45 protein-coding genes, 2 tRNA genes, 1 other RNA gene and 2 pseudogenes (2 of these 50 only partly in view) are annotated in these 57,671 nt (G+C 24.9%); 27 read left to right on the top strand and 23 right to left on the bottom strand.

From position 1 onward, the window contains the following. Positions 1-732, top strand: a pseudogene (epmA, locus tag WIGMOR_RS01675) (elongation factor P--(R)-beta-lysine ligase) (its annotated part extends 150 nt beyond the left edge of the window); the annotation flags it as partial. Positions 733-760: 28 nt separating this feature from the next. Here the strand turns inward: epmA and mscM are convergent. Then, complete coding sequence (gene mscM / locus WIGMOR_RS01670; RefSeq protein ID WP_014354108.1) at positions 761-4,078, bottom strand: miniconductance mechanosensitive channel MscM; 3,318 nt, start codon at positions 4,076-4,078, stop codon at positions 761-763. Further along, complete coding sequence (asd, locus tag WIGMOR_RS01665; RefSeq protein ID WP_236607855.1) at positions 4,041-4,907, bottom strand: archaetidylserine decarboxylase; 867 nt, start codon at positions 4,905-4,907, stop codon at positions 4,041-4,043. Before asd (WIGMOR_RS01665) ends, mscM begins: the two co-directional genes overlap by 38 nt. 329 nt (positions 4,908-5,236) lie before the next feature. On the opposite strand from asd (WIGMOR_RS01665), the gene orn reads away from it, so the two are divergent. Then, positions 5,237-5,806: an oligoribonuclease gene (gene orn, locus WIGMOR_RS01660; protein ID WP_014354106.1), complete on the top strand. Its 570-nt coding sequence runs from the start codon at positions 5,237-5,239 to the stop codon at positions 5,804-5,806. An 18-nt stretch (positions 5,807-5,824) separates the two neighbouring features. On the opposite strand, the gene WIGMOR_RS01655 is transcribed toward orn, so the two are convergent. From WIGMOR_RS01655 to pepP, 3 genes are all read right to left on the bottom strand, one after another. After that, a complete protein-coding gene (locus tag WIGMOR_RS01655) occupies positions 5,825-6,472 on the bottom strand; it encodes a DedA family protein (RefSeq protein ID WP_014354105.1) in 648 nt (215 codons plus the stop codon). Positions 6,473-6,999: 527 nt separating this feature from the next. Beyond that, the gene (locus WIGMOR_RS01650) at positions 7,000-8,187 is read right to left on the bottom strand and encodes an FAD-dependent monooxygenase (RefSeq protein WP_014354104.1); all 1,188 of its coding nucleotides are present in this window, start codon (positions 8,185-8,187) and stop codon (positions 7,000-7,002) included. Continuing rightward, on the bottom strand, positions 8,184-9,494 hold the full coding sequence (gene pepP / locus WIGMOR_RS01645) for a Xaa-Pro aminopeptidase (RefSeq protein ID WP_014354103.1): 1,311 nt from the start codon (positions 9,492-9,494) through the stop codon (positions 8,184-8,186). Before pepP ends, WIGMOR_RS01650 begins: the two co-directional genes overlap by 4 nt. Before the next feature lie 161 nt (positions 9,495-9,655). Between pepP and zapA the strand changes: the two genes are divergently transcribed. Beyond that, positions 9,656-9,988, top strand: a complete 333-nt coding sequence (gene zapA / locus WIGMOR_RS01640; protein WP_184486957.1) for a cell division protein ZapA — start codon at positions 9,656-9,658, stop codon at positions 9,986-9,988. 107 nt (positions 9,989-10,095) lie between these two features. Here zapA and putA read toward each other — a convergent pair whose 3' ends face one another. Together putA and ligA are read right to left on the bottom strand one after the other, a co-directional pair. Continuing rightward, the gene (gene putA, locus WIGMOR_RS01635; RefSeq protein WP_014354101.1) at positions 10,096-14,040 is read right to left on the bottom strand and encodes a trifunctional transcriptional regulator/proline dehydrogenase/L-glutamate gamma-semialdehyde dehydrogenase; all 3,945 of its coding nucleotides are present in this window, start codon (positions 14,038-14,040) and stop codon (positions 10,096-10,098) included. 285 nt (positions 14,041-14,325) lie between these two features. After that, positions 14,326-16,095, bottom strand: a complete 1,770-nt coding sequence (gene ligA, locus WIGMOR_RS01630) for an NAD-dependent DNA ligase LigA (protein WP_014354100.1) — start codon at positions 16,093-16,095, stop codon at positions 14,326-14,328. 238 nt (positions 16,096-16,333) lie between these two features. On the opposite strand from ligA, the gene WIGMOR_RS01625 reads away from it, so the two are divergent. Both WIGMOR_RS01625 and WIGMOR_RS01620 read left to right on the top strand, forming a co-directional pair. Beyond that, positions 16,334-16,421 (top strand) — tRNA-Ser (locus tag WIGMOR_RS01625). Positions 16,422-16,598: 177 nt separating this feature from the next. After that, positions 16,599-17,342 (top strand): 5'-methylthioadenosine/adenosylhomocysteine nucleosidase, encoded by a 744-nt coding sequence (locus tag WIGMOR_RS01620; RefSeq protein ID WP_014354099.1) that lies wholly within the window; start codon positions 16,599-16,601, stop codon positions 17,340-17,342. Here WIGMOR_RS01620 and ygfZ read toward each other — a convergent pair. Next, entirely contained in the window at positions 17,322-18,266 is a 945-nt protein-coding gene (ygfZ, locus tag WIGMOR_RS01615) for a tRNA-modifying protein YgfZ (protein WP_014354098.1), read from the bottom strand. The genes WIGMOR_RS01620 and ygfZ overlap by 21 nt on opposite strands. 134 nt (positions 18,267-18,400) lie before the next feature. Here ygfZ and WIGMOR_RS01610 point away from each other — a divergent pair, with 134 nt between their 5' ends. From WIGMOR_RS01610 to lysS, 5 genes are all read left to right on the top strand, one after another. Further along, positions 18,401-18,676: an FAD assembly factor SdhE gene (locus WIGMOR_RS01610; protein ID WP_014354097.1), complete on the top strand. Its 276-nt coding sequence runs from the start codon at positions 18,401-18,403 to the stop codon at positions 18,674-18,676. 182 nt (positions 18,677-18,858) lie between these two features. Beyond that, positions 18,859-19,251, top strand: coding sequence for a single-stranded-DNA-specific exonuclease RecJ (locus tag WIGMOR_RS03535; RefSeq protein ID WP_050812769.1), 393 nt, complete (start codon positions 18,859-18,861; stop codon positions 19,249-19,251). A 4-nt stretch (positions 19,252-19,255) separates the two neighbouring features. Beyond that, positions 19,256-20,593: a DHHA1 domain-containing protein gene (locus tag WIGMOR_RS01605; RefSeq protein ID WP_330216569.1), complete on the top strand. Its 1,338-nt coding sequence runs from the start codon at positions 19,256-19,258 to the stop codon at positions 20,591-20,593. A 75-nt stretch (positions 20,594-20,668) separates the two neighbouring features. Further along, positions 20,669-21,713, top strand: a protein-coding gene (gene prfB / locus WIGMOR_RS01600) for a peptide chain release factor 2 (protein WP_408068265.1) whose coding sequence is annotated in 2 segments (ribosomal slippage) — positions 20,669-20,743 and positions 20,745-21,713 — 1,044 coding nt in all. Because the reading frame shifts where the segments join, the coding sequence is not laid out codon by codon here. Between the two features lie 109 nt (positions 21,714-21,822). Further along, positions 21,823-23,268, top strand: coding sequence for a lysine--tRNA ligase (gene lysS / locus WIGMOR_RS01595; protein WP_014354095.1), 1,446 nt, complete (start codon positions 21,823-21,825; stop codon positions 23,266-23,268). Between the two features lie 14 nt (positions 23,269-23,282). On the opposite strand, the gene WIGMOR_RS01590 is transcribed toward lysS, so the two are convergent. After that, entirely contained in the window at positions 23,283-23,879 is a 597-nt protein-coding gene (locus tag WIGMOR_RS01590) for a MarC family protein (protein ID WP_014354094.1), read from the bottom strand. Positions 23,880-23,966: 87 nt separating this feature from the next. On the opposite strand from WIGMOR_RS01590, the gene asd (WIGMOR_RS01585) reads away from it, so the two are divergent. After that, positions 23,967-25,064, top strand: a complete 1,098-nt coding sequence (gene asd, locus WIGMOR_RS01585; RefSeq protein WP_014354093.1) for an aspartate-semialdehyde dehydrogenase — start codon at positions 23,967-23,969, stop codon at positions 25,062-25,064. 2 nt (positions 25,065-25,066) lie between these two features. On the opposite strand, the gene ubiG is transcribed toward asd (WIGMOR_RS01585), so the two are convergent. Further along, positions 25,067-25,768 (bottom strand): bifunctional 2-polyprenyl-6-hydroxyphenol methylase/3-demethylubiquinol 3-O-methyltransferase UbiG, encoded by a 702-nt coding sequence (ubiG, locus tag WIGMOR_RS01580; protein WP_014354092.1) that lies wholly within the window; start codon positions 25,766-25,768, stop codon positions 25,067-25,069. Between the two features lie 158 nt (positions 25,769-25,926). Here ubiG and gyrA point away from each other — a divergent pair, with 158 nt between their 5' ends. Continuing rightward, positions 25,927-28,488: a DNA topoisomerase (ATP-hydrolyzing) subunit A gene (gene gyrA, locus WIGMOR_RS01575; RefSeq protein WP_014354091.1), complete on the top strand. Its 2,562-nt coding sequence runs from the start codon at positions 25,927-25,929 to the stop codon at positions 28,486-28,488. 8 nt (positions 28,489-28,496) lie between these two features. On the opposite strand, the gene lnt is transcribed toward gyrA, so the two are convergent. From lnt to rsmI, 6 genes are all read right to left on the bottom strand, one after another. Beyond that, entirely contained in the window at positions 28,497-30,017 is a 1,521-nt protein-coding gene (gene lnt / locus WIGMOR_RS01570; protein WP_014354090.1) for an apolipoprotein N-acyltransferase, read from the bottom strand. A 46-nt stretch (positions 30,018-30,063) separates the two neighbouring features. Further along, positions 30,064-30,399, bottom strand: coding sequence for an rRNA maturation RNase YbeY (ybeY, locus tag WIGMOR_RS01565; protein ID WP_014354089.1), 336 nt, complete (start codon positions 30,397-30,399; stop codon positions 30,064-30,066). A gap of 297 nt (positions 30,400-30,696) precedes the next feature. Then, on the bottom strand, positions 30,697-31,569 hold the full coding sequence (gene panC, locus WIGMOR_RS01560) for a pantoate--beta-alanine ligase (protein WP_014354088.1): 873 nt from the start codon (positions 31,567-31,569) through the stop codon (positions 30,697-30,699). A gap of 14 nt (positions 31,570-31,583) precedes the next feature. Further along, on the bottom strand, positions 31,584-32,378 hold the full coding sequence (panB, locus tag WIGMOR_RS01555; protein WP_014354087.1) for a 3-methyl-2-oxobutanoate hydroxymethyltransferase: 795 nt from the start codon (positions 32,376-32,378) through the stop codon (positions 31,584-31,586). 155 nt (positions 32,379-32,533) lie between these two features. Next, positions 32,534-32,871: RNase P RNA component class A (gene rnpB, locus WIGMOR_RS03500), an RNA gene on the bottom strand. Positions 32,872-32,907: 36 nt separating this feature from the next. Further along, positions 32,908-33,762: a 16S rRNA (cytidine(1402)-2'-O)-methyltransferase gene (gene rsmI / locus WIGMOR_RS01550; RefSeq protein ID WP_014354086.1), complete on the bottom strand. Its 855-nt coding sequence runs from the start codon at positions 33,760-33,762 to the stop codon at positions 32,908-32,910. Between the two features lie 198 nt (positions 33,763-33,960). Here rsmI and WIGMOR_RS01545 point away from each other — a divergent pair, with 198 nt between their 5' ends. Continuing rightward, entirely contained in the window at positions 33,961-34,536 is a 576-nt protein-coding gene (locus WIGMOR_RS01545) for a BON domain-containing protein (protein ID WP_014354085.1), read from the top strand. A gap of 148 nt (positions 34,537-34,684) precedes the next feature. Here the strand turns inward: WIGMOR_RS01545 and bioA are convergent, their stop codons facing one another. Next, positions 34,685-35,983: an adenosylmethionine--8-amino-7-oxononanoate transaminase gene (bioA, locus tag WIGMOR_RS01540; RefSeq protein ID WP_014354084.1), complete on the bottom strand. Its 1,299-nt coding sequence runs from the start codon at positions 35,981-35,983 to the stop codon at positions 34,685-34,687. Positions 35,984-36,081: 98 nt separating this feature from the next. On the opposite strand from bioA, the gene bioB reads away from it, so the two are divergent. Genes bioB through bioD form a run of 4 tightly spaced genes read left to right on the top strand, consistent with a single transcriptional unit; the run spans position 36,082 to position 39,675 of the window. Next, entirely contained in the window at positions 36,082-37,083 is a 1,002-nt protein-coding gene (gene bioB, locus WIGMOR_RS01535) for a biotin synthase BioB (RefSeq protein ID WP_014354083.1), read from the top strand. Between the two features lies 1 nt (position 37,084). Next, on the top strand, positions 37,085-38,248 hold the full coding sequence (locus tag WIGMOR_RS01530; RefSeq protein ID WP_041944112.1) for an aminotransferase class I/II-fold pyridoxal phosphate-dependent enzyme: 1,164 nt from the start codon (positions 37,085-37,087) through the stop codon (positions 38,246-38,248). After that, positions 38,229-39,002, top strand: a complete 774-nt coding sequence (gene bioC, locus WIGMOR_RS01525; protein ID WP_041944111.1) for a malonyl-ACP O-methyltransferase BioC — start codon at positions 38,229-38,231, stop codon at positions 39,000-39,002. Before WIGMOR_RS01530 ends, bioC begins: the two co-directional genes overlap by 20 nt. Further along, on the top strand, positions 38,995-39,675 hold the full coding sequence (gene bioD, locus WIGMOR_RS01520; protein ID WP_014354080.1) for a dethiobiotin synthase: 681 nt from the start codon (positions 38,995-38,997) through the stop codon (positions 39,673-39,675). The genes bioC and bioD overlap by 8 nt, the downstream gene beginning before the upstream one ends. Before the next feature lie 5 nt (positions 39,676-39,680). Here bioD and lptG read toward each other — a convergent pair whose 3' ends face one another. Together lptG and lptF are read right to left on the bottom strand one after the other, a co-directional pair. Beyond that, a complete protein-coding gene (gene lptG, locus WIGMOR_RS01515) occupies positions 39,681-40,751 on the bottom strand; it encodes an LPS export ABC transporter permease LptG (protein WP_014354079.1) in 1,071 nt (356 codons plus the stop codon). Positions 40,752-40,762: 11 nt separating this feature from the next. Continuing rightward, positions 40,763-41,836: an LPS export ABC transporter permease LptF gene (gene lptF, locus WIGMOR_RS01510; RefSeq protein ID WP_014354078.1), complete on the bottom strand. Its 1,074-nt coding sequence runs from the start codon at positions 41,834-41,836 to the stop codon at positions 40,763-40,765. A 178-nt stretch (positions 41,837-42,014) separates the two neighbouring features. On the opposite strand from lptF, the gene WIGMOR_RS01505 reads away from it, so the two are divergent. The 9 genes and pseudogenes from WIGMOR_RS01505 to WIGMOR_RS01460 all read left to right on the top strand — a co-directional run bounded on the left by WIGMOR_RS01505 (position 42,015) and on the right by WIGMOR_RS01460 (position 53,245). Continuing rightward, complete coding sequence (locus WIGMOR_RS01505; RefSeq protein ID WP_014354077.1) at positions 42,015-43,538, top strand: leucyl aminopeptidase; 1,524 nt, start codon at positions 42,015-42,017, stop codon at positions 43,536-43,538. 164 nt (positions 43,539-43,702) lie between these two features. After that, positions 43,703-46,348, top strand: coding sequence for a valine--tRNA ligase (locus WIGMOR_RS01500; RefSeq protein WP_014354076.1), 2,646 nt, complete (start codon positions 43,703-43,705; stop codon positions 46,346-46,348). A gap of 63 nt (positions 46,349-46,411) precedes the next feature. Continuing rightward, positions 46,412-47,341: an aspartate carbamoyltransferase gene (pyrB, locus tag WIGMOR_RS01495; protein ID WP_014354075.1), complete on the top strand. Its 930-nt coding sequence runs from the start codon at positions 46,412-46,414 to the stop codon at positions 47,339-47,341. Positions 47,342-47,702: 361 nt separating this feature from the next. Beyond that, the gene (gene ribD / locus WIGMOR_RS01490) at positions 47,703-48,845 is read left to right on the top strand and encodes a bifunctional diaminohydroxyphosphoribosylaminopyrimidine deaminase/5-amino-6-(5-phosphoribosylamino)uracil reductase RibD (protein ID WP_014354074.1); all 1,143 of its coding nucleotides are present in this window, start codon (positions 47,703-47,705) and stop codon (positions 48,843-48,845) included. 45 nt (positions 48,846-48,890) lie between these two features. After that, a complete protein-coding gene (ribH, locus tag WIGMOR_RS01485) occupies positions 48,891-49,355 on the top strand; it encodes a 6,7-dimethyl-8-ribityllumazine synthase (RefSeq protein WP_014354073.1) in 465 nt (154 codons plus the stop codon). An 18-nt stretch (positions 49,356-49,373) separates the two neighbouring features. Continuing rightward, positions 49,374-49,791 (top strand): annotated as a pseudogene (gene nusB, locus WIGMOR_RS03450) (transcription antitermination factor NusB). Positions 49,792-49,797: 6 nt separating this feature from the next. Continuing rightward, entirely contained in the window at positions 49,798-50,664 is an 867-nt protein-coding gene (gene thiL, locus WIGMOR_RS01470) for a thiamine-phosphate kinase (protein ID WP_014354070.1), read from the top strand. Positions 50,665-50,806: 142 nt separating this feature from the next. Further along, positions 50,807-51,280, top strand: coding sequence for a phosphatidylglycerophosphatase A family protein (locus WIGMOR_RS01465; RefSeq protein ID WP_014354069.1), 474 nt, complete (start codon positions 50,807-50,809; stop codon positions 51,278-51,280). Positions 51,281-52,432: 1,152 nt separating this feature from the next. Further along, positions 52,433-53,245, top strand: a complete 813-nt coding sequence (locus WIGMOR_RS01460) for a winged helix-turn-helix domain-containing protein (RefSeq protein WP_014354068.1) — start codon at positions 52,433-52,435, stop codon at positions 53,243-53,245. A 62-nt stretch (positions 53,246-53,307) separates the two neighbouring features. On the opposite strand, the gene WIGMOR_RS01455 is transcribed toward WIGMOR_RS01460, so the two are convergent. From WIGMOR_RS01455 to rpsU, 4 genes are all read right to left on the bottom strand, one after another. Next, positions 53,308-53,380: transfer RNA gene (locus WIGMOR_RS01455), tRNA-Ile, on the bottom strand. A 71-nt stretch (positions 53,381-53,451) separates the two neighbouring features. Continuing rightward, the gene (gene rpoD / locus WIGMOR_RS01450) at positions 53,452-55,272 is read right to left on the bottom strand and encodes an RNA polymerase sigma factor RpoD (protein ID WP_014354067.1); all 1,821 of its coding nucleotides are present in this window, start codon (positions 55,270-55,272) and stop codon (positions 53,452-53,454) included. A gap of 99 nt (positions 55,273-55,371) precedes the next feature. Further along, positions 55,372-57,120 (bottom strand): DNA primase, encoded by a 1,749-nt coding sequence (gene dnaG, locus WIGMOR_RS01445; protein ID WP_014354066.1) that lies wholly within the window; start codon positions 57,118-57,120, stop codon positions 55,372-55,374. 50 nt (positions 57,121-57,170) lie between these two features. After that, entirely contained in the window at positions 57,171-57,386 is a 216-nt protein-coding gene (gene rpsU / locus WIGMOR_RS01440) for a 30S ribosomal protein S21 (RefSeq protein ID WP_014354065.1), read from the bottom strand. A gap of 193 nt (positions 57,387-57,579) precedes the next feature. On the opposite strand from rpsU, the gene tsaD reads away from it, so the two are divergent. Continuing rightward, positions 57,580-57,671 carry the start of a tRNA (adenosine(37)-N6)-threonylcarbamoyltransferase complex transferase subunit TsaD gene (gene tsaD, locus WIGMOR_RS01435; RefSeq protein WP_014354064.1) on the top strand. Its footprint extends 919 nt past the window's final position, so 92 of the gene's 1,011 nt are visible here — the first part of the coding sequence; its start codon is at positions 57,580-57,582; the stop codon falls past the right edge of the window.

Genomic DNA, 57,671 nt, shown 5'->3' with positions numbered 1-57,671 from the left:
CGACTCTTAGCATCTGGATTTGGAGGAATTTTTCAAATTTGCAAAAGTTTTAGAAATTCTGAAATTGGTCGGTATCATAATCCAGAATTTACTATGCTCGAATGGTATCGACCTCATTATAATATGTTTAAGTTAATTCGAGAAGTAGATAATTTTTTACATTATGTTATACCTGGATTAAAAAAATCTTGTTTTATATCGTATGATCAATTATTTTTAAAATATTTTGGGATTGATCCTTTTAAATCAAAAATCAAGCAAATACGAAAAATTGTCGAAAAAATCACAATTTTCAATAATAACAATCATCATGACAGAGATGAAATGTTGCAAATTTTATTCGAATATAAAATATCTCCAAATCTTGGAAAAGAACATCCAATTTTTATACATCATTTTCCTGTACTACAAAGTAGTATGTCAGCAGTATGCTTAAAAAATAATAAATTTGCTGAAAGATTCGAGTTATACTATCACGGTATTGAGCTAGCAAATGGATGTTGTGAGTTAATAAATGCAAAAGAACAGCATAAACGTTTTATTTTAAATAATATTCAACGCAAAAAAAAAGGATTGTCTGAAAAAGAAATCGATATAAAATTATTACACGCTATAAATTCCGGGATACCTTTTTGTTCCGGTGTTGCTGTTGGAATAGACAGATTAATTATGATTGCATTAAATGCCAAGAAAATTCAAGATGTTATATTATTTTCAATCGATTGTGCATAAATATATTCAAAGATTTTTTATTGTTAAACTACTTGTACTCATGTATTAATTGAAATGGAGGATAAGGCAACTGAATACCGTGCTCGCGATAGCAATCTAAAATCAATTTGTTCACTTGATGCCTTAATGGCATACGATGACTCATCTCAGCCGCATATATACGTAATTCAAACAAAGGCAAACCTTTTTGTATGTCTACTAAAAATGCTTCCGGTATAGGAAAATCTAAAACTAGCGGACAACGAATTGCTGCTTGAACTAAAATATTAGAAATTTTTTCAATATTTGATTCTGCAGGAGCTGGTACATGTAATACTACACGTGTTACAGTATCCGAAAGTGACCAATTAACAAATTGCTCAGTAATAAATGCTTTGTTTGGAACAATAATTTCTTTTCTATCCCAATCAGTAATTGTAGTAGCGCGAGTGTTAATTTTTGTAATACTTCCTGTTAAACTTCGAATAGTAACAGTGTCGCCTATTCGGATAGGTTTTTCAAATAAAATAATTAATCCAGATACAAAGTTAGCAAATATTTCTTGTAATCCAAAGCCTAATCCTACGCCTAATGCCGCTGCTAACCATTGAAATTTAGACCATTCCATACCAACTATAGAAAACCCAATTAATCCTCCTAATAACATTAATCCATATTTAGTAAGCGTAGTAATTGCATATCCTGTACCTGGAGTTAAATTTAAATGCTGTAATAAAGCAAGTTCTAATAAAGCTGGAAGATTACGTACCATTTGCGTGGTAATAATTAATATTAAAATAACAATAAAAATTGAATTTAACGTAATTGGTTTCAAATTGTCTATTCCTTTTAGAGTCGATGCAGAATCCCACAGAGTGATATTTTCTAAAAAGGAAAAAGCTGAATGCAATTCAGACCATAATAAAATAACAGATAGTAATGCCATAAGCGTTAATATAGAACGTACTAATTGCAAAGATTTTGCGCTAATAGTATCTAAATCTAAAATTTTATTATCTACTTCAGCAGCAACTTCATTTAATTGAGATGGTGACAACATTTGTTCGTCAGTATTACGTGCACGCTGTGCTAACATTTCTGCACGACGTTGTTTGGCTCTTTCAAATGCAATCCTACGTCTTTGAATAAACATCCATCTACGAATAATATGATATATAATTAATAAAAATAACCAAATCGTTAATGATGTTTCTAAACGTGTTAGTAGTACTTGAGCAGTAGAAAAGTATCCTAAAGATGCAGAAATAATTGCAAGTATTGGAGCACAAATCATAAAATTCCAAAAAGAACGATTAATAATATTATTATTTGAACCAATTTTATCGAGATATAATAATAATCCTGCACGTTTGAAACTATTAGTCACTAAAGATAAACCGATACAAATCAAAATAAAACACAATCTTCCAATACTACTGGTAAATTCACGATCACTATAATTATTAATAGTAATTAATATTGTTATTAATGGTATTATTGTAGTAATCGACAAAGTATAATAACGCAGTGCACAACGTATTTGTTCTACTTTCCAGCCAAAATGTATTACAAACAATCCTTTTGGTAAAGCAAAAGATGCACATAACAACAATACCCATAGTATAAAAGATGTTGAAATCATAGCTTCTCCTAAAGCTACTGATATCGGATATGCCCATGCATGACTAAATCCATATCCTAAAGATATCCACAAAATAGGGAAAGGAGCAGCAACTAACATAGACCAAAAAACATTTTTCAATGTAATAGAAAATCGATCTTGATTTACTTTTCCTACCTGAATGCTAGATCGATTTAAAAAAGATAAATAATGTTTACGGGAACTAAACATAAAACCCCAAAATAAAAAAGCGCTAAATAATAATAATAGTGTATTGCGGCTAGTTAATATTGTTTTCATTGCATTAAAAATTTGAGATAACATATATCTATTGAACATTTTTTTTAAATCTTGAATAACAGATAAAATAAACGAAGGTGTTAAAGAATTAGTATCTGCAACCCAAAATAAATATTTGTGTGAAGCTTCTTTAACTTCTTTAATTGCTTCTTCCAATTGTCCATAAAGCGCTTTTAATTTTGTTAACTCTAGTATTTGAGTATCACATCCTATTAATAATGAATCTAATAAATCACGTTGTATTAACAATTGTTCTTCAAAAATTTTGAATTGATCTTTTGTAAGAATAAATTTAATTTTTTTTTTATTAGATTCTTCAGACAATAATTTGTTTATTAAATCTTCAAAATATAAACGTTGAACACGAATTTGCACCATATTTGTATTAAGTTGTTGAGATTTAGGAACTTCTGGTAATTTAGACATTTGAGATCGTAATGTTTCACCTAAAATTGGAGATTCATCTAACCATTGCGATTGCTCAATTAAGGTACTAAGTGCATGGCGTACTTGTAAGATATCTTTAGTTGATTGTCGTTGTTTAAACGCTATAGAATCCATTTCTTGTGATTGTTGATTTAATGCAAGAGACAGATCATGATTTTTTTTGAATTGTATAATAACAATTTGTGGAAAAGCATCAATTTCTTTAGAAGATTTTTCTGCATCATGCAATGCTTTTTCCGATTCTTGTTTACGTAAATTATATAAATTGTTTTTTAAAATTTGTAATTCTTGATCAATTTTATTATATTTTGACTTTAATAGATCTATACGTATTTTTGATAATTCTTGACGATAATTTACGCTAAGTTGTGCTAAATCTAATTCTTCTATTTTTAATCTTTTTGCTATACGTTGCATACGTAAATTAGTAAATTGTGCTTTTTCTATTAAAGAATTTGGTTTAGAAATAACATGTATATAATTATCAATATTATTTAGTTCTTTTCTTGCTTCTGCTTGTTGATGTGGCAATATCATTACAGAATCTGCAATTACACGAGCCTGTTCTTGTTCTTGTTTTAATTGATTAACTAAAATAATTAATCGATTATTAGCTTTTAATAGTTCTTGATTTACTTCTTTAGCTGAAAATTTAATAACGACATCATTATAATATGTATTTTTTAATTTTTTTTCTTCTTGAATTTGTTTAATAAGTATTGGAAAATTTTCAATAATTTTTTGATATTCTTTTATTTTTTGGATTGATGCTTTACTTTCTGTAATAAAATCTAAAGCTGATTGTAAAGATACAATAATATCTAATTGATGTGAGATACGATTATTGCTTTGAATTTGTTGTAGTTCTTTTTTAATTTGGCTTTCTTCAAAATCAATATCACCATATGCACTTAAAACATAAAAAATAAAAAAAATAATTAAATATAAACTTTTATATTTTTTAATTAATAAATCTTTCTTTGTTGTTCTGAATTCCATAAGCTAATATATTGCCTATACGCATAGTATCATATGTATTTAAATTTTCTCCTAATAGAATATTTTCTTTAGTAAAAACAGTAATTACAGTAGATCCAAGCGTAAACAATCCCATCTCTTCTCCTTTATTTAAATATATTTTTTGTTGCATATTATTTGAATACTTCCATAATTTAATAATTCCTTCTCGAGGTGGCGTAACTTTTCCAAACCAAGTAGTAGAGATAGTACCACAAATTATTGATCCAATTAATATTTGAAGCATAGGTCCAAATCTCGTATTAAATAAACAAATTACACGTTCATTTTTAGCGAAAACATTTGGAATTTTACTAAAAAATTTCGTATTTACAGAAAATAATTGTCCTGGTACATATAACATTTTTTGTAATATTCCATCACATGGCATATGAACTCTATGATAATTTTTAGGAGATAAATATGTAGTAAAAAAAATTCCATATTGAAACAGTTTTATCATTTTTTCATTTTCAGCTAATAGTGCATTTAAAGTATATCCGTGATTTTTTATTTGCAGTTCTTTAGTCTCTTCAAAATATCCAAATTGTGTTAACATCCCATCTGCTGGACAAACAATAATTAAAGGATCAGGATGCACAGGTCTGAAATTCATATCAATCTTTCTAGAAAAGAACTCATTAAACGAAGAATATAATTTAAGATTTGATTGTTTTATTTCTTTGACATTAATTTTATATATTTTTATAAATATTAAAATGCTGAAATATGCTAGTGTTTTGCATTTGCATTCTGCAATCCATCCAAAAAATTTAGTAATCCAAAGTTTAGGTAAAAAATTTTGCAACATAATATACATGTTATTATTAATCTCCTTAAGTAGAAGCGTTTATAAAAAATATAAATTTTATTCTTTAATTTTTTATTAAAAAAATTACTCTTTAATAAAATAAAATATCTGTATTAAACTTTAAAAGTGAAAATTGCTAATAATTAGCAGTCATATAAAATAAATTTTTAATTTTATTTAACCTGAAATTAGATTTATTTTAATAAATAATTTATAATTTAAAATTAATCAATGAATTATTTTAAATATATTTATGTTATACAAATTTATTAAGTACATTTTATACACATAAAAAATATATTTACAACATAAAAAATTTCACACTATTTATGAACACCAACAACAAAAGAAATAAAGATAATCTTATTTGGATTGATTTAGAAATGACAGGATTAAACTTAAAAAATGATCGCATTATAGAAATATCTACCATTGTAACTGATAAAAACATAAATATATTGTCAGAAGGACCTTCTATAGCAATTTTTCAATCAGAATTACAATTAAAAAAAATGAATTCTTGGAATACTTTAACACATACAAAAAATGGATTAATAGAACGTGTAAAAAATAGCATACATTCTGAAAAATCAGCAATGTTTGAAACTTTAAAATTTATTTCAAAATGGACGTATCCTCAAAAATCTCCAATATGTGGTAATAGCATATATTATGATCGTCAATTTTTATTGCATTATATGACAGATTTAGAAAAATATTTTCATTATCGTTGCATAGATGTAAGTAGTATCAAAGAGCTCGTTAAAAGATGGAATCCAAAAATTTTACTGAAATTAAAGAAAAAAAATTTGCATACGGCTTTGAATGACATTCGAGAATCTATTGCAGAATTAATACATTATCGAAAATATTTTATAAATTTAAAAGTAAATAAATAGAACTTAAATTTTACTATACTAATTTTTTTTTATCCAAAATTTCAACAAATATATAATACTGAAAATTATTATAATAGTTGGAATTGTACATAAAACTGTTATAAATATATTTTCGTATCTATTAAATATCCAAGTTTTACCTAATAAAAATCCTATTAAAGTTAAAATTGATACCCAAAAAAAAGCGCTAATAACGTTGAAAAAATAAAATTTGCTACTTTTGAAACCGGATAAACCAAAAAAAATTGGTAAAATTGTTCTTACAAAAACAATAAATCTTCCAATAAATAATGCAAAAAATCCATGCAAACAAAATAAATGATATGCACGGTCAAAATATTTTTTAGGTAATTTAGATATCCATAAATTTATAATAGGTGTATTTTTTAACCATTTTCCTTGTAAATATCCTATCCAACTTCCTATGCTAGCAGATATCGTCAATAAAAAAACAATAAAATAAAAATTTAATATATTTTTAGATATTAATATTCCTAATAAAATTAACAAACTATCTCCAGGCAAAAAAGATACCGGAAGAAAACCATTTTCCAAAATTAGAATGATACAAATTACTAAATAAAATAACCATATTATATTTAATTGAGATAAAATATTAATATCTTGTTCTAAAAAAGCTTTATACAGTGCTTTCAATGAATTCATTTACTTTCTCATGTTTATTAGTTAGAAATGCACTTTAAATGCAACTGCAAATTAAAATAATAAATTGAAGTTTTTAATTTAGTATGTATCACATAATTAAAGATTTTATTAAAAATTTCATTTTTTATATTTTAAATATAATTTTAAAGTATATTATATTTTATATACAATATGTACTAATTATATTAGTAATATTTATTCAAAAAAATTTTATTAAATTTTTTGAAAAAATTTTTCTAAAATATTGAAAATAAATTAAATAAAAATTCTATTTTTTTATAAACTACATTTAATTTAATTAAAAGTATTATTTAATAAATAAATTTTAATTTTTTAAAAAAAATAATAAAGCAAAATTTTATTAAATCGATTAAATAAAAAAATGTGATAAAAATAAATAATAACTTTTTTAATAGTAAAAAAGTAAAATCGTACAATTTCTATTGTATGCAATATAAAATTATAAAAAAATAAATTTTTCAAATCATTAAAATAGCTTAAGTTTTATAGTTAATACATATTCAAATTTAATTGAAATAAAAATTTTTATTCAAAAACATATTTTTAATAAATTGTTTTACTAAACAAGGAAAAATATTTGAAATATACAATCCTAAATTTCTCATTAATACAAAATAAGGGGTACGATTAGCAAAAAGATCTATTAAAAAATTTGTTATATATATCGTTTTTGATTGATCTATTTTTCTTGAATTTTGATATTTTAATAAAATATTATAGTTTCCAAGATCTATATGTTTTTTTGAAGCATTCCTTAATATTCTAGCCAATGATATTGCATCTCGAATACCTAAATTTAATCCTTGTCCTGCAATAGGATGTATAACTTGCGCGGAGTTGCCGATTAACACCAATCTGTGTGAAATATGTTGATTAGCAATTTTAAGACTTAAATTAACATATTGTTGATTTTCAAAAACATATAAAGCACCAAGACTTGATCCGAAGATCTTTTGTATTTTTTGTGATAATTTTTTTTTATTCCAAGATTTAATCATGTTAAGTTGATTTTCTGGAAAACACCAAACTATAGCGCCAATATTAAATTTTAATGGCAAAAAAGCTAAAGATCCTGATGATAAAAATTTTTCAAAAGCACAAAAATTATGAGAAAAAGTAGTATATATTTTACTAGACATAGCAATTGATTTATAAGAATATTGTGTATAAGTAATGTTAAATTGATTTGCTATATTTGTACGCATTCCATCTGCAACTACTATAAGTTGACTAATTAATTTCTTTCCATTATCTAAGAGAACAATATTGTTATATTTTTCTCGGATAATTTTTATAGGTTTTGCGGGGCAATGAACGTAAATATTATTTTTTGTTTTTAATAATTGAAATAATTTTGATCTCATAAGTTGTGAAGAAATTGTATAACCAAAAAAAGGTAATAAAAAATCATGAGAAAAAATTTGAATTTTACTTAAATTATTTTGATCGCTTACTTCTATAGTGGATATTTTAGTAACGTATTTGATAAAATGATTCCAGATTTTCATATCTTTTAATACATAATATGTATAATAAGATATCGCTATAGTACGATCATAACAGAACTTTCTATTATAATTTTCGGGTTTGTTAACTTCTACTAAATCAATAATAATTTGATTATTACTAAGGTGTGATAACGCTAAAGCAAATACAAGTCCAACAATACCTCCTCCGATGATAGTAAGTTTCATATAGGTTTACGCATTAGTTTTTCAATTTCATTAGGTGTTTTAATTAAATTTTGAGTAAAAATTTTGTTTCCTTTAGAAGTAATAACAATATTTTCCTCAATACGAATCCCTATTCCACGATATAAAAATGGAATATTATTATTTTTTGGAATATAAATTCCAGGTTCTACAGCTAGAGTCATTCCAGGTTTTAAAATTGTATTATCATTACACGGCATATATTCGCAATCATGTACACTCAGTCCAATCCAATGACATAGTCGATGCATAAAAAATTTTTTATATATTTTTGTATGCATTAATTGATTTATGGTGCCATTAATTAACCCAATTGATTTAAGTTTTGATAATAGTAACTGAATTACTTGAATATTAATTATTTTAATTTTTATGTTTGGCTTAAACAATTTTAAAGCAAGATTTAACATATCTAGTACAATATGATATATAATACGTTGTTCTTTTAAAAAGATTCCATTCACTGGAATGGTTCTAGTAATATCACTGGTATAATTACAATATTCACAGCCTGCATCAATCAACACTAATTCACCATTTTTCATTTTTTTATTATTTTTTGTATAGTGTAAAATGCAAGAATTCTCGCCGCTACCTACAATAGTATTGTAAGAATTAGTTAGACAACCATTACGTAGAAATTCATGATGAATTTCTGCAACTAATTCGTATTCATATCTTTTTGGTTGACAAAATTTAATAGCCCTAATATGCGCGAGAATACTGATATCACAAGCTTTTTGAATAAAATAAATTTCTTGTTTTGATTTAATTAAACGCATTTTATATACGAACAGTCTCCAATCTAAAATACGTTTTGGAGCACAAAATTTTTTATTTTTTTTTGATTTTAATCTTAGTTTTTCTAGAGTTAAAAAAAATATTTTATCGTACTTTTCATTCAATCCTATTGCATAATAAACAACATGTAAATAATTTAAAATTAAATACAATCTATTTTCAATATCATTCCATGTATACGAATAATTAACATATAATTTTTTTAAAGCAGATTTTTGTCCTAAGTTGCTCCCAAACCATTGTTTGTTATTAGTGTTTTTTTTTTGGTTAAATATTATACATTGATTATTGTTATGACGTTTTATCAAAATAAATAATGCTTGAGGTTCATTAAATCCAGTAAAATAAAAAAAATTTTTATCTTGTCTATACTGAAAATTATAATCAAAATTTTTGTTATTCTCTGCAGCTGCAAAAATTAAAGTAGCACTTTCTGGAGCCATTTGTGCAAATAATTTTTTTCTTCTATTGAGATATTCTTGATACATATAAAATTTAAGTTGTTATATTTAAAAATTAATTTTTTTATAAAAAAAATCTATTATTATAAAATAATTTATTAAATACTTTAATTGTTAGTTGCATGTTAAAATTTAGTATATAATTTTTTTTTAATAAATAATAATTTTTTAATAAAAATGGATTTATCATCATGGAACAACCGGTAGATATTCAAATATTTGGACGTACATTACGTATTAATTGCCCTGAGGAAAAACGCGCAGAACTTAACCGGGCCGCAAAGTATTTAGAAAAACAATTACAAGAACTTAAAGAGCGTACTAAAATTTCTAATGTAGAACAATTACTTTTTATTTCTGCTTTAAACATATGTTACGATCTTAATCAAGAAAAAGCTAAATTTCAAAACTATACTGTAAGTATAGATCGTGGTATCCAGTCTTTGAAAGATACAGTTTCTCGTGCTATATCAGAGCATAATACACAAACTTTGCAAACAAATAACATCAAAAAAATCTAGAAAAATTTCATAATTATCATTTTAATTTTATATTATCGTTTGATTCAATTCCGAATATTTTAAATTTAAAAAGTATGGTATTTCAAATCTTATTAAACTTTTTAGAATCATGCTATGTTTAATAATGTTGTATTCCCTCCTGCAGCAGTAGTATTAGTGCTGATTGTTCTTTCAATTAAAAAGCGTTCTAAAAATATTTTTCTTGTCCCTTTAGCATGGCTATGTACTGTAATAACAGGCCCGGGTCTTTCTGATAAAAATTTTAAAATATCTTTGAGATCTTCAGGAGATCCATGAAAGAAAATTGAATCAAAATTTACATGTTCTCTTTTCCAATTTGGCACTAAAATGATATTTTGCATTAAAGATTTTGGCAAAATAGAAAAAATTTTTTGACTTATTGGTGTATGTGATAAAATAGATTTTCCTCCTAAACTAGTGATCGCTGATAATTGAATTATTAAGTCGTGTTCATTATCCGATAAACACAGTACTCTTTCCCTTGGTAAGAGCAGATAATTATTTTCTTCTCCAGTTGGACCGATTAAATTGCATGTTGTTCCTGATTTTGACATTTTTATAAATTTACTACAGTATTTTTCTAGCTCGGGATAATTCATGGATATCCATTCAAGAAAATGAATAGATAAATTTTCTATCTTTTTACGGTATATTTTATTAATATCTTTTTTATTTAAATTTTTTAATGATAATAAGTTTTCGTTTTTTCTATCAGAGAATAACCTATATAAATACAATGGTCCGCCTGCTTTTGGTCCAGTACCAGATAGATTTTCTCCCCCGAAAGGTTGTACTCCTACTACAGCTCCAACAATATTTCTATTAACATAGATATTACCGACTTTTACAGAATTTACAATTTTATCTATTTTTTCTTCTATTCGGGAATGTATTCCAAGCGTTAATCCATATCCAGTAGAATTAATTTCTTGAATAATTTTATCCATTTCTTCATACTTATATTTAATTACATGTAAAACTGGACCAAAAATTTCTTCTTTAATTTCACTGATATTATTAAGTTCTATTAAAGTTGGTAAAACAAAATTTCCTAAATCACATGAATAATTTCTATTTGCTTCACTTTGCCATACTACATAGTTATTTTTTTGCATATTTGATACGTGTTGATCAATTTTAAATTTTGCATTTTTATCAATAACTGGGCCTATATCGATATCGAGATGCTCCGGGTTACCTATATTGTAGGTATTAATTGCTCCTTTTAACATATGTAAAGTACGGTCAGCTACGTCTTCTTGAATGCATAATAAACGTAAAGCTGAACAACGCTGACCTGCACTGTCAAATGCTGAGATAATAACATCGTTTATTACTTGTTCTGTTAGTGCAGATGAATCAACAATCATAGCATTTAATCCACCAGTTTCTGCAATAAGTGGGATAGGAGATCCGTTACTGCTTAATCTATCAGATAAGTTTTTTTGTAATAATCGTGCAACTTGTGTAGATCCCGTGAACATAACGCCATGAGTTCTTTGATCTTTTGACAAAGCTTCTCCGATAATTTTGCCGCTGCCAGGTAAAAATTGCAAAACATCTTCAGGAATTCCAGAATCTAACATTAACTGAATTGCTTTATATGCAACAATCGGAGTTTGTTCTGCCGGTTTTGCAATTACAACATTTCCGGCTGCTAATGCAGCTGATAGTTGACCGATAAAAATAGCAAGTGGAAAATTCCATGGACTAATACATACAACACACCCTAATGGACAATAATCTTTATTTTGCAAGTTTTTTATTTGATAAGCATAATATCGTAAAAAATCAATAGATTCCCTAATTTCCGAAATTGCATTAGAAAAAGTTTTTCCTGCTTCGCGTACTAATAATCCAATAAATATTTCTATATTATTTTCGATTTTATTAGCAGCTTCTTGTAAAATTTCACTTCTTTTTATGGGTTCTATAGATGCCCATTTTTTTATTCCTTTTACGGAACTAACCAAAGCAGATTCTACATCTTGAATAGTTGCTTGTTGACATTCTCCTATAATGTCATTTTTATTTGCAGGATTTTTAATAATTTTTATAGGACCTGTATCTATTTTCCCTGAAATTTTTGGATAAATTTTCCATTTATTTGTTTTATTCTTAAATAAGTCAGAGGATAATTTTGCTAAAACATTTTCATTTGCAAGATTTAATCCAATAGAATTTTTTCTCTCTAATCCATATAAATGAATCGGTGCAGGAATATTTGGATTCGAAGCTCCAATTAAAATATTTTCTTTTTGTGCTATTTGTTTGACTTCTGAAATTGGACTAAGAATAAGTTTTTCAATTGGAATAGTATGATCTGAAATACGATTTATAAAAGAATTATTTGCTCCATTTTCTAATATTCTACGTACTAAATATGCTAATAATGTTTTGTGCGTTCCGACTGGTGCGTAAATACGACATGGTCGATTTAGTTTTTTATCATTATTTTTTCCCACAACTTGTTTATATAATTGTTCTCCCATGCCATGTAAACATTGAAATTCGTACTGCCCCGGGTAATAGTTATTACCTGCAAAGTAATAAATAGACGCTACTGTTTGCGCATTATGTGTGGCAAATTGAGGATATATGTAATTCGCTTGTGACAATAATTTTTTTGCGCATGCTAAATATGACACATCTGTATATACTTTTCGTGTAAATACTGGATAATCTTCTATTCCTTCTATTTGTGCATTTTTTATTTCACTATCCCAATATGCACCTTTTACGAGTCGTATCATAAGGCGTCTTTTTGTACGTTTCGCGATATCTACTAATTCGTCAATTACATACATACAGCGTTTTTGGTAAGCTTGTATTACAAAACCAATTCCATTCCATCCGCTTAATGATGGTTCACAGCATAATCGTTCTAAAAGATCTAAAGATATTTCGAGTCGATTAGCTTCTTCTGCATCAATGTTTATTCCTATATCATAATTTTTTGCTAATACGGTTAAGGTGTGTAATCTAGGATATAATTCGGACATAATTTGATTATAATGGTTTCTAGAATAACGAGGATGTAGCGCAGATAATTTTACTGAAATTCCTGATCCATGATAAATGCCTTTTTTTAAAGATGCTTTTCCGATGCAATGAATCGCATTTTCATATGATGACATATATGATTGCGCATCTTCTTCTGTAACTGCAGATTCTCCGAGCATATCATAAGAATACGTAAACCCTGTTTTTTCTAAATTTTGAGTATTTTTTAACGCTTGTTGTATATCTTCGCCTACTACAAATTGTTTACCCATTAATTGCATGGCTACGTTTACGCCTTTTCTAATAATAGGTTCTCCAATTCTTTTAATTACTTTATTTAAAGCATGAGATAAATTTTCTTCTGTATATTTTTGAATTATAGTATTTGTTAAACATAACCCCCAGATGGCAGAATTTACAAATAAGCTTTTTTTTGTTCCAAAATGACTCTTCCAGTTTCTATTTTTTATTTTGTCTTTAATTAAAGCGTCACGAGTATTAATATCTGGAACTCTTAATAACGCTTCTGCAAGACACATAAGAGCAACGCCTTCTTGAGAAGATAATGGAAATTCTTGCAATAAATCTTGTATGATTTGTTCTCTGTTATATCTTTTTTTCTTTTTTCTTAGTCCTGTTACTAAAATTTTTGACAATTTATAAATTTTTTGTTCTGTATTTTCGTCGCAATTTGCTAAGTCTAACAATTTAGGCAAAATTTTAGTTTCAGCAATGCTCCATGACCTGGTAACTCGTGAACGTAAATGTGATTGAGGTAATATTTGTTGGGCAAAGTCAAAAAAAGGTTGCGAAAAACTTTCTGTATTTATTAAATATTTTTCGTTTTCAGAATTATTTAAATTTTCAATTTTTTTATTAGATTTTAATGTTTTTTCCAACGTATCAAGATGAAGAAAAATTGCTTGTTTTACTAACCAATTCGGCGTACGATTTAACCGATTTGATAGTTTTTCGATACGATGGAGTAATTTGTCGTCTAATTTAACACCTAATATGTTATTGTCCATCCTTTTATCTCGTATTTATTGATTTTAAGTTAGTTAAACATTTTGACATTAATTTATTTTAATTTTAAAAATAAAAAATATTGCAAGAATTAATCTTATATTTTTTTTGAAGTTCAATAAATTCTGTACATATCATAAATTAATATGCATATTGTTCATTTTTATCTTAAAAAGATAATTGTTTAATGTAAAATAGATTTTATATAAAATTTTTTATTTTCTATTATTCAGATTTTATATCATATAATTGTTGTTGTTGATTAATTCTTTGAAAAAGAAAGTAAATTATTTTATTTTTAAGTTTAGTTGCAATAAATCTTGTATAAAACTTATGTTATTTTTATTTTCTAAAAATTTTCTAATACATACAGCTGTAGATTGACCTATATCTTTTATTTTTAATAATGAATGAAAATCAGAATTTATAAAATTGTAATATGTTTTATAGTAATTCTCAAGATTTATAGACGTTGTTAATCCGACTTGGGGAATACCTAAGCCGTATATAAGACGATGTAATTTTACTTCTTTAGAATTTTTAATAGAATTGATTAAATTTTTTCCGGATTTCAATTGAATTTTATTAATACGTGTAATTTTTTTGAGATCTAATCGAAAAAAATCTGCCGGAGTAATTAAAATTTTTTTATCTACTAGCTTAGAAATTATTTTTTTTCCCATGCCTCGAATATTTAAAGCATTACGAGAAGCAAAATGTATTAAAGCTGCTTTTTTTTGTGCATGACATGTGATACCTCCACTGCAGTACCATTTTTTTTTGCCTACAATACTTATAATATCTGAATCGCAGATTTTACATTTTTTAGGAAAAATAATTTTTTTTGCATTTTTTGTACGCTTCGAAAATATTACTTTAGAAATTTTGGGAATGACTTCTCCTACATGTTTTACAATTACGGTATCATTAATCATAACATTTAATCTATTTATTTCATTAAAATTATATAAAGAAACAAATTTTACAATTGTACCTAAAAAACATACAGGTTTAATTTGAGCTATAGGTGTTACAATTCCTGTACGACCGATAGTAAAATCTACACTTATGATTTTTGTAATTTTTTCTAATGCTGGAAACTTATAAGCGATAGCCCATTTTGGTGCTTTAGCAACACATCCTATTTTATTTTGATGTAATATAGAGTCTACTTTTATTACAATGCCATCTATTTCAAAATCTAAAGTTTTTCGAATTTTTTTAATTGTATTGTAATAATTAACAATTTGATGTAGTCCTACGCAAATCTTTGTATAATGATTAGTTGGTATGTTCCATAATTTCAAAATTTTTAATCTTTTATACTGACTATCCGGTAATTTATATCCATCTGAGTAGCCAATTCCATAAGCATAAAACATTAAATATCTGTTTTCTGTAATCTTTGGATTAATTTGTCTTAAAGAACCCGAAGCAGCGTTACGCGGATTAGAAAATAATTTTTTATTATTTAACTTAGCTACTTCATTAAGTTTGAAAAATTTGGATTTATTAATAAAAACTTCTCCTCTTATTTCTATATATTTACAAGCAGTATCATTTGTTTTTAAATTATACGGTATTGTTTGCATCATTAAGGCATTTTTTGTTACATCTTCGCCAAAAACTCCATTTCCTCGAGTAGAGGCTCGAACGAGTATTCCGTATTCATATGTTAAATTTATAGCTAATCCGTCAATTTTTAATTCGCAACAATATGTGATTTCTTCTCCGGTATTGAGAATTTTTTGTATTTTTTTATTGAATTTGAATAATTCTGTGTTGTTAGAAATGCTATCTAAAGATAGCATTAAAGATTTATGTTGTATCTGTAAAAGTTTTACATTACAATCTTGTCCTATTGCTTGTGTAGGTGAATCTTGAGAACGTAAAAACGGGTATTTATGTTCTAATTTACTTAGTTTTAATAAATTAAAGTCGTATACTGAATCTTCAACTAAAGATTGATTTTTATTATAATAATAATCTGACCACAAGTTAAGTTTTTTACGAAGATAAAATATTCTATTTTTTATATTTTTATATTTGTTTGACATATTTTGTATTTAAAATTGTATATATTTTTTGATAATTTATGTTAAAAAATACAATATACAAATATTAGCAATTTTTTAAATTAAAACAATAATGCTATAAATTTAATTTTTATTAAAAATTTAAAATGATAAGTAAAAATAATTTTTATATCATTTAAATAAAATATAGATTATTTTTTTTAAAAAGTTAAATTTATAATTATATGTTCGTGAAATTATTATAAAGTCTTCTCATTTAGGTGAGATGTCCGAGTGGTTTAAGGAGCAGGCCTGGAAAGCATGTATACGCATTGTGCGTATCGAGGGTTCGAATCCCTCTCTCACCGTAGAAATATATCAATTAATAAAATTTGTACATATATCAATTGTATTAAAATAATTTAAAAAATAAATAGTAAATTGATTAATAAATTAAATTGTGTACATCAATATTATTAATTCTAAATAAAACTTTTTACAATATAAACATACAAAAAAAATTATACACGGTATAAAATTATCTTATGATAAGAATAGGAATTATTGGTGCTATGCAAAAAGAACTATATACTATTCGTAAAATGTGTTCAATAAATAAAAAAAATAAGCAAAGTATATTTACTTCATATTTTGGTACTGCATATAATGCAAATATTCTCATAGTAGAATCAGGTATCGGCAAAGTTTTATCTGCAATTAGCACTATGCATATTATTCAGTCTTTTAATCCACATTTAATAATTAATGTAGGTATCTCTGGATCATTAAAAAAAGATATTAATATTGGTAGTTTGATACTATCGAAAAAATTTTGTTATCACGATGTAGATGTAAGTGCATTTGGATATAATACCGGTCAGATTCCTAGAGCGCCTCAATATTATTATGCTTCGAAATTATTTATAAAATTAATAAAAAAAATTCTTATTTTTAATAAGTTACAATTTAAATCAGGATTAATTGTCAGTGGAGACACATTTATTTATAATAAAAATATACTGCATGCAGTAAAAATAAAAAAATTTTTTCCTGAAGCTTGCGCTGTAGATATGGAAACAGCTGCAATAGCTCAAGTATGTCAAAAATTTTTAATTCCTTATATATCAATAAGATCAATTTCAGATTACGTATTTAATCATGCGGAAAAAAATTTTAAAAAATTTTGTTCTTTTTCAGTTTATCAGTATTCTTTTGTTATTTTAAAAATAATAAAAGAAATAGATGCTTACTATCTTCAGTACAAAAATTTATCTAAAAGATTTAGATAAATTTTTTTCAGCAAAAGATTTAAAAAACAAATAATTATTATGATTTTTTTGTAAACGAAATCTTTTTCTATCAGATTTATGTACTTTTTCTACAAGTACCGCTTGTATTAAAAAATAAAATATATTTATACGATAAGCAGATAAAATTATTCCAGCTCGCAACCAAGATTTATTTACATTATATTCTATAATATCCCCTATACTCGGATTTTTTGAAAAATTGCCATACATGATAGCCAAAAATTTGTTTTTTATTTTTAAATAGTGAATACGTGATATTATTTCTTGACCTAAGTAACATCCTTTAGTGAAATCAACTCCTTTTAAAGAAATCATATTAATTTCTTGTGGAAAGAAAAGTTCACTCGTTTTTCGTTCGATAATTGGAAATTTTGATTTTATATTCCATGCTAACCATTTTTGATAATCTGTAGCAAAAAAACTTTTTTTTAAACTGTAAATAAGATCACTTTTTTTATTTATATCAATAATTAATAAATATCGTGGTTTATCATAATTTAAATAAATTAACGTACAATATTCGTGATGTACAACAGTATTAAATATATCTGGAATCACTTGAAATATAGATTTCAAAACAGATTGAGCTTTCAAATTAGATAATTCTATTAAAATTACTGAAGTTTGTTCTATTATTTTTACATCATAAAAAATAGAATATTGCTCTAATTTTTGAATTTGAAACTGATTTACACTGCGATTTTGAATATATGCTATTTTATTTTGATAATAAAAAACATACATTACACTAATTACCTTTCCTTTTACGTTACAATGTGATGTGATTTTAAACATATTATATTTTAAATTTAAAATATTACATGTAAATTGATTATTTAAAAATTTTAATGCATCTTTCCCGGTAACTTGAACAAGTGCTAAATTATTAAGAATGTGCAACATAAAAATAACCTAAAATTTATAATTTTGTGTAGTTTATAAAGTTTTTTTCATATATATTTAAGCATCTTAACTTTTTAAATTAAAAAATAAAGAAAAATAATATAAAATTAAACATTTAAATAAATTAAAATTTTATGCAATCTAAAAAATCAATGATACAATGGGCATGTAGACGTGGTATGTTAGAATTAGATATTATAATTAATAATTTTTTTAAAAAAAAATTTGACGGATTAGAGCTATCACAAAAAAAATTTTTTTTTAAAATGCTAATGTATGACGATAATTATTTATACCAATGGTTAATTTGCAATCAAATACCAAAAAATAAAAATATTCATAAAATTGTCATTTTAATAAAAAAATTTTCAGTAATACATGAAACTAAAATTAATAAACGTTTTATGTGAAGCTTTCAATCTAATTGTCACTTTATTTTCATATGCACTTTATTTTTTTTAATCCAAAATTTAAATAAAATAAAGTACTTTTATAAGTTCATCTTTTAAAAAGATACCATTTTAATTCATGATATAAATCCAAATTAAATATTACAAAATTATCTATCTTTTTAAAAAAATTGGAGTAGTTTATGCATTCTCAAATCACGATACTTCGTCGATCTTTAAAAGAATCCGTAGAAATAAAAAATAAAAATATTCCTCCAATTTTAAAGCAAATATATTTAAAAAGAGGCATAAAAACCACTAAAGAAATTGAATGGAAAACTAAGAATTTACTACCTTATCAACAATTATCAGGTATTAATAAAGCGACTTATATATTAAAAAACGCAATATATCAAAGAAAAAAAATTATTGTCGTAGGAGATTTTGACGTAGATGGAGCATGTGGTACAGCACTATCAGTATTGTGCTTATTAAGATTGGGTGCTAAATACGTAGAATTTATTATACCTAATCGTTTTAAAGACGGTTATGGATTGACTCATAGAATCTTAAATATTATAAAAAAAAAAAAGTGATGTTATTATTACCGTAGATCATGGAATTTCATCATTAAAAAGCGTCGAATTAGCACGAAAAAAAGGTATGATAATCATAATTACAGATCATCATTTACCATGCGCAACATTACCAAACGCTCACGCAATTGTAAATCCTCATTTAAAAAATTGTAAATTTCGTTCAAAATGTTTATCAGGATCAGGAGTTGCTTTTTACTTAATGCTTGCATTACGCAAAGTATTAATACAAAATAATTGGTTTAAAATAAAAAAAATTAAAATCCCTAAATTAGCCGAATTTTTAGATTTAGTAGCTTTAGGCACAATATCAGACTGCGTTCCTTTAGATTTAAATAATCGGATCTTGGTTTATCAAGGATTAAAACGTATCCGATCGAAAAAGTGTCGAACTGGAATTCAAATTTTAATAGACGTTTTAAAACTAGATATATCTGTTTTATCTACAGAAGATATCAGTTTTTACTTAAGTCCAATAATTAATGTAGCTGGAAGACTAAAAAACATGTCTATCGGAGTCTCATTATTACTTACTGATAGTATAGAACATGCTTTTACAATAGTAAAAAAATTATTTTTTTTAAATAAAAAAAGAAAATTGATCAGTCATTTTACGGAAGAACAAGCAATTAAGACATGTAAACATGAAGCAAAACTTAATAAACAAAATATTTCAGGATTTGTACTATATGATAAAAATTGGCATGAAGGTATATCAGGGATCGTAGCAGCTCGCATTAGAGAACACTTTTATTGTACTACTGTAGTATTTGCAAAAACTAAAAATAATTTATTAAAAGGATCAGTAAGATCTATTGCAGAAATTAATATAAGAAATTTACTATATGAATTAAATAAGTTACATCCGAAACTTATTATATCATTCGGAGGCCATAAAACAGCCGCTGGTTTAGTGATTAAATATTGTAATTTAGATGCATTTAAAAAAATTTTTCTAAAATTAGTGAAATCAAAATTAATTGGTATGTCTTTAAAAAAGATTCTTTGGTCTGACGGAGAACTATATCCACATGAATGTTCTTTGAAAACTGCAAAATTAATTTTGCTTTCTGCTCCCTGGGGTAATCAATTTCCTTATCCTATTTTTGATGGAAAATTTTATGTTCTTAAACAACATATAATAGGAAAATGTCATTTAAAAATACAAATTAAATCTATATTTGGTGGTCCAATATTAAATGGAATTTTATTTAACTGTGATTTGTCAATATGGCCAAATAAAAAAATTGATATGGCATTAATAGCTTATAAATTAAATATTCATAAGTACGAAAGTTATTATAGTTTACAACTCATAATTATACATTTACTTCCATTGTGATATATTAAAAATCAATTTTTTATTGAATATTAAATTAAAAATGTTATAATTTTTGTTTTTTTATATACTTAATATATTATGGAAACTTTTTTAACAAAAAAAGAAATATTTTCTTGTATCAAACGTATAAAATTTTTACAAGAGTATCTTTGACAAAAAAAAGAAAAAAAATAAATTTAGAGAAAAAATTAATCACGAAAATCTACAATCAAAAAAAATCAACCGTTCTATTGAGCATTTAAAAAATAAAATTAAAGATACTGAAATATTGCACAATCTTGCTGTTCAAGAACACGATACCGATACTTTATTGGAAATTAAAAAAGATATTTACCTTTTAAATAAAGAAATCAATGAAATCGAACTAACTTATATTTTTTCTAAAAAACATGATTGTGAAAATTGCTACATAGATTTGCAGCCAGGATCTGGAGGGATAGATGCCCAAGATTGGGCAAAAATTTTATTAAGAATGTATTTAAAATGGGCTGATCGTAAAAATTTTAAAACAAAAATTATTGATAAATCTGATGCAGAAATAGCCGGAATTAAATCAGCTACAATTAAAATTTCTGGAAAATACGCTTATGGTTGGTTAAAAAATGAAACCGGAATACATCGTTTAGTTCGAAAAAGTCCATTTGATTCCGGTAAAAAACGTCATACGTCATTTGCATCTGTTTTTGTATATCCCGATATTGATCAAAATATTAAAATAAATATTAATTTTGCAGACATCCGAATCGATGTTTATCGAGCTTCTGGAGCCGGCGGACAACATGTAAATCGTACTGAATCTGCAGTGAGAATAACACATTTACCGACTAATATCAGTACGCAATGTCAAAACGGACGTTCTCAACATAAAAATAAAGAACAAGCCATTAAACAATTAAAATCTAAATTATATAATTTAGAAATGATAAAAAAAAACGCAAATAAAAAAATTTTAGAACAGTCTAAATCAAAAATTGCTTGGGGAAATCAAATTCGATCGTATGTTTTTGATAATTCGCGAGTAAAAGATTTGCGAAGTGGCGTCGTATCTAATCGAGTGCAATCTATTTTAGATGGAGACTTGGATGTTTTTATTAAAAGCAATTTAAAATTTAATATTTAATAATTATTCAATAAAACTTTGATGTATTATATAAAATTTATATGCTATCTTAAATTTTTGTAAATCAATAAATCTTGAAACTATTTATTATCTTTCGATATCACATATAATGAACAAAACAAAAGTAGATTTTCCTAATAATTTTAGACAAAATATTAGTATACAAAAAATAAATAAATGCTATTCAAATTTTTCTAAATCAGAATTAGAAATGAAAAATATTACTGTAAAAGTTGCAGGACGTTTAATATTTAAACGTATTATGGGGAAAGCTTCATTTTTAGTTATTCAAAATATACATGCGAAAATACAATTATATATTGCAGAAAAAAACATTACAAACAAAAAATATAAAGAAATTTTAAAAAATTTAAATCACGGAGATATCATAGGAGTAAAAGGAATATTATTTAAAACAAACACTCAAGAACTATCCATAAAATGCAATACAGTTGTATCTTTAGTAAGATCTACTAAACATTTACCAAACAAATTTCAAGAATTATCTAATCAAGAAATCCGCTATAGACAAAGATACTTAGATCTTATTATGAATAAAAAATCAAAAAATACATTTAAAATGCGTTCAAAAATCGTAAATTGTATTAGGAATCATATGATAGATTTAAATTTTATTGAAGTCGAAACTCCTATGATGCATAAAATCTCAGGAGGAGGGTTGGCTAAACCTTTTATTACACATCATAATGCATTAAATATGAATTTATATCTGCGAATTGCTCCAGAGCTGTATTTAAAACAATTAATTATTGGCGGTTTTGAAAAAATATTTGAAATTAATCGTAATTTTAGAAATGAAGGTATCTCTATTAATCATAATCCAGAATTTACCATGATGGAATTTTATGCTGTATATATTGATTATCAAGATTTGATGACAATTGTAGAAAATCTAATAAGTTCTGTTGTAAAAAAACTTTTTAATCGATATACAATTGAATATAAAAGTATTTTATTAAATTTTAAGCCTCCATTTCACAAAATAAGCATGCAAGATGCGATTTGTAAATATCATTCTGATATTAAAAATACAGATCTAAACGATTTAAAAAAAATTACTCATATTGCTAAAAAATTTAATATTCAAATTAATAGTCAATGGGGAATTGGAAAATTGCAAGAAATAATTTTTTCAGAAATAATACAAAGTCATTTAATTCAGCCAACTTTTATTTTTGATTATCCTACAGAAGTTTCGCCACTAGCTAAATGCAAAAATGATAATAATTTTTTGACAGAGCGATTTGAATTATTTATCAATGGTAACGAAATTGGAAATGGATTTTCTGAATTAAATGATCCAAAAGAGCAAAAAACAAGATTCTTACAACAAGAAAAAAATAAAAAATTAGGAGAAAAAATATTTATGCAATATGATGCAAATTATCTATTAGCTTTAGAATACGGATTACCTCCTACAGCTGGATGCGGAATCGGAATAGATCGATTTATTATGTTATTAACAAATAATACGAATATTAGAGATGTAATATTTTTTCCTACTTTACGTACACCTCAAAAAACAAGAACATAAAATAATTTAATATATTAAAAAATATGAAAATAATTTTTTATACCATCTAAAAACATTTGAATAGATAACATAATTAATAATAATCCCATAAATCTCTCTAATTCATTAACTCCTTTGTTATTAAATAACTTAAAAATAGTAATAAAAAATAAAAAAACTAATAAAGATACACACCAAGCAATAATAAGAGCAAAAAAAATGTTTAAATTATTATTTTGTTCTTTTTGAGATAAGAAAATTAATGTTGAAAATATTCCAGGACCTGCTAATAAAGGCACAGCTATCGGAACTACAAATGGGATTTTGTTGATTTTTTTTAGTTCTGTAGAGGTATAATTATCTTGAAAAATCATCTTAATTGCCATTAAAAATAAAATAATACCTCCGGAAATAGAAACAATTTCTATTTTAAGATTAAAAATAGATAATAAAGTTTTTCCAAAAAATAAAAATAATGTCATAAAAATTAATGCAATTAACATTTCTCTTACTATAATGCTACGTTGTTTTTTACTATCATATTTATGCAACATAGATATAACTATTGGTAAATTACCAAAAGGATCTATTATAAAAAATAACCAAATGACATTTGACAATAATTGATTCATATAATTTCCTATGTTTTATATGTTTTAATATGTTTAATTAAAAATTAATTACTAAATAACTTAAAGATATAAAAGAGACATTAGATCATGAAATATGTTGGTTTTATAGGTTGGCGAGGTTTAGTTGGATCAGTTTTAATTCAACGCATGCAAGAAGAAAATGACTTTAAGTATATTCGACCAGTTTTTTTTTCTTCATCACAAAATGGACGGTATAAAACTATTATTAATAATAAATTAAATTTTATTTATCATGCATTTAATTTAGAAATATTAATTGAATTAGATATTATTGTTAGTTGCCAAGGCAACTCATATACTAAAATTATACATAATAGACTAAGAAAATTAAATTGGCAAGGATATTGGATCGATTCTGCTTCTATATTACGCATGCATCAAAATTCATGTATTGTTTTAGAACCGGTTAATCGTAGTATAGTTAAAAAAAAAATATTTCAAGGATATAAAGATTTTATAGGAAGTAATTGTTCTGTCAGTTTAATGTTAATTGCATTAGGAGGATTATTTGAAAAAAAATTGATTGAATGGGTTTCGGTTGCCACATATCAGGCTGCTACTGGAGCAGGTTCAAATTATACACGTAAATTATTGTTACAAATTAATAAAATACATAGTTTATTAGGAAATAAATTAAATAACCCAGCTTTTGATATTTTGAAGATAGAAAATAAGATACATAAACTAATAAAAAATAAAAACATTTTTCAAAATTCTATTTTAGCATATAATATTATGCCTTGGATTGGAAAAAAAATTAAATTTCAACAAAGCTTGGAAGAAAAAAAATATCAAGAAGAAGTTTTTAAAATTCTTAATTTAAATCATGTTATTCCTATAGATGGTACTTGCGTACGTGTAGGTTCACTTAGATGTCATAGTCAATCGTTTACAATAAAATTAAAAAAAAATGTTTCTATTTTAGAAATAGAACAAATTTTATCTAATCATAATGCTTGGGTAAAAATAATACCGGATGATCCAGAAAAAATAATCAATGACCTTACTCCCGTAAGTGTATCAGGCTCGTTATATATTGCAATTGGTCGTATAAGAAAATTAAGCATAGGTAATAAATATCTTTCTATTTTTACTGTAGGAGATCAATTGTTATGGGGAGCTGCTGAACCTTTAAGATGTGTTTTAAATCAACTAATTATATAGTATTATAATAAACGTGCATGTATTATATAATTTGTATTGACGTTCGGAGATAAGTAGAAATTTCTTGTACATGGATTATATTTTATACCAATAATATCTTGCGCTTTTAGACCAGTATTATCTAACCAAGCAAGCAATTCACATGGAGTAATAAATTGTGCAAAACTATGCGTTTTAATTGGTATAAATCGAAATAAATACTCTGCTAAAAAAATTATAGTAAAAAAAGAAATCAAAGTACGACTAATAGTCGAAAAAAATATATCTCCTCCTGGTTTTATAAGTTGTGAACATATATGTACTATTTCCATAGGATGACGAGTATGTTCCAAAACTTCCATACAAACAATTGTGTCATAATATTGTATATGATTTTTAATATGTGCTAATACATTTTCATTAACATATCGAATATTTAAATTTTTAATTTTTGCATGCATACGTGCTTCATGTATCATGTTACTACTGATATCTAGTCCAGTAACTATTCCGCCTGCATTACATAAGCTTTCAGACAAAATTCCTGCTCCACATCCAATATCTAATATTTTTTTTTCAAAAATTCCTTGAGAAGCATTAGTGATATATTGTGTTCTCAGTGGATTCATTAAATGTAAAAATTTTGATATTCCATTTATATCCCACCATTTAGATGCCATATCATCAAAATTAGAATTTTTTAAAAAATTTATTTTTTTAAACATAATTTTATATTTTATAATAAATTGAGAAATTAACTTTTAAAAAATTATTATTAAATAAGATTAATTATGCAATACTTTTTTAAATAAAAAAAATGTTATAATGAAATTTAAGCGTAATTTTGACTTAATTGAATAAAAATTATTAATCGAGATGAATTATGAATGATAATAACAAAAAAATACTAAAAATTAATATAGAAGAAGAATTAAAACGTTCATATTTAGATTATGCGATGTCCGTGATTATTGGACGTGCTTTACCTGATGTACGTGACGGGCTAAAACCAGTTCATCGTAGAATTTTATTTGCGATGAAAACTATCAATAATGACTGGAATAAACCGTATAAAAAATCAGCACGTATCGTCGGAAATGTTATTGGAAAATATCATCCTCATGGAGACACAGCAGTATATGATACTATTGTGCGTATGGCGCAAAAGTTTTCTTTAAGGTATACATTGATTGATGGTCAAGGAAATTTTGGTTCAATTGACGGTGACGCTGCAGCGGCGATGAGATATACAGAAATCAAATTATCCAAAATTGCTCATGAAATTTTGACAGATTTAGAAAAAGATACAGTAAATTATATTGCAAACTATGATGATACAGAATACATGCCAGAAATTATGCCGACAAAAATACCAAATTTGTTATTAAATGGATCTTCGGGAATTGCTGTGGGAATGGCTACGAACATACCACCGCACAATATAGGAGAAGTAATTAACGCATGTTTAGCTTATTTAGAAAATAAGCATATTAGTGTATTAGACTTGATGAAACATTTACCTGGTCCAGATTTTCCAACTTATGGTGTTATATATGGATCAGAAGGTATTCAAGATGCATATACTAGTGGACGTGGAAAAATTTATATTCGTGCTTCTGCTAAAATATTAGCTGATAATAGAACTGGAAAAGAATCAATTATTATTTATGAAATACCATATCAAGTCAATAAAATTCGATTAATTGAAAAAATTGCTGATTTAGTAAAAGAAAAACGAATTGAAGGAATTAGCGCTCTAAGAGATGAATCAGACCGAGAAGGTATGCGTATTGTAGTAGAAATTAAACGTGATACAGTTGGAGAGATAGTATTAAATAATTTATATTCATTAACTCCATTACAAGTATCTTTTGGAATTAATATGGTTGCTTTGCATCATGGACAACCGAAAGTCTTGTCTTTAAAAAAGATATTATCTGCTTTTTTAAAGCATCGTCGTATTATTATTACCCGTCGTACTAATTTTGAATTAAAAAAAATAAATGATCGTATGCATATACTAGAGTCTTTTTTTATTGCGTTATTAAATGTTAATACAGTAATTAATTTAGTAAAAAAATCAACTTCTTTAGAAGAAGCGCAAAAACGTTTAACTTCTTATACATGGAACTTGACTAATTTTTCTGAAGTATTAATGAAAAATCAATTAATATCACATTTTAAAAAAAATAAAAAGTTACACGATACTTTCTTAAAAAGTACCCATTATTATATGACTAAAAATCAAGCACAAGCAATTCTTGATTTACGTTTGCACAAACTTGTTAAGCTAGAACAAAAAAAATTAATTACAGAATATAAAAATTTAACACAAAAATCATATTATTTAAAACAAATTTTAAAATATCCCAAAAAATTATTAGATGAAATTCGGAGAGAACTAGTTCTTTTAAAAGAAGAATATAAAGATCCAAGACGCACCAAAATTATTCAAGAACCTGTTAATATCAATATAGAAGATTTAATTAATAAAAAAGACGTAGTAGTAACTTTATCCCATCAAGGTTATGTAAAATACCAACCATTAAAAGATTACGAAGCGCAACATCGTGGAGGTAAAGGTAAATCAGCAACTAGTATTAAAGAAAAAGATTTTATTGAAAGATTTTTAGTAGCAAATACACATGATAGTATTTTATTATTTTCTAGTCGTGGCAGAGTATATTGGATGAAAATTTTTCAACTTCCCGAAACTAATCGAGGATCTAGTGGAAAACCTATAATAAATTTATTGCCATTAGAACCAAAAGAATATATTACTGCTATTTTACCAGTGCATAAACATGAAAAAGAAAAATATGTTTTTATGGCAACTGCAAGCGGAATAGTAAAAAAAACTTCTTTAAGCGAATTTAGTCGTCCTAGAAATTCCGGTATAATTGCAGTTAATTTAAATGCAGGAGATAAATTAATCGGCGTAGATTTAACTGATGGAAGCCAAGAAGTTATGTTGTTTTCAGAATATGGCAAAGTAGTACGATTCTCTGAAAGTCAAGTAAGAAATATGGGACGTACTGCAAGTGGAGTCAAAGGTATCAGTTTACTTCCAGGAGATCGAGTAGTTTCATTAATTATTCCAAAAGGGAATAGTCCAATATTAACAGTTACACAATATGGATATGGGAAACGTACTAACCAATCAGAATATCCAAAAAAATCACGTGCTATTCAAGGAGTGATTTCAATTAAAGTAAGTAAGCGTAACGGCAAAGTAGTAGGCGCTGTCCAAGTAAATGATTATGATCAAATTATGATTATTACAGATTCTGGCACTTTAGTGCGTACTAGGGTATCTGAAGTAAACATTGTCGGTAGAAATACACATGGTGTTAGACTAATAAGAATTTCAAAAGAAAATAACGTAGTTGGTCTGCAAAGAGTAGTTGAACATATTAATGATTTATCAAATATAAAAAAACAATAAATCGACTTTTAACGTGTTTTCATAAAAAATTCAAACAACTCTACAAGTTTAAACTTATATATTATAGAATAAATAAAAAATATAATTACTATAATCCAAATTGGCATAGATCCAAAAAATACATAAGGTGTTACTCCTTTGCTCGGAGATATTATTTCAAATAAAACATCACATACAAATTGTGGTAATTTTGATTTTAATGTTCCATCTGGATTTATTATTGCAGTAATTCCGTTATTACTACTTCTTAACAATGTTTTTCCTGTTTCTAAAGCTCGCATACGTGCCATTTGTAAGTGTTGCCAAGGTCCAATAGTATTTCCAAACCATATATCATTCGATATAGTAAGTAAGAAATCTGTATTGGATTGAACATTGTTTCTAATTTTTTCACTAAAAATTATTTCATAACAAATAGATGGGGTAAAATGAAAATTTGAAATATTTAACTGAGGTTGTAAATATTTTCCTCGTTGTAAACTAAAAATGAAAATTCCAAATTTTTTTAAAATGGGTTGAAAAAAATTTTTTATAGGGAGTGTTTCCCCAAAAGGTACTAAATAGTGCTTATTATATTTATGTTTTAAATTATATTCATATGATTGATCATTGCCTAGCAACATAATGCTATTATAATATCCTGATTGATAAAAACTTGTTATCCCTGTTATTAAAATAGAATTTTTTAGTTTTAATTTTCGATCTAAATTCATTAAAAAATTGTCACATATTATATCATAACAAGGAATTGCAGATTCTGGCCAAATAATAATTTTAGATACCTTTAAAAAAGGTTCAGTAATTTGCATATATTTTTTTAAAATTAAATTTACCTGATTATTATCAAAATATAAAGATTGTGGTACATTTCCTTGTACTAACGCAATTTTTATATATTGTTTATCAAAAGTGTACCATTTTAAAAAATTTAAAGGATATAAAATAATTAATATACTAAAACTTAAAATTAACGGAAAAATTTCTTTTTTCGTCCAAGAAAGTGAAATCAGACCGCTGATGATTATTATAATACATGATATTCCCGAAACTCCGAATATTGGAGCGATTCCTTTTAAAGGTCCATCGATTTGACTATATCCTAATTCTAACCATGGAAATCCGGTAAATATTTTGCCTCTTAAAAATTCTGTAAAAAACCATATGGAAGGTGCTCCAATTAAAAATCTTTTAAGATTTATATGTGTACAAAAATATTGTAATAATAAAACAAAAATCATAGGATATAATGATAAATAAACTGATAACACAAAAACTAAAAAAATGCTAATTAAGAAAGATAGCTCAAAAAATTGATAAATACTAAAATATATCCAATATATTGAACTAAAAAAATTTCCTATACCCCATATGAATCCTAAAAAAATAATTTTTTTCCAGTATTGATATTTGTTGATAATAACTAATAAACCAAATATAGAAAAAATACTTGCAGGCCAGAAATCATATGGAGAAAAAGAAATTGTATTTAAAATTCCAAAGATAAATATTATTAATGCATCGTACTTCATTTAAATTTTATGAATTAAAATATTAAATTTTTTTGATTATTTATAATTATTTTTCATAAGGATTATTATATCCGAGAAAACGTAGTATTTTTATTTCTAAAAGTTGCATAATTTTTTTATTTTTTGAACTATTGACATGATCGTACCCTAGTAAATGTAAGGTTCCGTGAACAATAATATGCGCCCAGTGCGCATCAATTATTTTTTTTTGTTGATGTGCTTCTTCTTGAATAATTTTATTGCAAACTACTAAATCTCCTAAAAATAATACATTTTTATTTAACTGTACATCGTATGGAAATGCTAATATGTTCGTGGGATAATTTTTTTTTAAAAATTTCTTATTAAGCAAATGAATTTCACATTTGTTTACTAAACGCAAATTAATTCTATAGGATATGCTTTTACATACTTTATAAGTTTTTAATATCCATAATTGTATTTTTTTTTAGAAGGTGTATATTGTTTCTTAATCGAACAATATTGTATTGTTAAAAAATTTTCTTTTTTCATTATAAATAGTGTACAAATTAAAATAGTATTTTATCTTATTTCTTTAAAAAATCTTTTATTTAAAAAATATTTTCAAATGTTTCAGATTCTTGTAAAAAAATTCTATATTCGATATATTTAATTATTGTAACCAAACCGTAGATTTCATAAAATAAAATTATTTTTTTTAAAACAATTTAAATTTTATATTATCAATTAATCGTGTTTTTCCAATCCATGCACTGCATAAAATAATTATATGTTTATTATTATTATTTAATTTCATAAGATTTTTCGCGTTCCTTATTTTTAAAAGATCTATTTTAAATCCACAGGCAATTAATTTAGAAGATGCTTCATGCAAAAAACTTTTTTCATTATTAATAATGATGTCTATTGTATTAGATTTAATTTTTTTAGATAATTGAAATAAAATCTGATACAAATTTGGAGCTATTTTTCTTTCTCTAATACTCAAATATTGATTTCTTGAACTAAGTGCTAAACCGTCAAATTCTCTTATTGTTGGCACACTAATTATTTTAATGTTGTAATTCATATGCAAAATTAATTGACGTACCATAATTAATTGTTGAAAATCTTTTTGTCCAAAAATAGCTATTTGAGGACGAATCAAATTAAATAACTTAGCGATAATTGTTGCTACTCCTAAAAAATGTTTTGGCCTTTTTTCTCCTTCCAAAATAGATGAATATTGAGGAACATCAATATATGTATGATTTTTGCAACCGTAAGGATACATAGATTTTAATGTAGGGCAAAACAATATATCTACTTGATATGCAATAAGCTTTTTAATATCTTGTTTTAAATTTTTGGGATATTTTTTAAAATCTTCTGATTCAGAAAATTGTATTGGATTCACAAAGATACTAACTATTAAGCAATGAGATTTCAAAAGTCCGTATTTGATCAATTCAAGATGCCCAGCATGTAAATTTCCCATTGTAGGTATGAAGGAAATTTGTAGATTAGAATTTTTTAATTTAAATTTGTTTAGAACTTGAATGAGTTCGTATGATTTTTTTATTATTAACATAATAATTATGTTATTTAATTAAAACTATGTTGTGCATGTGGAAAATGTTTATTTTCTACTTCTTGTACATATAATTCGATTGCTTCAGGTATTCCGGAATTATTTAAGAGAAAATTCTTCGCAAAAGACGGAATTTTTCCGCAAGTAATTCCTAAAATGTCGTGCATCACTAAAATTTGTCCGTCAGTACTTGATCCAGACCCGATACCTATTGTTGGAATTTTTAATTTTTCAGTAATAACTTTAGATAAATTTTGCACGATACACTCTAAAACTAATAACTTTACTCCTGATTTTTCTAAAAGAGTAGCTTCGTTTATCAAACGTTTTATTTCAGATTTTTTTTTACCTTGTATTTTATACGATCCGTACATATTAATTGATTGTGGTGTTAATCCGATATGCCCACATACGGGAATAGAATTTATATTTAATTGATGGACAATTTCAAGAATTTTATCTCCGCCTTCAAGTTTAACCATATTTGCTCCAGATTGCATTAATTTAGAAGCATTTTTTAGAGCATCTTTGACATTAAAATAACTCATAAAAGGAAGATCTGCAATAAGAAAACAGTATGGTGCGCCGCGTCTTACACATTTTGTATGATATATCATGTCTTCCATTTTTACTGGTATAGTAGAACAGTGGCCTTGTACTGTCATACCTAGCGAATCTCCTATTAAAATTACCTTGATACCGTGCGAAAAAAATAAATTAGCAAATGTTGCATCATAAGCAGTAATTGCAGCAAATTTTTTATGCTTTGATTTAAATTGATAAATATCATTAATATTAATTTTTTTCATGTAGTGTTATATTTTTATTTTTTATTATAATAGTATACTAATACACAAATATCAATTTATATATAAAAATATTAATATTAATTTTAATAGAACTTTTTATTTTTTAAGAAAAAATTAAAAATTGTATTAAATATATGCAAAATTATATTAATTTTTAATACAGTTAGCCTATAAGCCGGGTTCTGTCATGGATAATCATTTATCTAGATAAATACTCGCGTATTTATTCGTGCGACCTACCCGAAATATTCAAACGAACAGTTTAAATTTCTATTTGGTCTTGCCTCAGATGGAGTTTACACGGCCAAATTTTGTTCTAAAATTTGCGGTGTGCTTTTACCACACCTTTTCACCCTTACCATTAAAAATGGCGGTTATTTTCTGTTGCACTAGTCGTAAGTTTACACTTCCCAGATGTTATCTGGCATCTTGTTCTATGAGGCCCGGACTTTCCTCTAATAATATTTTTATTAGCGATTATCTAGCTAACTTTATTAAAAATAGTAATTATATCTATATATCTTATTTATTAGTTATGTATATTTTGAATTATATATTTATATAACAAATTTTTTTTAATTTTAAAAGTTTTTGAAACAATTAATGTTGCTTGTTTTTTAGAAATTTGCATAGTTAATAACTTTAAAAGTTTTATTGCTTTTTTCGAAATAATTTTAGATTCAATCTGATTTTGCTTTATAATAAGTATAATTTCACCTTTTAACAAAATATTTGAATTTTTTAATAAATTTAAAATTTTTTCTACTGTATTACGATATATCGTTTCCCAAATTTTTGTTAATTCTTTAGCGATTACAATATGCGTTTGCATCCCTAAAATATGCGCAATATCTTGCAAACTAATAAGTAATCGACGTGAAGATTCGAATAGTATAATAGTTCTGTGTTCAAATTTTAAAGAATTTAAATATGCTATTCTTTCAGATTTTTTTTTAGGTAAAAATCCATCATAACAAAACTTATTTGTAGCAACACCAGATGCTGATAATGCAGTAATCAAAGAACATGGACCTGGAAGCGGAACAATATTAATTTTATGTTTTATGCACATATAAATTAAGTAATATCCAGGATCACTAATTGTAGGTGTACCAGCATTCGATATTAGTGCAATTGATTTTCTATTTTTTAAGTAACGAATTATAAGTTTTGTTTTAATTTTTTCATTAATTTTATTGAAAGATATCAAATGATTTTTAATTAAAAAATGTTTTAATAAAATTTTTGCATATAAAACACTTTCTGCTGCTATTATATCGACATATTTTAATACAGATACTGCTCTATAAGTAATATCTTTTAAATTTCCAATAGGAGTAGGTACTATATATAAAGTTGATGGTAATTTTTTATTTTTTTGCATTTTTATCAGGTTAAAGCAAAATATATTTGCATGAATAATATCTATACTATTGAAAAATTAACTTAGTTTGTTATTTCATATATATAGCTAGTATACATTTATTTTGATTTAAAAATAAATGTATAATTTTATAGCATTAACATATATTATTTATATAAAATTTTTTAATTCAATTTCTTTATTTTAATACACAATTATATGAATAACAAAAAACTTTTAGTAACATTTTTTTTGATATTTACTTCTATTTTAGGGTGCACTAATACACAAATGTTTGGCACTGCAATTGCAATAAAAGTAGCATCTGATCCCAGATCCATAGGAACTCAAGTTGATAATTTAACTTTAAAAATGCGTATTTCAAGTGCTTTTTTTAATGATTCAATATTAAAAAATCAATCTTCACGTATTTCAATTATAGCTTATAACAATAAAATACTCATTATCGGTCAAGTTTTAAATTATTTTGTTTTAAATCATATACAAAAAATAGTAGAGAATTATAATAATTCAAAAGAAATTTATAACGAGATTCGTATTTCACAACCTATTGAACTTATGCAAATTTTAGAAGATTCTTGGATTTCCAATAAAATTCGAGCAAAAATTATTTTTAATAAAAAACTTAAATTACGAAATTTAAAAATTATAACAGAAAATAAAGAAGTATTTATTTTTGGAGATATTTTAAAAAAAGAAGAAAAAATAATTATTAGTGCTATAAGCAAAATTGATAATATAAATAAAATTATTACTTTCTTTGAGTATATTTAATATATTAATAAACTTTAAAAGTTGATTAACAAAAATATTTAATACATATTAAGTGCATTGAATACCAGTAATAACTTAGATGTTTGAAATGTTTAACAAAATATTTATAAAACATAAAAATAATTAATTCTAAATAATTAATGTACAATTAATTTGTAGGAATAATAAAATTTTTTTCATCATTTAAAGCATGCAAAATTGCATTTACTAATTTTTTTATTTCATTTTTAGAAATAATATAAGGAGGTATTAAATATATTAAATTTTTAAAAGGCCTAATCCAAACTCCATTACTTACAAAACATTTTTGAATTTTTTCAAGATTTATAAGAAATTTTGTTTCTACGACTCCAATAGCTCCCAGTACTCTTATATTGAACACATAAGGGTGAAATTTTAACTTTAATAAAAATTTTAACATATAATGCGAAATAAATTTTACTTGATTTTTCCAATTATTATTTTCAAGTAATTTTAAATTAGCATATGCAGCTGCACAGGATAGTGGATTTGCCATAAAAGTAGGACCATGCATAAATGAAGAATACTTACCACTACAAATTGTTGAAGACACTTTTTGTGTTGTTAAAGTAGCAGCAAGTGTAATTGATCCACCAGTTAAAGCTTTTCCTATGCATAAGATATCTGGTACGATATCGGCATAATTACATGCAAAAAGTTTTCCTGTACGACCAAATCCTGTAGCAATTTCATCTATTATTAATAATATTTTGTAAAAATCGCATAACTTTTTTAAAGTAACTAAATATTGTACATGATAGAATCTCATACCTCCTATTCCTTGTACAATTGGTTCTACAATTACTGCTGCTAAATTTTTATGGTTTTTTTCAATTAATTTAATTAAGTTTTTGTCATCTCCTTCTTTCCAAGAATCGCCAAAATCACGATGAAAAACATTCATAAATTTTTGCTTAGGCATATATCCTTGATATATATGATGCATAGAAAATTGAGGATCACATATTGAAACAGCCCCAAATGTATCTCCATGATATCCTCCGGATAATGAAAGAAACATATTCTTTTTTTTATTTTTAGAATTCCAATAATGCAAAGCCATTTTTAATGCTACTTCAACAGATACTGAACCAGAATCGGATAAAAAAATAGACTCGAGTGTTTTTGGAACAAAATTCATAATTTTTTTACATAACTTTATTGCTGGAATATGTGTAATTCCTCCAAACATAACATGAGACATTTTTTTTAATTGTTTTATGATTGCATGATTAATTTTCGGATGATTATATCCATGAATTACAGTCCACCAAGATGACATTCCGTCAACTAATAATTTTCCATTACTTAATTTTAAGTTGCATTTTTTAGCAGAAACAACAGGATAAGTTTTTAAAGGTTGTGTAATAGAAGTGTATGGATGCCAAATATGATTACGATCAAAATTAATTTCATTAATGTGCATATAATATTCCTTATTAAATTTAAAATAAATATATTTGACAATATAGTATTATACTATACACTTATTAGGATTATAATAAAATTGTTTTAATAAGATTTATGAATAACAAAAAAAAATGGAATATAAAAACTGCTACAAAAATATTTCATCAACCATTCTTTGATTTAATGTTTAAAGCTCAAAAGACACATAGAAGAAATTTTAAACCTAATTATATGCAAGTCAGCGTTCTTTTATCTATTAAAACTGGTTTATGTCCCGAAGATTGTAAATATTGTTCACAAAGTGCAAAATATAATACTGGGTTATCTAATGAAAAATTGATAAATTTAGATAAAGTAATTAATGCTGCAAAAAAAGCAAAAAAAACAGGTGCTACTCGATTTTGTATGGGAGCAGCATGGAAAAATCCAAAAGACCGAGACATGCCTTTATTAGAATCTATGATTAAACATGTAAAAGATTTAGGATTAGAAACTTGTATGACGCTCGGAATGTTAAATGATCATCAAGTAAATAGATTAGCAAATGCTGGATTAGATTTTTATAATCATAACTTAGATACTTCTCCAGAATATTATAAAAATATCGTTACTACTCGAAGTTACAATGATCGGTTAGTAACCATAGAAAAAATAAGAAATTCTGGTATTAAAGTATGTTCTGGAGGAATTTTAGGATTAGGAGAAACGATTAAAGATCGTATTAGTTTATTAGTTCAACTATCAAATTTATCTAAACATCCTGAGAGCGTACCAATTAATATGTTAGTAAAAATCAAAGGTACGCCAATGGAAAATAATACTAAAGTTAGTTCCTTTGATTTTATTCGAATAATAGCTTTATCTAGAATTATGATGCCTAATTCTTTTATACGACTATCTGCTGGAAGAGAATATATGAATGATCAAATGCAAGCATTATGTTTTATGGCTGGAGCTAATTCTGTATTTTACGGATGTAAATTATTAACTACATCAAATCCTAGTATGGATCGAGATATTCGATTATTCAAAAAATTGAATTTAAATACAAAAAATATTTCTGATATTGTTAACGAAAAAATGTCGAATCAAATGTACTATAACGCAGCACTATAAGATGAATAATACTTGGAATGATAAAATAAATAATCAATTATCAAAAAATAAAAATTGTCATATTTATCGTAAAAGATTAGTAATTCATAATGGAAGTAAACGTTTGATTTATATAAAAAACAAGAAATATTTAAATTTTTCTAGTAATAGTTATCTTGGTTTGTCATCAAATTCAGAAATTATCAAATCTTGGAAAGATTTTGTAGACTTAGAAGGTTTAGGATCGGGAGGATCTGCAAATATTATTGGATATCATCCATTACACAGAAAATTAGAAAAATGGTTATCAGATTGGTTAAATTTTCCTAGAGCACTCTTATTTTCATCTGGATTTACTGCTAATCAAGCAATTATATATGTATTAAGTAAATTATTTAAATATATTTTTGTCGATCGTTTAAGTCATGCATCAGTAATTGAAACTTCTATAAATAAAAATATTTTGTTCAAAAGATTTCGACATAATGATATGCATCATTTATCTCAATTATTAGAAAAAAAAGAATTTAGTAATAATTCTTTAATTTTTACTGAAGGCGTATTTAGTATGGACGGTGATCAAGCGCCTTTAAAAAAATTGATAACACTTGCTAAATCACGCAATATTTACCTTGTTTTAGATGATGCACACGGATTTGGCATATTAGGTAGTGAAGGCAGAGGAACACCATATATTAAAAAAATTTTTCCAAATCTATTAGTAATTACTTTTGGAAAAGCGGCAGGTATATGTGGAGCTGCAATATTATGTCAAGAAAATGTGGCTGAATATTTTTTGCAATATTCCAAAAATTTAATTTATAGTACTTCCATGATGCCTGCTCAAGCTGGTGCAATCTTAATAGCTTTGAAAAAAATTAAGCGCTCTCAATATTTAAGAGATCGTTTATTTCAAAATATTAAAAGATTTCAAATTTCTGCAAAGAAATTAAAATCATATAAATATTCTAATACAGCTATTCAACCAATAATTATTGGAGACAATTTGCTAACTATTAAATTTTCAAAAAAATTACAAGAAAAAGGATTTTGGGTGAATCCAATTCTTCCTCCTAGTGTTCCTGAAGGCACAGGACGCATCCGAATTACTATTACGGCAATGCATCAAAAAAGTGATATTGATAATTTGATTGAGGCTTTATTTTATGCAGAAAGATTTATTTAATATGCAGTTTCATAAAAATAGAATAGCATATAGCTTTGATAAAGCTGCTAATAATTACGATAAATATGCAAATTTTCAAAGATTATGTGGATATCATCTGTGCAAGTTAACAGGAAACGTAATAAAAAAAAATTTATTAGACGCTGGATGTGGTACAGGATGGTTTAGTCAATATTGGAAATCAAATAATAATAAAGTAATTGCATTAGATATTTCTAAAAATATGTTGATAGAAGCATATAAAAAGCACGCTGCTAATATGTACATATTAGGAGATATAGAAAATATGCCTTTTTTAAATCAAACAATAGATATTGTATTCAGTAATCTTGTATTGCAATGGTCTCCAAACATATCTCAAGTATTATCTGAATCATATCGAATATTAAAACCAGGTGGAATATTAGCACTTTCAACATTAGCACAGGGATCACTAATTGAATTACAACAAGCATGGAAAAATATTGATGACTACTCGCATATTAATAATTTTCTTTCTTTCTCTTCTATTTCTAACGCTTGCTCTTTATATCGCCATCAATTAAGTGCAAATTTAAAATGCGTATATTATGAAAACGTACAGAAACTATTACATGAGATTAGAGGTGTAGGTGCTAATTATTTACATAATCGTAATAAATCAAAATTTATAGGTAAAAAATATTTAAATGATTTAGAAAAATTTTGGCCATATACTTCTCAAGGTTTTCGATTAAGTTATTACGTAGTGTATGGAGTAATATATCGTGATTAAACGTTATTTTATTACTGGTACAGATACTAATATAGGAAAAACTTTGTCTGTATGTGCACTATTACAATCTATAATACGTTCTGGAAAACGTGTTATAGGATGTAAATTAATAGCCTCAGGATGTAAAAAAACGCAATATGGATTACGTAATAATGACGCAATAAAATTTATGAATATTAATAATGTAAATGTAACTTATTCGAATATTAATCCATTTACATTTTTTCATGCTACTTCTCCGCATATTGCAAGTGCGCAAGAAAATTGCAAAATTTGCAAACAAGATCTTTCTTTTAGTTTAAAAAAATTCACACGTATAACTGATTGGTTAATTATCGAAGGTGCCGGAGGTTGGTATGTGCCAATCAATGTCAATTTGTTATACAGTCAATGGGTTAAGTCAGAAAAAATACCTGTCATTTTAGTTATTGGCATGAAACTAGGTTGTATTAATCATGCGCTTCTAACTGTAGAAGCAATAAATAATGCAAAAGTTCCACTTGCAGGATGGATTATTAACAATTGTGACAAGAATATGCCGTTTAAATACAAATATGTTCAATTTTTTAAAAAAAAAATAAATGCTCCGATGATTGGAAATATTCCATTCTTAAGTAAAGAAAATATGCAATTAAATTTAGATAAGTATATCTTTTTTAAAAGAATAAAATAATAATACTATACATGTATTTTTTTTTTAATTATCAAATTTATTCCAATTAATATAAATGCTGGAATAAAGACTCCTAAGCTTGTAGGAATAGGATATATAATAGTAATTGAATTGCAAATGTTATTTAAAAAATAAAAAATAAATCCTAAACTAATTCCAAACAAAATTTTTATTTTTATATTATAATAATATAGCTTTCCGAACACTATTCGTAAAATAGTAAGCATTATAATAAAAATAAATAATGGTGAAAATAATTTATTCCAAAAGATTATTTGATATTTTTTATATACTTGAGCATTATTTTTTAAATAGTAAATGTAATTGTATAAATTAATAATAGAAAGTGTTTCTGGAGGAAAAGCGATAGATTGTATCGTTTTAGGAACTAAATCTGTATTCCAAAAAATTTTATCAAACTTCTTAGATTCTATAATTTTATTTTCAAATATTTTAATTTTTTTGACTTTATATAATATCCATTTTTTATCTTTATAAAAAGCATGATTAATATAATATATCTCTTCTATTTGGTTATTTGAATTAAGTGTATAAATGTTAATTTTTGATAAACTATCGAAATATAAAGTGTCATATATAAATATAAAATGATTTTTATTTTTTATCCATAAATTATTTCTTTTCAAAATTTGAGAATTTTTATTTTTAGAATAAAGATAATAATATTCTATTTTTTGATTTTTAGGAATGATCCATTCAATAATAAAAATATAAATCAAAAGAAATACGAATATCGATTTTAATATTGAAGCTGAAATTTGAGTACGACTAATTCCAGATAACTCAATAGCTATAGTCTCTTTGTTAATTTCTAATATCCCTATACTCCATAAAGTGCTAATTAGGATCACTATTGGAAATAACTCTTCAATTTCTTTTGGAAGAGATAAAATTGTTAGATATGCTATATCTAACAAAGATAAACTAAAATTTTGTATTTGACGTATTCTATCTATAAATTTTACAATGCTAGAAAAAGATACTAGCATACATAATGTAGAAAAAGTTGTTTTAAAAAATAAATAAAAAATATATCGATCTAGTATTTTAAACATAAACTATTGCTTTACTTATAAAAAAAATTTTTTTTATATTGTGCAAAAACAAATATAAAAAAAATATAAAAAACGTTTATTATCCACATACATAATACTGAATATTTTTGCAACAATTGATAATTAGTATAAATAAATGTTTGTATAAAAAAAAATGTTAAATAAAATAATAAACCGATAAATAAATTAAAAAATTTATTTTTTTGTGTTGTATAAATTCCTAAAATATTTGCTAGAATTGACATAATAAAAACTACAAATACAATTGTAAATCTCCAATGTAATTCTATTTTTGACTCTAAATTATCTAATTTCCATAAATTTTGTAATAATAAATTTTCTGGATTTTCTATATGCATGTTAGGAATATTTTTTGTTATTTCTAGATAATATTTCTTAAAAGATGTTATCCAAAAATCATTTGATTGCAAATTAGCATAAAAATATTGTCCATTATTTAAAGTTATATAATATTTAATATTTGTTTTTTTCTTATAAATTTTTCCCGATTTTGCAGTTAATATTATCGGACAAAAAGCTTCTTTTTGATTCCAAAATTTTACAATCAATATGTTGTTTAAATTCTCATTTTCTATTTTTTGAAAAAAAAATATAAAATTATTATTTTGCATAATATTGAATTGTCCTGGACTGAAAGCAAGTAAATTTGAATTAAATCGATTATTTGTTAATATTTTATTTTTATAATTAAACGCTAATGGTGATATCCACATTGCATTTATCCAAGAAAATGACATAACTAAAAAATTAAAAAATAACGTAATTTTAAAAAAAATTATATATCCTATACCACAAGTCTGTATAGCAACAATTTCGTTATTTTCTTGCAAAGATTGCAAAGCAAAAAAAATACCTAAAAATAAACTTAAAGGTAGTACTAGTTTTAGTATTTCTGGAATACTAAAAAAAAGTAAAGAAAATATTAATTTTTTAGGAATAGAATATTCTATAGAAACAGATAAAACACGAACTAATTTTTGAGATAAAAATACAAAAAATAAAATTAACAAAATTAATATCTGAAATTTTAGTATTTTTTTAGTTAAATATTTTAAAATAATCACGATTTATAATTAGTTTCAAAAATTTTTTACTTAATGTATAATAAGAAATAAATTTAATATTATTATTTTATGGTTTTAAAAATTTTTATTATTTACAATAAATCATTACTATTACTAATAGTAAAATGAAATAAAATTTTATAAACTAAAATACAAATTTTATTTAACAGGAATTCTTATGCAATTTAGTATTTTAAAAAATAATACAAATTTTACCAGTAACATGATTTGTATTTTAGAAATTTTTGACAAAATAAATGAACCTAAATCGCTTCAGTATATAACACAAATTAATAAAAATGATATTTTAAATTTTATAAAAAATAAAAAAATATCGTCACATCTAGGTTCTTGCATTTTAGTACAGAATTTTACACATCCTCAAAACGCTATATTAACTGTTGGATGCGGAAAATCAAAAAATATAAATATCGATAAATATCAAAAAATCATACAAGCTATCATTAAATATATTAAATTGATAAAATATGAAAAAATTATATTATTTTTATCTTCATTAAATATTAGCAATCTAAACATCTATTGGAAAATTAGACAAACAATAGAAATAATACAAACAGAGCTATATACCTTAAATAATTTTAAAAAACATACAAAAATACCAAAAATATATTTGAATGAAGTGCTTTTTTATATTCCCTATCGAAACGAAATTAAGCAAGCACAGTTAGCTATTCAGCACGGTCAATCTATTGCATTAGGAGTGAAAATCGCTAAAGATTTAAGCAATACCCCGCCGAACATTTGCGATCCATATTATTTATCACATCAATCATATAAACTACAAGATACAAATTCTAAGAAAATTTTAATAGAAATAATCGATCAGCAAGAAATGCAAAAAATTGGAATGCATGCATATTTATCTGTTAGTCAAGGTTCAAAAAAAGCACCTTATATTGCAGTTATCAAATATCATGGTAGTAATAAACCTAACGAAAATCCTATAGTTTTAATTGGAAAAGGATTAACATTTGATTCTGGAGGAATTTCACTTAAACCATCACGCAAAATGGACGAAATGAAATATGATATGTGTGGAGCAGGAGCAGTACTGGGAACAATGCACGCAGTATTGAAATTAAATTTAAACTTAAATATTATTGGAATATTGGCGTGCTGCGAAAATATGCCAGATGCATTTGCGTGTCGTCCTGGAGATATCGTTCAAACATTATCAGGAAAAACGGTAGAAATTCTTAATACAGACGCAGAAGGCAGATTAGTATTATGCGATGTACTTTCTTATGTAAAAAAATTCAATCCTCAATTAGTAATTGATATTGCTACACTTACCGGAGCATGTGTTGTTGCTTTAGGACATCATTATACTGGATTAATGTCAAATTGTGATAAATTATGTCAAAAAATATTAGATGCTTCAAAAATTACATATGATTTAGTTTGGAGATTACCTTTGCATAAAAAATTTGCATATCAATTAAAATCAAAATTTGCTGATATATCAAATGTAAATGGAAATGATGGAGGCGCTATTACTGCTGGATGCTTTTTACAAGAATTTGCAGAAGAATATAGATGGGCGCATTTAGATATAGCCGGAACAGCTTGGACATCAGGTAAAAATAATTCGGCTACCGGAAGACCAGTAGCATTATTAACACAATTTTTAATAGATCATATGAATCAAAAATTTGATGAAGATTTAAATGCTAAATAATTAACTTAAATTATATAATAGCTGTATAGTAAAATTTTATACAAATATACAATTTAATATATTAAAAAAATCATTTAAACTTTATTTAATACTGAAAATACACAAAAATTTAAACTTCCAAAATTTAATTATCAAACAGTTTTTATTCAAAATTAAAATTTATTATGAAGAAAAATTATCATCCAAAAAATGTCGAGTCAAATTCATATCAAATTTGGGAAAAAAATCAATGTTTTAAAACTTATGTTAACTTAAACAAAAAAAACTTTTGTATTATTCTACCTCCGCCTAATATCACTGGAGGCTTGCATATAGGTCATGCTTTTCAGCAAAGTATTATTGATATTTTAATTAGATATCATCGTATGAAAGGAAAAAACACATTATTACAATTAGGTATTGATCATGCAGGAATTGCTACACAAAGTATTTTAGAAAACCAATTAAAATACCAAGCACGTAAAACACGTTTTGATTGCGGAAAAACAGAATTTCTCCGAAAAGCCTGGAAATGGAAAAAAATAGCAGAAAAATTAATTATTAAACAAATTAAACGATTAGGATGTACTGCAGATTTTGATTTGTTAAGATTTACAATGGATGAACAGGCATCAAAATCTATTCGTAATATCTTTTTAAGATTATATGAAAAAAAATTAATATATAGAAAGAATCGTTTAATATATTGGGATACAAAACTAAATACTGTTATATCAGATTTAGAGGTCAAACATTATGAAAAAAACTCAAAAATGTGGCACTTAAAATATAAAATAGATAATCATTTAAAAACAAAAGAAGGACTAAACTTTTTAGAAGTCGCTACTACTCGACCAGAAACTATTTTTGGCGATGTCGCTGTTGCAGTAAACCCCGAAGATACTCGATATCAAAATTTAATTGGAAAATGTGTTATTGTACCGTTGTTAAATCGTACTGTTCCTATAATAGAAGACTCTCATGTTAATATGGAACTTGGTACTGGTTGCTTAAAGATTACTCCTGCACATGATTTTAATGATTTTAATATATGTAAAAAACATAAATTAAACATGATAAATATTTTTACATTTTCTGGTAATCTGCGTGAATTACCGGAGGTATTTGATTATCAAGGTAAAATAATTAAAAATTCTAAAATTAATATTCCAGAAGAATTTCATAATATAGAAAAAAATAAATTGCGTATACTAGTTATAAAAAAATTAAAAGAATTAGGATATATCACTAAAGTGCAGTTGAAAAAAATTAAATTTCCAGTAGGAGATCGCAGTAATGTTATTTTAGAACCCATGATAACACATCAGTGGTATTTAAAAGTGAAATCTTTAGCAAAAACTGCCATGAAAGCCGTTAAAGACGGTAAAATTGAATTTATACCAAAGCAATACGAAAATTTATATTTTAGCTGGATGAATAATATTGAAGATTGGTGCATATCTCGTCAAATATGGTGGGGTCATCAAATTCCAATTTGGTACGACAACAACCAAGTTCCATATGCAGGAAACAACGAATCTGAAATAAGAAAAAAATTTAAAATAAAAACAGATATCAAACTTGTACAAGACGAAGACGTATTAGATACATGGTTTTCTTCTGCAGTATGGAGTTTTGTATCATTGGGATGGCCTGAAAAATCTTTATATTTTAATATGTTTCATCCTACAAATATAATAGTTAGTGGCTTTGATATTATTTATTTTTGGATTGCTCGTATGATTATGTTAACTATGTATATAGTAAAAGATTCATCTGGAAAATCTCATATCCCGTTTAATAAAATTTATATTACTGGACTTATTAGGGATCAGTACGGAAAAAAGATGTCAAAATCTGAAGGAAATGTTATTGATCCTATAGATATAATCGACGGAATTTCGCTTTACGAATTATTACAAAAAAGAACACAAAATATATACGATTTAAATTTAAAAAAAGAAATTGAAAATTCTACAAAAAAAGAATTTCCAAATGGGATCCAAGCATGCGGAGCAGATGCATTGCGTTTTAGTATGGCTTTTATTGCTGCAAATACTAGAAATATTAATGTTAAAATTAATCAAATAATAGGATGCAAAAATTTTTGCAATAAATTATGGCATGCTAGTCGGTTCATATTTATAAATACAGAAAATAAAAAAATAAATTTTGATAAAAATAAAATTTATTTTTCTCCTTTAGACAATTGGATATTTTATAAATATAATAAAATTTTAGAATTACATATAAAATATTTAGATAATTTCAGATTTGATTTGTCTGCAAATAATTTATATCAATTTATATGGCATCAATTTTGTGATTGGTATTTAGAAATTAGTAAAATGATTTTTAAAGAAAAAATTATTTTATATTTAGAGAGTACATATTATACTTTACTCACTATATTAAAAAATTTATTAAAAATATTACATCCTTTTGTTCCATTTATTACTGAAGAAATTTGGCAAAGTTTTCAAAAAAAATTTGGAAAGACAACAAAAAGTATACTTATGCTCGAAAAATTTCCCGAAAAAGTATTCTTATCTTTAGATGACGAGCATCAGTATTGTTTAGTAGAATGGTTTAAAAAAATTCTGATTGAAATAAGAATATTAAAAACTGATATGAAAATTCCTCTTAAGCAGCCAATAAACGCATATTTAATAAACTGCACTCGAGAAGAAATAGATTTTATTATCCAATATATGGATATATTTTGCAAAATATTTAATTTAAAAAGTATTAATTTTAATTTAAAAAATTCTAAAAAAAATTTAAATGAAAATCCAAAGCTCATAAAAAATGTCGAATTATATTTAGGATAATGCACATACTAATTACCTAATGAAATAGAATAAAGTTGTATACTATTCTTTATAAACATAGTTATGATAAATCCATTATACAAAAAACACCTCATTTCAATAAGCGATTTTACTAAAGATCATCTTCAATTGATTCTTAAAATTGCTTTTCAACTAAAAAATAAATCTCAACCAAAATTATTAAAAAATAAAATTATCGCAGTTTGTTTTTTAGAAGCATCTACTCGTACAAGATTATCTTTTGAGTCTGCTATTTATCGATTAGGAGCATCATCAATAGGATTTTCTGACGCATCACATACATCTTTAGCAAAAAAAGGAGAAAGTTTTATAGATACTATTTTAGTAATTAGCAAGTATGTAGATGCTATTATTTTACGACATCCTAAAGAAGGAGCATCTAAATTAGCTTCTGAACATTCCGGAGGAATACCAGTCATCAATGCTGGAGATGGCTCAAATCAACATCCTACGCAAACAATTTTAGATTTATTTAGCATTCAAGATACACAAGGGAGATTAAATCATCTTGAAATAGCAATTGTAGGTGACCTAAAATATAGTAGAACCGTACACTCACTTACTCAAGCTTTATCAAAATTTAAAAACAATCGTATTCATTTCATTGCTCATCAAGAACTTATGCTGCCCAAGTACATTATTAATATTTTAAAAGAAAAAAAAATAGAATATTATTTTCATAATGAAGTAAAAGACGTAATTAAACGTATTGATATACTTTACATGACTAGAATCCAAAAAGAACGTTTAGACGTATCTGAATACGCAAAAATTCATGCAAAATTTGTTTTGAGTAGAAAAGATTTATTTTTTGCAAAAAAAACACTTAAAATATTACATCCTCTACCTAGAGCGGATGAAATTTCATATGAAGTAGACAGTACAAATCATGCTTATTATTTTCAACAAGCAGCAAATGGTATATTTGTAAGACAAGCTATTTTAGCTGTAATATTTAATAAAAGTTTTTGATAAAAATATGCATATTTATAAAATATATTCAGTACAAAATTAACTTTTAATAATTGCAACATACGTATAATAAAAAACGATAAAATATGATATATTTAAGTTTTTTTTAAAAAAAAGAACTATGAATTATAAATATTTTTAATATTAAATGTTTTTTAATTAATAAATAACTAAAAATTGATACTTGACTACATTAAAATAATTAATCTATAAAATTAAAATATTTTAACATTATTTTATTTTAGAGTTGTATGATATAATATAAATACATTTTTATAAAAACATTGATATGATCAATTTAAATAATTCCATTTTACAATAAAAAAAATAAATTTGAAATTTTATATTAGCAAATTGCAATATGAAAAAAAATTTTACTCAAAAAGATAAAATATATTTATCTCGAGCATTCGAATTAGCACGATTAGGTCGTTTTACTACTTCGCCTAATCCAAACGTCGGTTGTGTGATTGTAAAAAATAATTGCATTATAGGAGAAGGTTATCATAAAAAATCAGGATCTGATCATGCAGAAATATCTGCATTAAAATCTACTAAAACATGCGTACAAGGTTCTACAGTTTATGTAACTTTGGAACCATGCAGCTATCACGGAAAAACTCCATCATGCGCACATGCTTTAGTTAAAGCAAAAGTTAAAAAGGTGATAGCATCTACTATTGATCCTAACCCTAAAGTGTCAGGTAAAGGCTTCGAAATTTTAAAAAAATCAGGAATTGAAGTAAAATATAATTTTATGCAAAATGTTGCTAAAAATTTAAATGTTGGTTTTTTTAAACGTATGAAATCTGGTATTCCATGGATTAAGCTAAAATTAGCTGCTACCTTAGACGGACGTACTGCAACCAAATATGGAGTAAGTAAATGGATTACATCATTAAAATCTCGTCAGAACGTACAAGAACTTCGTGCAGAAAGCGATGCAATTTTGTCTAGTGCTACTAGTATTTTAAAAGATCAGTCAAAATTAACAGTTAGATGGGATGAATTTTCTAGAAAAATAAAAAATATATATCCAAAAAATGAAGTTAGGCAACCAATTAGAATTGTAATTGATAATTTAAATCAAATTACACCAGAAAATTTATTTTTTAAAGAACAAGGTAAAATTTTATTAGTTAGAACAAAAAAAGATAATTTAAATTGGCCAAGCTCTATAGAAAAAATTGTTTTACATCATATAAATGATGTAGATCAAAATTCAAAAAATATCAATTTACTATCTTTAATGTTAAAATTAGGGAATTTCAATATTAATAATATTCTAATAGAATCTGGTGCACGTTTATCTGGTGCATTTTTAAATGCAGGTTTATTAGATGAAATCATATTATATCAAGCTCCTAAAATTCTAGGAGAACACGCATTTCCTTTATTTTTTTTATCTAAAATAATCGATTTAGATAATGCACCAAAATTTCTTATATCTAATGTATATAGAATCGGTGAAGATGTTCGATTAAATTTAAAACCTATTAAATAAAAATTTTGAATTTTATTTAATGAAAATTATTTTATAAGGATTATTATGAAGATTATTGAAAATTCACTAAAATCCTCTCATATAAAAATTGCTATCGTTGTAGCACGGTTTAATGAGTTTATTAATAAAAACTTACTCGATGGTGCAATTAGCACATTAAAACTTGTTGGTCAAATAAGTTATGAAAATATACATACCATCTGGGTACCAGGTGTATGCGAAATACCTTTGACAATTAAAAATTTAATAATGAAAAAAAGATATAATGGATTTATTACTATAGGAACAATAATTAAAGGAGAAACTTTACATTTTGAAATTATTTCTCGAGATTTGAATGTTATTATATCAAATATAAGTATAGAAAATAATGTTCCGATTATTTCAAGTATTTTATATCTCAACAATATTCAACAAGGTATAGATAGAGCAGGAGCAAAGTTAGGTAATAGAGGATCGGATGCAGCATTATCTTTGCTAGAAATGATAAATTTATTAAAAAATATATAAATTAAGGAATTAAATTATATGAGTACCTATCGCAGGCATGCTAGGCAATGTGCTTTGCAGGCGCTTTATTCTTGGCAAGTTTCTAATAACAACATATTAGAAATTCAAAAATATGTTTTATTAAATAAAAAAAAAATGCATAGATATTAATTATTTTAAAAAAATATATTATGGAGTAATTAAAAACAAAAATAATTTAGATAAATTAATATTACCATGCTTGTTATCACGTAGTATACAACAAATTTGTCATATAGAATTATCTGTACTTAGAATAGCTATATTTGAATTGTATCATGATACAGAAATTCCATATAAAGTTGCGATTAATGAAGCAATTGAATTGGCAAAAATTTTTGGTGCAGAAAAAAGTCATAAATTTATTAATGGAGTATTAGATAAAGTTGCAACAAATTTAAATTTAAAAATTAAATAAATATTTATGAACATAAAATTTCAAGAAAAAAAAAATTATAACAAGAAAGAAAAATACATTATTAATAAATATTTTAATAAATTTAATAAAAAAAACAAATATATTAAATCTAAAATTGGTGATGATTGTGCAATAATTCATGCTGCATCTTATATAGTTATCACTATGGATACTTTAGTATTAAATACACATTTTCTAGAAAAAATTCATCCATTTGATTTAGGCTATAAATCTGTATCAGTCAATTTAAGCGATCTTGCAGCTATGGGTGCATCTCCTAAATGGATTTTATTGTCTCTTACTATACCATTTATTAACGAATTATGGATATCTAAATATAGCCGAGGATTATTTCATAATTTAAATATATTTAACGTAAAATTAATAGGTGGGGATTTAAATAAAGGTCCATTAAGTATTACTATAACTGCTCAAGGAATAATTCCAAAAAATAACAATATTAAAATGTCCCGTTATAGTGCTAAAATTAAAGATCTTATATACGTTACAGGTACTTTAGGAGATAGCGCAGCAGGATTATCAATTTTGATGAATAATTTGCGTATTACAGATAAGAAAAGCAGAAATTATTTGATTAATCGACACATACGCCCTATTCCAAGAGTTAACGAAGGCATTATTTTAAGACATCTTGTTAATGCTGCTTGTGATATTTCTGATGGTACTATAATAGATTTAAAAAATATATTGAATAGTAGTCAATGTGGGGCAAAAATTTATTTAGATAATTTGCCAATATCATCATATTTGTTAAAAAACGTTGAATATAAACGCGCTGTATCATTTGCTTTATATGGCGGCGAAGATTATGAATTATGTTTTACAATTCCTAAAAAAAAAAAAAAGAACTAAAATTTTTATTAAAAAAAACAGGTATCATTTTAACTTGTATCGGAGAAATTTGTTCAAAAAAAATAGGATTACAGTTAATAGGAAAATATTCAAATATTATAAATAACAATTCAGCATATCAACATTTTTAGTATTTTATATTATGCAAATAAATAAAAAAGATTTAAAATTTAATATATGTAATCCTATACATTTTTTAGCTACAGGATTTGGAGTCGGTTTAATTTCTCATTTTCCGGGAACAATTGCTTCAGTAGTTGCAATTTTTATATGGAATTATATTTATATTTTTTTTCAATATCATTGGAGTATAGTATTTATTTTTTTTTTACTAGCAGTATATTTTTGTGACAAAACTGCTCAAGATTTAAGATGTCACGATCATCCATGTATTGTATTAGATGAATTTATTGGTATGTGGATAATTTTATTTTTTTATCATGAAAATAGTTATTACGATATAATTACTGAATTTATAGTTTTTCGCGTTTTTGATGTTTGGAAACCTTATCCTATTCGAATTATTCATAAAAATATTTTAAATGGTTTTGGAATTATTCTAGACGATATTGTTGCAGGAATATATTCGATTATAATATTAAAAATTTTTATTTAGCAATTTAAATTTTTTAGTTTTCTAATATAAAAAATTGATTTTTTAATGTAAAAATTATTTTAATTAAATTTAAATTTAATATGCTTAATTTTTTTAATAAAACTTTTATACAAAATGAATTATTATTAATTATTTAGATTGCATATTTCAAAAAAATTTATATTTTTATTACAAATTTTTATATAAAAAATAAATTTATGTATTAAATTAATAATTTTTTTTTATATAAAATATTAAAAATTATTTTATATAAAATATATGATTATACTTTATATAAGTATGTTAATAATTTTATTTAAATTACTAATAAAACAAACTAATAAAGTTAATAAATAATAACTTATTTACTATATTATAAAAAACTGCATATATTATACATATAATTTATATTGTTTAATAGTTAATATTAAAAAAAATTTATTTTTATTGAATTAAAATAAAAAATGATTTCTCAAAAAAATATTTTAATATATAAATATTAAAAAAATTAAATCTCTGTTTATGATTAAAATAATAGTTGTATTATGATATTTGATATTTTAAAATGAAATATATTTCAACTTTTTTTTATATATGATATAATAAAAAATATATTTAATTTAAAAAATTTTTTTTGAAAAATTAAATAAAATAATTGGAATATTTCATCAAACATTATTTATATTTTAAAAAAACAATAATTCAATCTTAAAAAGATAAAATCTTTAGATCAAAAAAAATATACTATATTTAATAAATAAAATAAAAATATTAAAACTTAAGAAAGTTAAAATAAATATCTGAATAATAAAATTTTTTTTATAATTAAATTTTTAAAAAATAAATTATTATAATTTAATTATAATACAATTGAAATTTATTTTGAATTATAAAAAAATTTTAATTACAAATATAAAAAAAATATATTGATATAAATTTTTTAAAAATTTATTCATTATTAATGCATTAAAAATATTTTAAAGTTTAACAAATATTTTGTTTAATTTATTAAAAATAAAAAATTTTATATTAATAATGTAATAATTAATTTTTTAAATATTTTAATGCTTATTAAATATATTCATTTTAATGCATTTAGATAAATTTAATTGTTACTTTTATAGACGCCTTAAATAGACTTAATAGATAGGCTAGTCGAGTATGGAGTAGCCGATGAAATATATAATCAATTCATTAGTAATTTTTGATACAATAGAATATAATTTGAGTTTGTTTCGTAAAAAAAATAAATTCATTAAATTGTCACATTCCGCAGGAAGAGTTCTAGAAGAACTCATTAAATATCGTAAAAATTCCGGGCCTCTTTCGAGAGAGCATTTATTTGAAAACATTTGGCATGTACACGGATTACAACCGTCAAATGGAAATTTAAATCAACAAATTAGTTTAATTCGAAAAGGATTAAGAAAACTCGGTCTAAATTCTTCAGTCATCATAACTATTCCTAAAAAAGGTTTGAAACTAAATGATCAACTTGCTATCAAAGAAATAAAGAATAGCAAAAAGTTTGATTTTATCAGTAATAATAAATCATACTTTAAAAGAAACATTTTTTTTGGAAAAAATTTAATTTCTCAAAATCATGTATTTCAAAAATATAAGACAATTTTTGCTTTTTTATTTATTTTTATTACTGGAACTGGTTTATTTTTTATATTTAATCAAAAACAAGATCTTAATCAAAAATTATATTTTTTTGATCAGGTAAATTCTTGCAAAGTATATACTATACATCCCATTCCAACATTAGAAAAAAATGACTACAATACAAAAATTGCTTCAGTTATGCAAGGCGAACAATGTAAGAAAAATTATATTGTAATCTTTTCGAGATCTGTCATATCAGATCCTTTAATGCAAGAAAATATTAATACTCGTACTTTTATGGCTAAATGTTATAGAGACGAAAAAGAACGGATATCTAATTGCTTAAATTTTTTCTTTTATAATTTAAGAGAAATGTAAAATTTGTTAAAAAATTAGTTTATTTGATTTTAAAATTATAATCTTTAAAATTATTATAATTTTGGCCCTTGCTGGATTTGAACCAGCGACCAAGCGATTATGAGTCGCCTGCTCTTACCTCTGAGCTAAAGGGCCAAACAGTAAATATATCAGTTTTTTGAATTTTTTTAAAGAGTCATTTTTACGTGCGTTCATATAACTAGCTTTTAATCGTCTAAAAAGCTGCGTAAAATTTCTGAACGACTAGGATGACGTAATTTTCTTAAAGCTTTTGCTTCAATTTGACGAATTCTTTCTCTAGTAACATCAAATTGTTTTCCAACTTCTTCTAAAGTGTGATCCGTACTCATGTCAATGCCAAACCGCATTCTTAATACTTTTGCTTCTCTTGGAGTTAATCCTGACAATACATCATGTGTGGCTGAACGCAAACTTTCAGATGTTGCAGAATCTAAGGGTAAATCTAACGAAGTATCCTCTATGAAATCTCCTAAGTGTGAATCTTCATCATCCCCTATTGGGGTTTCCATAGAAATAGGTTCTTTAGCAATTTTTAATACTTTTCTAATTTTATCTTCTGGCATAAACATTTTTTCTGATAGTTCTTCTGGTGTAGGTTCTCTACCTATCTCTTGTAACATTTGTCTAGAAATTCTATTTAGTTTATTAATTGTTTCAATCATATGAACTGGTATTCGAATAGTACGTGCTTGATCCGCAATTGATCTTGTAATAGCTTGTCGAATCCACCATGTGGCATAAGTAGAAAATTTATAACCACGTCTATATTCAAATTTATCTACAGCTTTCATCAATCCAATATTGCCTTCTTGAATTAAATCTAAAAATTGTAGTCCTCGATTAGTATATTTTTTTGCTATAGATATTACTAATCTCAAATTTGCTTCGACCATTTCTTTTTTTGCACGTTTAGCTTTTTCTTCGCCGAGAGAAATACGACGATTAATATCTTTCGCCTGCTTTATTGTTAATCCAGTTTCATTTTCTATAAGCTTTAGTTTATTAATACTAAAATAAATAGAATGATATAGTTTATTAAGCGTTTTTGACCAAGATTTGTTTAAAGACAAAGCTTTTTTTAACCAATTTTCATTGGTTTCACACCCGGTAAATAAAGCAATAAAGCTTTTTTTTGGCATTTTTCCGACGCTTACACATAATTGCATAATACGTCTTTCATGTATCCTAATTTTTGCAATTACTGCTCGAATAATATGCACTAAACAATCAAATTGTTTTGGTACAAATCGAAATTGTTTAAATAAATCTGCAAGTTTTGTAATTTCTTTAATAGAATTTACATGATTTCTTCCATGTATATGAATAGAATTATAAGTAATATCATATTGTTGTTGTAATTCTAAGAACTTTTGATGCGCTAATTCTACATCGATGTTGTTTTCGTCTGTAACATGATGATCATCTACAGATATTTCTTCTGCTGATAAGTCTGAAATTATTGTAGCAGATATAGCAGCAGCGTCCATAGAAATATTAGGATCAATAAAACCAGTAATTAAATCTGATAATCGCAATTCTCCTTTTAAAATAAAATTATATTGTTTTAAAAGATAAGTAATAGTTTCGGGATATTCTGCTACTGAACATTGAACTTGATTGATTCCATCTTCAATGCGTTTTGCAAGATTAATTTCTCCCTCTCGAGTTAGCAACTCAACGCTGCCCATTTCTCGCATATACATTCTTACAGGATCTGTAGTACGCCCAAAATCTGATTCAACATTAGATAAAACTTGAGCTGCTACTTCTGCAACATCTTCGTCTAAATTTTCTGTTGAATTTGGTAGGAGTAAATTATCAGGATCAGGTGCTTCATCCATAACTTGAATTCCCATATCTGTTATCATTTGAATGATATCATCAATTTGATGAGAATCTAAAATGTTTTCTGGTAAATGATCGTTTACTTCGGAAAAAGTCAAATAGCCTTGTTCTTTGCCACGAGTAACTAGTAGCTTTAGTTGTGACTGTTGATTTTTTTCCATAAAAAATGTAACCTCAAATAATAAACTATTTTTTATTAAATTTTAAAAATTTTAAAAACATATTTTTTAAATAATTTTAATACAAATCAGTTAAAAATTTTATTTTTTTGCTAATTTTTTATTAATTTCCCATAGTTCTTTACGTTCTAAATCATTTAGATCTTGTATTCTAGCTCGAGTAATTAACATATTTTGTCGAGATATTAATACCATATTATATGCACTAGCTAATGTTTCATTGAATATTAGTTCAAGAATATTTTTAGAAATCATATGATTCCAAATTGCTAGTTGTTTCAGTTGAAAATAATATGTAGTATCTCGAAAATATTCTAATATTTGTGCAGTATTAATCGTAAGATTTCGTTTGCAAATTTGCACTACTTCTATAAACAAATCAATGTATTTCAGATTAATTTTTTTTAATTTTTTTTCTTTATTTTCAGATATTAATTGTGATAACTTGGGGTATTGAATGATTAATCCTATTAATGTATGCATAATTGTTTGTGTATCTCGAGAAGCCTGTACATGTATTTTTTTCTTTTTATCAGCAAATAAAAATTGATCTAAATGATGTTCTTCTAAAATACCTAGTTTGTATCCTATTTCTTTACGCAAATATAAACGTAATTTTTTTCCTGGAATTTTTTTAATTAATGGCAATATGCATTTTAAAAATTTTATTTTTCCATCAGTATGTATTAAATTGTGTTCTGATAGCAATTTATTAAGTAATAATGTCGACATAGATTGGGCGCTATTAACAATTTTTTCAAAATTTTTTTTTCCTATTTTACGTATTAAAGTATCCGGATCTTCTGCGTTTGGAAGAAACACAAAATATAATTCCTTTCCATCGTATAAATATGGCAATACTTTTATTAAAGTGCGCCATGCTAATTTTTTCCCAGATAAATCTCCATCATAACAACAAATTAATGTGTCTGTTGTACGATATATTAGTTCTATTTGTTTAGAAGTTGTACTGCCTAAAGAAGCAATAGAATAATGAATTCCATATTGTGTAAGTGCAATAACATCGAAATATCCTTCTACTAACAAGAGCTTACTAATACTGTAGTTTCTTTTTTTTACTTCATATAATCCATATAAGTAAGTATTTTTTTTAAATAATTTTGTTTCTGGAGAATTTAAATATTTAGGAGTTGTTTTATCATTTAAAATTCTTCCTCCAAAAGCTATTACATTTCCGTGTCTATTTTTCATAGGAAACATAATACGATTTTGAAATCTATCAAAAATTTTTCCATGATTTTTACATATAATCATTCCAGAAGTTTGTAATAGAGATAAATCATTTGGAGATTTTTTAAAATATTGACTTAAACTGATCTGTTTAGGATTAGAAAATCCAACAGAAAATTCTTGGATTATTTTGAAATTTAAACCTCTTTTTTTTAGATATGTATTTGCTGGATTCAAAGTATAATACTGCAGTGATCTATGATAAAAAGTATTAATTTTGTTCATTATTTTATATAATTCAAATCTTTGATTTAATTCACAGTTATCTATAAAGTTTTTTTTATTTTCATAATCAATTTTAATTCCTGTTTTATATGATAAAACTTCAAGTGATTCAATAAAAGATAAATGATCATAATTAATTAAAAAATCAATTACATTTCCGTGTACACCACATCCAAAACAATAAAAAAATTGTTTTTCTGGGCTTACAGTAAAAGATGGAGTTTTTTCATTATGAAAAGGACATCGTGCAAAATAGTCTTTACCTGATTTTTTTAAATTAATTTTAGTACGAATTAAATCGACAATATCTGTTTTTATCAATAATTCATTAATCAATAACTGTGAAACGTGCATACTCTTATTTTTTGCAAAAAGATTTATAATATTTTATATAATTGAAACAATTAATATAATCTAATTTTTCTTGCATGTTCGCGTGCTATTTTTTTAGCATGTCTTTTAATAGCAGAAGCTTTTGCCCTTTTTCTTTCTGTTGTAGGTTTTTCGTAAAATTCTCTTCGACGTACTTCAGCTAAAATTCCTGCTTTTTCACAAGAACGTTTAAAGCGACGTAAAGCTACGTCAAATGGTTCATTTTCACGAATTTTAATTATTGGCATATATGTACCTTATTTATTAAAATTTTTGATATTATTTAGTATTAAATTTTTATTATATTATAAAAATTTTAAAAATTTAATTTTAACTAGTTATTCTATGAAAAATATAATAAAATCATAAACTTATATTTTATAACACAAAATATAAAACATATGTAAAAATATTTACTTTTATCATTTTATTTTCATATTTATGTTAATTTTAGGCATCGAAACGTCATGTGACGACACAAGCGTAGCAATTTATGATACAAAGCAAGGTTTAATTATAAATAAAGTCGTACA

The sequence above is a fragment of the Wigglesworthia glossinidia endosymbiont of Glossina morsitans morsitans (Yale colony) genome (assembly GCF_000247565.1).
GTDB classification, from domain to species: domain Bacteria; phylum Pseudomonadota; class Gammaproteobacteria; order Enterobacterales; family Enterobacteriaceae; genus Wigglesworthia; species Wigglesworthia glossinidia_B.
This window is presented reverse-complemented; position numbering and strand designations above follow the sequence as displayed.

What these genes read in the sequence shown, in the direction of transcription:
- mscM (WP_014354108.1), bottom strand. Translation starts at nt 4,078, where the DNA reads ATGGAATTCAGAACAACAAAGAAAGATTTATTAATTAAAAAATATAAA.
- asd (WP_236607855.1), bottom strand. Translation starts at nt 4,907, where the DNA reads ATGTTGCAAAATTTTTTACCTAAACTTTGGATTACTAAATTTTTTGGA.
- orn (WP_014354106.1), top strand. Translation starts at nt 5,237, where the DNA reads ATGAACACCAACAACAAAAGAAATAAAGATAATCTTATTTGGATTGAT.
- WIGMOR_RS01655 (WP_014354105.1), bottom strand. Translation starts at nt 6,472, where the DNA reads ATGAATTCATTGAAAGCACTGTATAAAGCTTTTTTAGAACAAGATATT.
- WIGMOR_RS01650 (WP_014354104.1), bottom strand. Translation starts at nt 8,187, where the DNA reads ATGAAACTTACTATCATCGGAGGAGGTATTGTTGGACTTGTATTTGCT.
- pepP (WP_014354103.1), bottom strand. Translation starts at nt 9,494, where the DNA reads ATGTATCAAGAATATCTCAATAGAAGAAAAAAATTATTTGCACAAATG.
- putA (WP_014354101.1), bottom strand. Translation starts at nt 14,040, where the DNA reads ATGGACAATAACATATTAGGTGTTAAATTAGACGACAAATTACTCCAT.
- ligA (WP_014354100.1), bottom strand. Translation starts at nt 16,095, where the DNA reads ATGTCAAACAAATATAAAAATATAAAAAATAGAATATTTTATCTTCGT.
- WIGMOR_RS01620 (WP_014354099.1), top strand. Translation starts at nt 16,599, where the DNA reads ATGATAAGAATAGGAATTATTGGTGCTATGCAAAAAGAACTATATACT.
- ygfZ (WP_014354098.1), bottom strand. Translation starts at nt 18,266, where the DNA reads ATGTTGCACATTCTTAATAATTTAGCACTTGTTCAAGTTACCGGGAAA.
- WIGMOR_RS01610 (WP_014354097.1), top strand. Translation starts at nt 18,401, where the DNA reads ATGCAATCTAAAAAATCAATGATACAATGGGCATGTAGACGTGGTATG.
- WIGMOR_RS03535 (WP_050812769.1), top strand. Translation starts at nt 18,859, where the DNA reads ATGCATTCTCAAATCACGATACTTCGTCGATCTTTAAAAGAATCCGTA.
- lysS (WP_014354095.1), top strand. Translation starts at nt 21,823, where the DNA reads ATGAACAAAACAAAAGTAGATTTTCCTAATAATTTTAGACAAAATATT.
- WIGMOR_RS01590 (WP_014354094.1), bottom strand. Translation starts at nt 23,879, where the DNA reads ATGAATCAATTATTGTCAAATGTCATTTGGTTATTTTTTATAATAGAT.
- asd (WP_014354093.1), top strand. Translation starts at nt 23,967, where the DNA reads ATGAAATATGTTGGTTTTATAGGTTGGCGAGGTTTAGTTGGATCAGTT.
- ubiG (WP_014354092.1), bottom strand. Translation starts at nt 25,768, where the DNA reads ATGTTTAAAAAAATAAATTTTTTAAAAAATTCTAATTTTGATGATATG.
- gyrA (WP_014354091.1), top strand. Translation starts at nt 25,927, where the DNA reads ATGAATGATAATAACAAAAAAATACTAAAAATTAATATAGAAGAAGAA.
- lnt (WP_014354090.1), bottom strand. Translation starts at nt 30,017, where the DNA reads ATGAAGTACGATGCATTAATAATATTTATCTTTGGAATTTTAAATACA.
- panC (WP_014354088.1), bottom strand. Translation starts at nt 31,569, where the DNA reads ATGTTAATAATAAAAAAATCATACGAACTCATTCAAGTTCTAAACAAA.
- panB (WP_014354087.1), bottom strand. Translation starts at nt 32,378, where the DNA reads ATGAAAAAAATTAATATTAATGATATTTATCAATTTAAATCAAAGCAT.
- rsmI (WP_014354086.1), bottom strand. Translation starts at nt 33,762, where the DNA reads ATGCAAAAAAATAAAAAATTACCATCAACTTTATATATAGTACCTACT.
- WIGMOR_RS01545 (WP_014354085.1), top strand. Translation starts at nt 33,961, where the DNA reads ATGAATAACAAAAAACTTTTAGTAACATTTTTTTTGATATTTACTTCT.
- bioA (WP_014354084.1), bottom strand. Translation starts at nt 35,983, where the DNA reads ATGCACATTAATGAAATTAATTTTGATCGTAATCATATTTGGCATCCA.
- bioB (WP_014354083.1), top strand. Translation starts at nt 36,082, where the DNA reads ATGAATAACAAAAAAAAATGGAATATAAAAACTGCTACAAAAATATTT.
- WIGMOR_RS01530 (WP_041944112.1), top strand. Translation starts at nt 37,085, where the DNA reads ATGAATAATACTTGGAATGATAAAATAAATAATCAATTATCAAAAAAT.
- bioC (WP_041944111.1), top strand. Translation starts at nt 38,229, where the DNA reads ATGCAGAAAGATTTATTTAATATGCAGTTTCATAAAAATAGAATAGCA.
- lptG (WP_014354079.1), bottom strand. Translation starts at nt 40,751, where the DNA reads ATGTTTAAAATACTAGATCGATATATTTTTTATTTATTTTTTAAAACA.
- WIGMOR_RS01505 (WP_014354077.1), top strand. Translation starts at nt 42,015, where the DNA reads ATGCAATTTAGTATTTTAAAAAATAATACAAATTTTACCAGTAACATG.
- WIGMOR_RS01500 (WP_014354076.1), top strand. Translation starts at nt 43,703, where the DNA reads ATGAAGAAAAATTATCATCCAAAAAATGTCGAGTCAAATTCATATCAA.
- pyrB (WP_014354075.1), top strand. Translation starts at nt 46,412, where the DNA reads ATGATAAATCCATTATACAAAAAACACCTCATTTCAATAAGCGATTTT.
- ribD (WP_014354074.1), top strand. Translation starts at nt 47,703, where the DNA reads ATGAAAAAAAATTTTACTCAAAAAGATAAAATATATTTATCTCGAGCA.
- ribH (WP_014354073.1), top strand. Translation starts at nt 48,891, where the DNA reads ATGAAGATTATTGAAAATTCACTAAAATCCTCTCATATAAAAATTGCT.
- thiL (WP_014354070.1), top strand. Translation starts at nt 49,798, where the DNA reads ATGAACATAAAATTTCAAGAAAAAAAAAATTATAACAAGAAAGAAAAA.
- WIGMOR_RS01465 (WP_014354069.1), top strand. Translation starts at nt 50,807, where the DNA reads ATGCAAATAAATAAAAAAGATTTAAAATTTAATATATGTAATCCTATA.
- WIGMOR_RS01460 (WP_014354068.1), top strand. Translation starts at nt 52,433, where the DNA reads ATGAAATATATAATCAATTCATTAGTAATTTTTGATACAATAGAATAT.
- rpoD (WP_014354067.1), bottom strand. Translation starts at nt 55,272, where the DNA reads ATGGAAAAAAATCAACAGTCACAACTAAAGCTACTAGTTACTCGTGGC.
- dnaG (WP_014354066.1), bottom strand. Translation starts at nt 57,120, where the DNA reads ATGCACGTTTCACAGTTATTGATTAATGAATTATTGATAAAAACAGAT.
- rpsU (WP_014354065.1), bottom strand. Translation starts at nt 57,386, where the DNA reads ATGCCAATAATTAAAATTCGTGAAAATGAACCATTTGACGTAGCTTTA.